A 57671-nucleotide genomic window follows, 5' to 3' on the forward strand; every position below is an offset into this window, starting at 1 on the left:
TATCCCGATTTTTGCACCGTATTGATGTACTTCCTTAACGATGTTGGAGAAAGCTCCAATTTGGTCGTCGGACCATAATCCAAGATCACGATTCGAAATGCGCCCATCAGGCTCCACATCGGTCATTTCCACTATAATTAGCCCCGTGCCGCCAACTGCCCTGCTTACATAATGCTGCTGATGCCAGTTTGTTGGTATACCATCTTCCGCTTCGACGGAGTATTGGCACATCGGCGGCATGACGATCCTATTTTTAAGTTCAAGTTCTTTTATGCGATAAGGTGAAAATAAATCATTCATAATTTTTTATCTCCTTTTTATATAATGCATGCACATGCATTTATATCATCTCACTAATTCCGTGTCAACTAATCAGATTCCCGAAGCTGTCATTGTAAACGCTAACGTCATTGGTACACCATTTCCATCCCACCGATGCGGAAATCCAATAAAAAAAGAGAAAGACGGATACCCCCCGTCCCTCTCCTTCCTACGTGATTAAAAGTCGAAATTATCAGGATCTGGACCAACACGGTGATTCTGGTTCAATCCATCAATTTGGTTCATTTCTTCTTCAGTCAATTCGAAATCGAATATAGATGAATTTTCTACAATACGATGTTCTTTAGTGGATTTTGGAATCGTTACAATCCCATGTTGTAAATCCCAGCGCAAAATGACTTGTGCAACAGATTTGCCATGCTTGGTCGCAATTGCTTGTAAAACTTCATTATCCAGAAGTTCACCTTGCATCAAAGGAGACCATGCTTCAAGTTGTATTCCTTGTTCCTTACAAAATGCCTGAACTTCTTTTTGAGTTAATCGCGGATGGCATTCCACTTGATTGACCATCGGCTTCACTTCGGCATCCTCCATTAAATCTTTAAGATGGTGAATCTGGAAATTGCTCACACCGATCGCCTTTACTTTTCCTTCTTTATAAAGGGTTTCCAACGCTCTCCAGGCTTCTTTATATTTTCCTTCCACTGGCCAATGGATAAGATATAAATCCAGGTACTCCAAGCCAAGTTTCTTTAAGCTTTTTTCGTAAGCCGCAATTGCCGACTCATATCCCAAATCGGCATTCCAGACTTTTGATGTTACGAATAAATCTTCCCTTGGGATTCCAGCTTCTTTTAAGCCCTCACGGATCCCTTGGCCGACCCCTTCTTCATTTTCATAAATGGCAGCGGTATCGATACTGCGATAACCATGTTTAATGGCGACTTTAACTGCATTTACCAGCTCCGGTCCTTCTTCCACCTTAAATACGCCCAATCCGAACCAAGGCATTTTGACGCCGTTATGCAACGTAGTTGTATCTTGTAAATTTTTCACCATTATCACTCTACCTCCAAATTTTTTCTTCATTGTTTTTATAGATTGTAATGCGCTTTTAGTATCAGTATCATTACATCCCTTCAAAGAACCTTGCATCATTCGCTGAAGGGATGCAATGATACTTATGTTATTGATACTCTAAACGCATAGCATGCTTTTTCTAACATGCATCACTTTTTCATTCCTATGCTATTTTGTCAGTTCCCTTGGTACGGTCTTTACTTTCCAAGGCCCTGCTCCATCCTGTTAAAATCACTGCTGCAAACACCATGATTCCACCTATCCACGCTGTATGGATCAGTCCGATCGAATCCGTAATCACCCCACCTAAGTAGGCACCAATGGCGATTCCTGCATTGAAGGCCGCAATATTGATGGCGGACGCCACGTCCACTGCACTCGGCACGAAACGCTCCGCTAACATGACGACATACACTTGAAGCCCCGGAACATTCATGAATGCAAACAATCCCATTAAAATGATCGTAATTAAACCAGCTATCTTAAACGGTGCTGTGAAAGTCAACACGACAAGTACAATGGCCTGAATAAGAAACATATAGAATAGGGCATTAATAGGATTGCGATTGGCAAACTTCCCGCCAAGGGTATTTCCTATTGCTATGGCTACTCCATATATTAGCAAAATCAAGGCCACAGTGCCTTCTTTAAACCCTGTCACTTCCTGAAGTAATGGCGACAGGTACGTGAAGACAACGAATGTACCTCCATATCCTAACGCTGTAATGATGAATACTAGCAGCAAACGGCCATTCGTCACCAATTTGATTTGGTCACGGAAAGTGGTCCGTGCAGCCTTTCTTAAATCGGATGGGACGAGGATGCCGTTTCCGATGAAAGCAATCAAGCCGATTGCCACAATAATGATGAAAGCGAATCTCCAGCCGAATTGCTGACCGATGAAGGTTCCAAAGGGAACTCCGGTCACCGTTGCCACCGTCAGACCTGTAAACATGATGGCGATGGCACTCGCCCTGCGGTTTTCAGGGACCAAATCAGCCGCAATAGTAGCGCCGATTGACATGAAGATACCATGTGCAAGTGCTGAAATGACACGTGCGATCAATAATACACCGACCGTGGTCGCAGAAGCCGCTAATGCATTTCCGGCAATGAACACGACCATGATCCAAAGCAATAAAGTCTTTCGCGACATATTTGATGTCAGGGAAGTCAGGATAGGTGCCCCGAACATGACCCCCAAGGCGTATAAGGATACCGTCAATCCCGCCGTCGTCACTGTAATGTGTAAATCTTTAGAAATGAGTGGTAATAATCCCACGCTGATGAACTCTGTTGTTCCAATCGCAAAGGCACTGATCGCTAAAGCCAGCAATGCCCATGAACTTCTATTCTTATTTGAAATCATATCCTCTTCTCCTTCTTGTCATTTTGTACTATCATTGAAATTGCCTTAGCAACTTTTTTTACAAATGGTACAGTGGAATTCGGTGTGCAAATGTTATTATGAGATATAATAGGAATAAAAAACAGTACGTACTTTAAAGTGATATAGGTACCTTTTAGTACCTATAAAATAAGGAGGGTATCCAAGACATGCAAAAAAAGAAATACAATATATCAGTTGAAGCAACACTGGAAGTTATGGGCGGAAAGTGGAAATGCGTAATCCTCTGCCATCTGACTCACGGAAAAAAGCGGACTAGTGAATTGAAGCGCCTTATGCCGAACATCACCCAAAAAATGTTGACCCAACAATTGAGGGAGTTGGAAAAGGACGAAGTCATCAATCGGATCGTTTACAACCAAGTCCCCCCAAAAGTGGAATATGAATTAAGTGAGTATGGACAAAGCCTGGAAAGTATCCTATCCGCACTATGTACGTGGGGGGAAAATCACATAACCAGAGTGTATGGAGATAAGTTTTCCGTTCTCGAGGAAAGTGTATTGAATGATCAATTGAAGTAATTCCAAACAAAAAAGATTAGCTCGAAGTGGCTAATCTTTTTTTGTTTATAAGGCAGTAATAAATTTCACCATCGTAAGAGGCACGTGTTGTTTTATCCCCCTTTCTTTTTGGTATAATATGTAATAACACACCATTAAAATTTTTTATTTTTTAAACGAAGAAGTATAATGGTGAAACCAAGGAGTGACATATGAGGGTCTTATTAGAATTGATACGCATCATATTAATATTCGGGATAGCCGGAACAATCATTTCGGCCATCGTAAACGGCATATATATAACCATGGGAGTGAATCAGTATGGCTGGCTAGGAGCGATTGCGATACTGCTTTTATTATTCGTCTGGTACAGAAATAAACTTCAGTTCAGTGGCTGGTATTCGGGAAAAGGGAAGGAAAAGCTTCCGAAAATGTCCTCACAAATACTCATTCTGTGTTCACTATTTTTGTTATGTGCCCCACCTGTTTTAAGTGTGGTGCCGATGATTTTTCATTAAACGGGATTCTAGATCCTGGATAGAGCAGGAGTGAACGATTTGCGGAAATTGTTTAATATTGTGGTCCTCATACTCCTACTCTCTGGATTATGGTATGGATATGGTAAAGATATTCAGGAGTCTGGATTCAAAGCGGGGGCTGATGCCTTTGCATCAGATGTTCGTTCCTTTATAAACGGGCCCGAGGTTTCGGTTGCCTTGGAAAAACTGAGTACTGGAGTCAGCAGCCTGATTGGCTCGCTTACGGAAACATTGGATAACGCTTCTGAAAAAGAATCGCAGGAAACGGAAAAAGTGAAAAAGCCAGCACTGGAAGCACCTGCAGATGCCTCCTTTTCAGTCCGTAATATCGAAATTGGCGACACGAAGGATGATGTAGAAAAATTGGCAGGTGAAGCTCAGCGGAATACGCGGAATGAATATGGCGTAGACTGGTTCGCCTATCACGAAAATTATCAAAACTTCTTCATGGTTGCCTACGATAACAACAATAAAGTTGTTGGTTTATATACGAACCAAGATTTGATTTCCTCAAAGGAAGGCATTAAACGCGGCACTCCCAAAGAAACCGTGACCGGGAAAATGGGGGAGCCTGTAACAAAACTGCTTAAAGGAAACGTCTATTACCAGATTCGAAGTGACAGCGGCGAATACGATATGTTTGAAATGGATAATAGCTATGTGACCATTTTTTATGACAAGCATGAGAAAAATACTGTCACGGCAATCCAAATCATCGACGCAAAACTCGAAAAGCAAAAGAGCGGCTATTTTGCAGAAGCCGGTCCCGGATTAAAGAAGGGCTTTGAATATCAATTATTCGATTTGACCAATGCATCACGGGTCAATCATGATCTCTCAGTGCTTTCATGGGATAAACAAGTGAAGGTCACTGCACAGGATCATAGTGCAGATATGGCCGTGAATCAATACTTCAACCATACAAACCGTGAAGGTGAATCCCCTTTCGACCGGATGGAAGAGGACAAAATCAATTTTCGAATGGCGGGGGAAAACCTGGCTGCCGGTCAGAATAGCAGTATCTTTGCCCATGAAGGTCTAATGAATTCCATTGGACACAGGGAAAACAAATTACAGAAGGATTTTGAAGCGCTCGGTGTCGGAGTTGCCTTCGATGAAGAAGATAAACCATATTATACGGAGAACTATTTGTCGAAATGAACCAAAAAGCTGTGCATGGGAAAATCCTGCACAGCTTTTTTCATACAAGAAAGGACATCCATTTATAAGAATGGATGCCCATGTTTTAAATCACCAAACGAATAATCCAACGACCATGGCACTTAGCAAGGAAACAGCCATGCCGCTAACCAGCAGTTTCCAAACATTCCTTCCGATAATGTTCGATTTCTCATCATTGAGGATGGAATTGAATGTTCCATAAATCATGCCTACTGTACTGAAGTTTGCAAATGACGTCAAATAAGTGACAGCCACAGCGACTGTATGCGGAGACAATGTACTGACTTTATCTTTTAAATCGAGCAAGGCAACGAACTCATTTGTGGCAAGCTTGATTCCCATCAATTGAGCGACGTACATGGCATCATGTCCAGATAGTCCAAGCAGGAATGCAAATGGGCTAAAAATGACAGAGAAAATCTTCTGAATGGTCAAGCCATCCACAAAGAAACCGAAAATGCCGTTTACGCTGGCCGTTAACGCCACATAGCCGATAACCATTGCCATGATGACGAAGACCATTTTGGCCCCAACCAGCATACTGTTGGAAATGGTGGAAAAGAAATCTTTACGTTCCTCTTTAGAAGGTACATAAACGACGTCTTCCTCTTTGCTGACGTCGACGGGATTCAGCATGTTAGCTATCAGCAAGGCATTTAAGCAATTCAAAGGTATCGCTACAAAAACATAGGTTGCCGGTACCATGGACAGGTAGGCTCCAATGATTGAACCACTGATGCTGCTCATGCTCATGATTCCAAATGTCAATAGACGCTGATCCTTAATCGCACTGAGCTGCATGCGGAGAACGGCAAGTGCCTCGGTATTCCCAAGGAACATCATCTGAATAGAAAAGAAACTCTCAAGTTTTGGCAAACCGGATACTTTTGAGATGAGCCATCCCACTTTATCAATGATCCAAGTAAGTATACCGAAATACGATAAAACATCAAAAAACGTGATAATGAAGATAATTGGCATCAATGCGCTGAAAAAGAAATCCACTTGTTCATTTGCCATGAGTGAAGGAAAAACAAAAGAAATCCCTTCATTTGCACATTCAATCAACCAGGTGAAGAATGAAGCGATCAGATTGATGACCCACGCCCCTATTTTAGTCGACAACATGAACCATGTGATAAGCAATTCAAGAACCAGCAAGGTAAGAATCGCTTTCCACTTAACGTTCCTTTTATTAGGTGAACAAAGATAAACGATGCCCATTACAACTAAAACACCTAGTATATTCAATAAGAAATACATGCTTTCATCCCCTTTGGCTATATCATTTCCCATTCGTTTTTTTTATATAAAAAGCCCTCACCTTTTTACACTTTCAGCCGCAGGAAGAAAGTGTGAAAAAGTAAGAGCCCTCATTCAAACATGTTATATGGATCACAAGCGAACCATCATAAACGTGTTTCTCTCTTCTATTTTCATACTTCCTTGTAGTCCGGCATTACGGCTGCCAGGTAGAAACTATCAGACCATCGTCACTGATATTATACAAGGATATTTTTAAAATAAATTTCTTAGGAAAGATATCATTTTAAATCAGTTTATTTTTAATTACAATACGTTTTAAAGTTGTTATATTAATATAAATTTTTTGAAAACAGTTAAGAAAGTCTCAGAAGGACCGATGTTGGGTAATACTTAAGAAGGAGTTGGCTTAAACTATAAACGGCCCCATCTAAAGAGGACTTAAATAAGCTTCCCAGTTGCTTCAATTCATCATACTGACCATTACATCTCCTTTACAGGAAATAAGGACGTGAATTTTTTGTGGACTTTTTTAATAGCCAGGAAACTCTTACTGCCATTCAGTGGACTTTAAGAGCCATTATATCCTTCTTCTTTTTACTTTTTTCGGTTAAATTGATGGGGCAGCGGTCCATTTCGCAGTTAAGGTTACTTGATTTTATAATGGCCTTAATTATTGGGAACATTCTTGCCCACCCTTTATCTGATGAACAGTTAGGTTTGAAGGGCTCAATGATTACGACCTTTGTATTAGTGATTTTATATATAATTAGTGTGTTTACAAGTCTTAAGTGGGGCAAACTCCGAAGGTTTTTTGACTCCGACCCCTTTCCACTTATCGAAAATGGACAAATCATTTACAAAAGCTTAGCAAGGGCCCGAATCTCCATCGATGTTTTATTATCGGAATTAAGAAAAGAAAAAGTCGAAGATATTCAAAAAGTATCCCTCGCACTATGGGAACCGGGTGGTACCATTTCATTGTTTTTATATCCTCAATATGAAGCAGTAACCCCAGCAGATATGCACCTAGCAACAAATGCCTTCGCTTTTCCTAAAACGATCATTAAAGAAGGAAAGATTGATTCTAAAGAATTAAATCGGGGCGGTAAAGACGAAGCATGGCTGAAAAACAGAATCAAAATAACATATAATGCCGACGTGAACGAGATTTTATTAGCAACTCTTGATAATAACGATAACTTAAAGGTCTTTTTCTACAAATAGATACTTAAGAACACTTTGGAGCCAAAATAAAATCCCCTCAAGCATTGTGTCAAGCCTACATATGAATGTAGGCTTTTTACACGTTCAGCTTAAAGGGGATTTATGAACTCGCTTATTACTCCGACCAATTCAGTGTATTTAAGAATTTATAAACATCCTCATACACCTGCTCACGTTCCTTGCCCAATGTGATAATATGACCAGATTTTTCATACCAGATCAAGTGTTTATGCTGCGTATCGACTTCATTGAAAATCGCTGTAGCACTTTCCGTATAGTCGGGATCATCCAAACGCCCTTGTAAAACAAGAGTTGGTGATGTGATCAAATCTAAATTTTCACCTGTCTCATTTATAATATTCAACACATCTTTTAGTTGAGGCATAGGCTCTTCTTCAAGCAGCTTCACTTCTGAAGCAATTTGGTCTGCATCTTTGCCCTCAAACTTCTTATAAGCCTGTGCATAATTGAGCAAGCGGTTCTTTTGACGATCGATACTTTTTCCTTGCGTCGGAGCGCACATTGAAACAACCCCTGTTACAGGCAATTCAATTCCCACTTTTAATGAGAAAACTCCTCCTAAAGAAATTCCTACAACGGCAATTTCCTCATAGCCTTCCTCTTTAAGGAATTGATAACCATCAACTACGTCTTTCCACCATTCCTTTGGACCTGTTTTAGCAAGTTCCTCGGCTGATACTCCGTGCCCACTATAAAGAGGTCCGTGGCAAGTATAGTCGAGATCATTCAAGTATTTCCCTAATTTCTTCATATCTCCTGTACTTCCGGTAAACCCGTGAAGTAAAAGAACAGCTCTTTTTCCACCTCTGTATGTGAATGACTCAGGTGCTTTCACTTTCATCTAACTAGGACCTTCTTTCTTTGCTCTTGTTGATAAATAGAATCTAAATGATTTTCAAAAAAAAATCAATTAATACCCCTTGAGTAGGGATTCTTCTATCCTATTCCGTATTTTCATTAAAACAATTAAATCATGTATATAGTATACTTACCACACTCTTCACAACTAATCCGTTCCGAAGCACATTTTACTATGATTAAAATTATTTAGCAATCGTCATTTAACCATTTTTTTTAAGAAAAGTAAAATGCACCTTGTGATACGATGTACAACGTATTACACTTTAAAAATGAAAAGGAGGAGAATTTATTTGGATAAAGAATTAATGAAGGGAAGCATTGACCTCCTTTTGCTTTCACTTCTTTCACAAAAAAAGCTATACGGCTATGAAATCACGAAGATCTTGAAGGAAATGAGCATGGGAAAATATCAAATAAGTGAAGGCACCCTCTACTCCGCCCTTAAACGGTTAGAAAAAAAAGAATTCATAAAAGGCCATTGGAAAGAGTCCGAATCAGCCCGCAGGAAATATTATCATGTCACCGATAATGGACAAACCGAACTTGAACGGAAACGAGAATGCTTTTTTTTCCTCGAAAAATTAGTTCGGAAAAGCACAGAGCAATTCTAAACAAAATAAAAAGCTCCCGCACCCAATAATGGAATGGTGCAGGAAGCTTTTTTTGCTGTTCGTAAGATGGGGCTGCACTCATGACTTCGCGCCGTTTACTCGTGAATTTGGGCCATTCACTCGTTAATTTTACACTTTGCTCGTGAATTCGTGCTGCACTCATGATTTTGCGCTGTTTACTCGTGAATTTCGCACTTTTACTCGTGAGTTTAGGCTATTTACTCGTGAAATTGGGCCATTTACTCGTGAATTTTGCACTTTTACTCGTGAATTCGCACCACACTCATGATTTTGCACGTGAACTTTTGCGTTACTCCAATCCACGCAAAAAAAGGACCTAATTTGGTCCTTTTTTGTCTATTCCTTTATGTTTGCGATAATTGGCGCAGGAGAGTTTCATACATTCCCCTTGAACATGCGGGCCATATTTTTCACGAAAGGACTCGAGGCAATAGCATTTATCTTCTTCTTTTTTGGTTCCATCCATCGAGTGCATCCCTCCTTGCATTTAACTGGAGACTACACGTTTCTCCAGTTCTACGTTGATTCGTCCCAAAAGTACGGCGCCGATTGACTGAATGATGGTTTTAACGATGATTTGGCCGATAACCGCAGCGGGTACTGCTTCCCATGGCAATATATTGGCACCAAGTGGACTTAGGCCAATCACGACAAATATCACCGAATCGAAAAATCCCCCAACGATCCCGCTATAAAACACCCTCCAACTCATCGGGAGCTTTAAACGGGTATAAATTTCCGTGTCCGCTGTTTCTGCGACCATGAACGATAAGGCGGAAGCAAATACAATCAATAACGTATCCCCTAATAAGAATGATACACACGCAGATAAAATAAGTGCAGTGACGATACATATATAGGTCTTTGCGCGGCCGAATTTATTCTGGACCAGATCTCGGAAGATGAAGGTTCCCCCGATGAGCAATGTACCCATCGGAATGATGAACATGCCAAAGTGTAATGGTGCAAAAGCTGCTGTAACCACATTCGCCGTGATGATGGATACTAAATACAATAAAATTCTTAACATTTCTTAATTCTCCTTATACAGAAAAAACAGCACCCTAAGAAAGAGCACTGTTCTCCTTAGTTTTTTTGAGAGGGTAGCTAGAACCTCTTCCGCCGGGCGGATTATCATTTTCCTTATTTATCGTAGCTTGAAAGCGATTAGAAATCAAGAAGTTTCCATATGGCCGATTTTCTGCACGGGAATGATGAATCCGGTATTAGCAATGCACTTTCAAATCTTCTTCTTTGCACCCGATTTCTGTCGCAGAAAACTGCTTGACCGGCAGCATATGAAAAACGGACAATCATTGATAGAGTTATGTTACGATCTTGATATGAGGTATAAACGCGGGGAGGAAAAAAATTATGAAAGAAACAACGTTTGTCTATCCTATTTATATCGCAACCACACCAGAGAAGCTTTGGGAAGCACTGACGAATGGTGAAATCACGAAGAAATATCACTTTGGATGCCAAGTCCAGTCTGACTGGCAAGAAGGTTCAAGCGTCAAATATTTGCTGGAAGATGGGCGTATTACTGATCATGGTAATGTACATAAGTGTGAGCCGTTGCACCTGCTCTCGTATACATGGAACATGGCGGTAGACGAAACATCTCGCGAGTATCCTACTCGGGTCACTTTTGTCCTGCAGCCTATGGACGATTCCACAGTGAAGTTAACGCTTAAGCATGAGGAGCTTTTGGAGACCGATTTCGTATATGATGACAATACCTTTAAAGGCTTGAATAATGGATGGCGGGCAATTTTAAGTAACCTGAAGAGCTTGCTTGAAACTGGACGGACCCTGCCGCCAATATCAGTAGATTGGGATAGCGGAAAACTATAAAAACAAATCGAAAGAGAGTTGATAGTGATGGATACTCAAATAATTACGAAATTTAAGATAGTCAAGCCAGCTAAAGAAGTGTTTGAAGCCATAGTGAACCCTGAAAAAATCGGGAATTTTTGGTTCTCATCGAGTTCTGCAAGATGGGAACAAGGCAGGACGCTTACATTGAGATACAACGAATACGATGCTGACGTGGGTATTAATGTATTGGAAGTCGAGGAAAATAGGAAGATCGTGTTTTCATGGGGAGAGAATAATCAAGAAACGGTTGTTACAATTAGACTAAAAGAATTGGATAAAACGAGTACAATTATTGAAGTAAACGAATCAGGTTTGAGTGAGGACGACCCTGAAATAATAAACAAAATGATCGGACAAAAAGAAGGTTGGGTTTATACATTAACCTGTTTAAAGGGTTATTTAGAAAATGGCGTTAATACTTTGAGAGCATCAATAATTTTTTAATTCTTAAAGGGTGCTGGTTCAGATTTAGAAAGATCACTAATGTTTAAGCATGGTGTGTAAGTCTATAAAAAACAACTAATTTTTACGGGAGAAGACTTTGATGTTTCCGATAAAAAACTCAAGGATAACACCCTTGAGTTTTTGACTTTCCGTATGGTTTGACACGGCATTCAATCGGAAATCACTTTTAGATACATGCCCTTCGAAGCTTTTTTAAAGGCTTCACTTCCCATTTTCTTGACTTTTTCTGATAAACTGGATGCTCTTACTAATTGGGTTCCTTGAATAACGGAAGGATCTATCAGGCGCATTTTATTTTTCCGATGTATATCGTTGTCCACTTGATCTTCTTTCACCTTTACGTTACCATGGATCCGTTTTAACAGATTTTGTACTTCATGGTCTTCAGTGAAGCTTAACAAGGACATGACCTCTTCATCTGTACCGAGTAGGTCATCAAGGCTAATCAGTTTTTTAGCCAAAGCCAGTTTTAAGGTCTTTGCCAAGATATCATAGCCATATATATTAAGTGGGTTCATGAAAAAATCAATAACTTCGCTGTAATACGTTTTCACAAACCATTCCGCCGATTCAATATTATCCAGATACATCCTTCCATTTATTATAATTACATGGTCTAGAAATTCATTAATGGATTCGATTGTGATATGGCCATATTGATACATATCCCGGAGAGTATAATCTACACGATCCGCACATAACTCAGGTGCTGGCTGTTCAAGCAATTCCCATTTTGATTGAAAAATAACATTCAAATCATATCCATATTCCTTCAGTATTAATGGGATTTCGGATTCCATAATGACTTGATCATATATCTTTTCATGATAATCTTCATCCTTACAATCCAGAACAAAATCAATGACATGTGAAAATGCAGTGTGGGATACGTCATGCAGTAAGCCCGCGATTTGTTCCTCTAATGAACCGCCAAGAGCTTTTATTAAAAGCATCACACCTATTGAATGGTCAAATCGTGTAACATTCCACTTCTCATTAACTAAATAACTTGCCCCGCCTTGATGTATCCCCTTCAATCTTTGGACCGGTTTGCTTACTATCAGCTCTGAAAGAATTCCCTCTACAATGTGTTTCCCATAGATACTATCCAAAACTATCAATAACTGCCGCCTCCCCCATTAGTTTACTCATTACAGGTAGGTGATTTTACTGGTTTTCTTCTGTAAAAATTATTTCCCCCTTTTCACTTTGCTCATATTGCTTTTTTGCCAATTTTATTATTTCCTCTTCATCATTCAAATCGATATCACCTGGATTGACCTCACCTTCTAAGGTTATCATTTCATGTATTATTACCTGATCTCGTTGATCCACTTTAATAAAGTCTTCTACAGGTTTTGTTTTATCTTTATACGGTTTAGTGAATAAAAAATAGCCGGTCAAGATTATGATAATTGATCCCAAAATACCCAATTTCTTTTTCAATTTATTCATCCCCTCCAAAGTTTTGCCAATACCCTTATAATACCATATAAGGGTATATATAGTATAAAATGAGTCAAGCGCATATATAGTTGGTTCCTTTTTTCTGTTACAGGACATTCATATTTCCTCTGATTTCACGCTTTTAAAATAGCTGTAAATTCAAATACCTGTTACATTAAATGGTAAACCCTTACTCAAAAAACACTACTATATCAGATGATCTAATAATTGACATATGGAAAATCAGTGAGTTATCATCCTAATTAACCAATGGTCAATAAGTAAGGAGGTGACAAGATGTCGCCAAGGAAATCTGCAGGTAAGGAATTATCCAGGGACGTGGTGTTGAATGAAGCTAGAAACCTTTTTGCAACGGTAGGTTATTCGAATGTCTCAATGAGGCAATTGGCTAAATCATTGGATTGCAGCCACGGAGCCATTTATTATCATTTTAAAAATAAGGCAGAAATATTTTATAGTTTGGTGAAAACGGATTTTTCCGTTTTAAATACTTTAATCGATGATATCATCATGTCGGAAAATGACCCTTCTGTAAAAATGGAAAAGATTTTATTGTGCTTCTTGGAGTTCGGTTTAACCCAACAGAATCATTATTCCATCATGTTTTTATCCAAGGAAAAAGAAATTCAGCAGTTACTTCAATTTGATTCTAATAAAACATACGAAAAGCTAATCCAGTCCCTGACGAACTTAACGGACAACAAATTGAATCCTGCATCCATATGGTCGATTTTTCTTTCTCTTCACGGATTCATAACTTTTTATATTAATTCTGAACTAACTTATCAAGATGTAAAAGGCTTAGCTTATTTTCATGTAAAAAATATCATCAGAAACATCATATAATTTTTTTGAACATTATTGACCATTGATCAAATAAACTTTTGGAGGTTTTAAAATGGTAAAGAAATTCCTTCATATTGAAGGACTCATGGTCCTTTTAGCGGTGATTTACATCTATTCGTTATATGAATTCAGCTGGTGGATTTTCCTTTTATTGATTTTGTCTCCTGATGTTTCCATGCTGGCTTATCTGATCAATGATCGGATTGGAGCAAAGGTTTATAACTTATTTCATACTTATACCCTGTCCATCTTCATGATTTTGCTTGCCATTTTTCTAAAGTCGGATGCATTGATGATGATTGGTTTAATTTGGACCGCGCATATTGGAATGGATCGCTTATTTGGGTATGGCCTTAAATACACATCATCCTTTAAAGCTACACACATTCAAAGGCTGTAATAAGCTTTCCACATGTAAAAGGCAGTGTGATTAGCATCACACTGCCTCCTGCTCTCTTTTCTTTATACGCCCCGCTTGTTTCCCCATATATAGGTATGCAGCTGGGGCAGCACTTTCACATCATTCAATTCATCATCCGCTATCACTTTATCAATTAACTCTTCGTACTTCTTCAAAAGACCGCTGATCAATTGACGATCATCCGCCGTCCTGCTGTCGTCATTGCCGACCTGCAGATAAAAAGGAATTTCCGGGTAACGCCCATGTACATGTTTGGCATATTGATAATCTTCCTCGTTAAAGACGACGATCTTCAAAGAGACATGGTTTTCAGGATTTCGATTGGCAAGGTTCGAGATGATTTGATCGAGCACCGTAAAGTCCGTGTTCATTCCAGAGCTCGGCGGCTTAGGTGAAATAGTCAGTTCATCAATATCGAGAAACCAATCCTGCCATCGGCTCCCTTGTGTTTCGACACCTATTTTCATTTTATTTTCATGTAGGATCGCTATCAAGCCGTTTAGGTTTTTCAGCAGAGCCGGGTTTCCGCCTGATATCGTCACGAAGGAAAAACCGGAACCCCCAATTCGCTTCAGTTCATCCCATATTTCTTCGGCAGTCATCTGGACGGTATCTTCCTTACCGGTGCCATCCCAAGTAAATGCGGAATCACACCAAGCACAGGAATAATCACAGCCGGCCGTCCGTACGAACATGGTTTTTTGACCAATGACCATTCCCTCACCTTGGATGGTCGGTCCGAAGATTTCCATAACCGGGAGTTTACTCACTTTCCATCCACTCCCGTCTGGCTTCGGCATAACTCGTCGGCGTTTCGTAAAGTCGAACAAATTCGACTCTAGCACCCTCATATTCTTTAAATGAAAGGGCTTCGGCCATTTTTTCATAAATCCAGACAACCATATTTTCAGCTGTTGTATTCATGAGCGGCAGGGTTTCATTCAAATAACGATGATCCAGGTGAATTTCAATTTCATTTTTCCATATATCCTTGATGTCCCCAAAATCTATCATCAACCCGCGTGAATCCGTATACCCGCTCAATCCGAAAATGACCTTATACGTGTGGCCATGCAGGTTCTTGCATTTCCCTTCATAGTCATGCAGATGGTGTGCTGCGTCAAAGGTGAATTCCTTACTCACGAGAACCCTCTTGTTTGTATACTTCAATTGGCTGCGCTGAATATCTTCATCTATTTTTTGGAGTTTATCCACTATCTTAAAACCGTACATCATGAAAGCACCTTCCGTCTGCTTACATAGTCATCCAGTCCTTTTTTCCTCAGATTACATGCCGGACATTCTCCACAGCCGTCGGATATGATTCCGTTATAGCAAGTCAGGGTCTTTTCGCGGACAAAGTCGAACGCGCCTAGCTGATCCGCAAGCTCCCATGTTTCCTCTTTATTAAGCCACATTAGCGGCGTATCAATCACGAAGGACTGGTCCATCGACAAGTTCAAGGTCACATTCAATGATTTAATGAATACATCGCGGCAGTCCGGATATCCGCTGAAATCAGTTTCACAGACACCGGTGACAATATGTTTAGCGCCAATCTGACTCGCCAGCACTCCGGCAAACGAAAGGAACAGCAAATTCCTCCCTGGTACGAACGTCGACGGCAATTCCCCGTCTTCTCCATCCGCCACCGCAATATCACTTCTCGTCAGCGCATTTGGTGCCAGTTGGTTCAGCAGCGACATGTCAAGGATGTGATGGTTCACGCCCAATTCCTTGGCAATGTTTTGAGCACATTCGATTTCCAAGCTATGCCGCTGATTATAATCGAACGTCACCGCTTCCACTTCCTCAAATCTCTCCAATGCCCAGAACAGGCACGTCGTACTGTCCTGACCTCCGCTAAACACAACCACTGCCTTTTCTTTCTTCTTCATTTCTATAAAACTCCTTTTTACGGAAAAAAACAGCACCCTAAGAATAGAGCACTGTTTCTCCTTAGTTTTTTTGAGAGGGTAGCTAGAACCTCTTCCGCCTTAACGCGGAATATTATATTTTTCCAAGTCAATAGTAACTTGAAAACGATAAGAAATCAAGATGTTTATATTAAGAGAACATTAGATCTGATGGAAAATTTGGTTAACTTTTCATTGCTTAAAAATCCCTTTATTTATCCGATAAAACAGTGTGAATAAAATATCGATAAAGGGGTCCATTAATTTGAAAAGCATTAAAGCAAAGGTATTGGTGGCATTTTCACTCATCATATCTTTATGTGTCATCTTAGGAGCATTCAACATTTATAGCAGCAACAAGTCGCTGGTATATTCCCAGGATATCATCGAAAAGGAACTTCCGCTTCTTATCCAAGACGAAAAGCTTCTATATAACTTAGCACAAAGAACCGCATTCGCCTGAGCCTATATTCTATATGGTGACGAGAGTTATAAAGAAAGATTCTTACAATATACTGAAGAAAGCCAGGTCATCCAGGAGGATCTTCTGACCTTAAGCGATTCTGATAAAGCGAAGGAATTGACCTTAGAAAAGCGTGGATTGGAGGACGATGATTGTAGACCGGGTGTTTACACAATATGAAAAAGGAAATGAAGAACGCGCTAAAGAGATACTCAAAAATGAAGTTGCGCCAATCAGCAATGAAGTAATGGAGGATTTCAAGGAGCTTGGCTTCGGAACGCGAGGAACTGAGTCACAAGCCAACCGGGCAGCTGAAATGGTTCGCATCATGGATGATTTCACCGGCAGGATCGAGCTGGCCCACCTAGAAGGTGTGGATGTATCTAAAGGTTCAACCGAAATCCTTTCCTTGACCAAGGAGGGCATCACTTTAATGCGCAGCTCGGTCCAACAGATGCAAAGTATTGATGGGATTATCAAAAATGCCGTAGAGCAAGTGAAAGGGCTCGATTCTCAATCACAGCAAATTTCGCAGCTTGTGCAGGTCATCAAGGATATATCCAATCAAACCAATCTATTGGCGCTGAATGCAGCCATAGAAGCCGCTCGTGCCGGTGAACATGGCAAGGGCTTTGCCGCCGTCGCCGATGAAGTGCGGAAACTCGCTGAAGAGGTCACACACTCCGTTGGGGATATCACCAATATTGTCTCCGCCATTCAAACAGGTTCAAAAACAGTCGTCCACCACTCCCTGGAAGATGGTTATACACAAGTGGATGAAGGCACGAAACAGATCACGCTCACAGGCCGAACCTTTGAAACAATCAATCACTCTGTCGGGAATATGGAAATGAAAATACAGCATATTACGGACGAATTGAACTATATCTCCACAAATAGAAAACAATCAATCAGGCTATCGAAGATATCGCAGCCGTTTCTGAAGAGTCCGCGGCAGGAATCGAACAAGTCTCCGCCTCCGCACAGCAATCCAGCTCTTCGATGGATGAAATTACGAATCATGCCAGTGAACTTGTGTATCTTCGGCAGAACTGCTGACTGAACAGGTTAAGAAATTCCAATTATGACACTAGCAATTTCCCGTTAAAAGGGTTGTTTCATTTTCATATATTTGGGGAATAAATAACTATATACAATAATAAACCATTAAAAAGCAAATCTATGAAAAGCGGCTGGAAGTGAATATTTTCCTTTGTTTTCAGAATATTTAGTGTATAATGAATATAAGGAATATTTTAACTGAAATAATCATTGCTTCCAATACCCGCTTTCTGCAAATCCCGACATTCCCTTTCAACACCATGCACAGGTACTTATACTCAGCAAGGATCCATTGCATGCTTTCTCTCGAATCAAACTGTTCACAACTTTATTCACACAAAAACACGATTCCCACTCCAAATTTTTTAAAAAGGTTAAATCTCACTAATGATATGTTACTATTAAACCAAGACCTTTTAACCCCATAAGGAGGAATTCATATGAAACGTTTTTTCAAATTCATAACAGATTTTAACGAAAGAAAAGCACTGGAACGGGAAACCGAAGAATTCTTTCGCAAAGAATACGAAAATTATATGAAGATGAATCCTGACAATCAAGGAAAAAGAAGGAGATTAGCTCCTAGACTTTATGTGATTGATGGCGGTAAAAAGGGGTCCAACCTTGAGATTTCTGACAGAAAGAAATCCAGTTAAACTGATTCCTTCGATAATTAGCTACCCATGCTGCAGCTCAAGACCCACAAACGTTAAATCTTCATGATGAACGGAGATTCGTGACCATTCCATTCATTTACAATATATAAGCCGAAAGCTCAGAAATGCTCTGAGCTTTTTTTATTTTTCATTCTTCTATAAACACTATAACTATAGAAGAAACTAGGTATTTTTTTAAAAAAATGGGTTAACTTTAGTTTATTTCATGTTTCAGGTAAAAGATCAAATAGTCCCGTGGGTATTCTCTGAGAAAAAACCTGAAAATATAAAAAAAAAGAGATGTGTTCTTTTACTCATCTTTGTCCAAATTCAAAAGAGTTCAACTAATTGAGTCAATAGATGCAATATCTTACATTGAATGACAAATGCATAAATATTGTTAAGTTTATGTCGAACAATGGGTATAAACAATTATTAAACTGTAATAAACGTCACTTTTAAAAACCAAATATTATTCAAATACAGCCATTAAGAATCAGGTTCAAATGCTCATGAAACTACTTTGATTCTGACCAAAATGGGTCTTTATTAAACTTTCCATAATTTAGTGTAAATAAACCGGGGATTCCCTCGATTTTCAGCCATATCTTTGTACTCATAAAACAAATTTTCCCATTAGATACTATTACACTCCAATATACATTTATTTGAAAAAGCTAATAATAACTATATTACGATAGAATAATTGGCTCTTGCCTATTAAGTTTAAAATCATGTAGTGTGTATTCAGTAATTCAAATATTTGAAAAAAAGAGAGGTTAAAAAATGGCACCAATATTTATTTGTGCGATCTTTTTGCTTGGCTATGGCATTTTTGAACAAAAACGCCATCAGAAGCGTCTCGACTCCATCCCGGTACGTGTGAATGTGAATGGGATTCGAGGGAAATCGACTGTAACGCGTCTAATTACAGGTGTGATCCAGGAAGCTAAATACAAAACAGTAGGTAAAACAACCGGAACATCAGCAAGAATGATCTATTGGTTTACCGACAAGGAAAAACCGATTGTACGCCGCCCGGAAGGACCCAACATAGGAGAACAACGGCGTGTAATTAAAGAAGTTGCCGATTTAGGCACCGAAGCGCTGGTTTGTGAATGCATGGCCGTACAGCCTGACTATCAACTAATCTTCCAAAACAAAATGATCCAAGCAAACATTGGGGTCATCGTGAATGTATTGGAAGACCATATGGATGTCATGGGACCGACTTTGGATGAGGTTGCTGAAGCCTTCACTGCTACCATACCCTATAATGGTCACTTAATAACCATTGAAAGTGAATATTTGGATTTTTTCAAACAAATTGCCAAAGAACGCAACACAAAAGTGATTGTTGCAGACAATTCAAGAATTTCGGAAGAATTTCTACGCGAATTTGACTATATGGTATTTCCGGATAATGCATCACTGGCATTGGCCGTTGCGGAAGCTTTGGGCATTGATGAAAAAACAGCATTTCGCGGCATGTTGAATGCGCATCCCGATCCAGGTGCCATGCGGATCACCAAATTCGGAGATCCCATCCAGCCGACTTTCTTTGTCAATGGCTTTGCTGCAAATGACGCGTCATCGACGCTTAACATCTGGGAACGTGTCAATACGTTCGGATACAGCACAGAACCTCCTATCGTCATCATGAATTGCCGTCCCGACCGTGTGGACCGTACCGAACAGTTTGCTAGAGATGTATTGCCTTACATAAAATCTGAAATCGTCATTTCCATTGGTGAAACCACATCACCAATCACTCGGGCATTCGAGCAAGGTCAATTGGATACAAAAGAATATTGGGATTTAGAAAACTGGTCAACTGAAGAAATCGTGGCCCGCCTCCGCCCATTGATGAAAAATCGCATCGTCTACGGTGTCGGGAATATTCACGGTGCAGCGGAACCATTAATTGAAGCATTCATGAAATCTAAAACAAAGCAAAAAGCGAGTTAAGTAGGAGGAACCTTAATGTTTGGATCGGATTTATATGTAGCCCTAGTACTGGGAGTAACGCTTAGCCTTATATTTTCAGAAAAGACGGGTGTCGTACCCGCAGGACTTATCGTGCCAGGTTATTTGGCATTGGTATTTGACCAATGGGAAATCATGCTGACCATCCTGATCATTAGTGTCGTAACTTATTTGATCGTCACTCACGGCCTTTCAAGATGGGTGATTTTATATGGAAGAAGAAAATTCGCAGCCATGATGGTGACCGGGATTTGCTTGAAACTCCTATTGGACTTAGTCTACCCTGTCATGCCATTTGAAATATTCGAGTTTCGGGGAATCGGTATAATCGTACCCGGATTGATAGCGAATACCATACAAAGACAAGGAATGCCATTGACACTTGGCAGCACGCTTTTATTATCCGGCTTGACTTTCGGTTTAATGAACGTGTACTACCTATTCTGAGGTGCAAAAAATGAAACGGACTTTAAATGCAAAAGAAAAAACACTTATCTTTATTAAACGCACGAAGAAAAAGAATCTTAAATACACTGGAATCATACTACCTATATTACTAATCGCTTTAGTCATTACCACTTGGATGGGACGGGCTGAGGAAGTGAAAACAACCGCTTCAAAATCCGATCAGCCATTGACGATGACAATGGTCGGTGATGTGATGATGGGACGTTATGTTGAAGAAGTGACGGAAAAGCACGGGTATGAATACCTCTTCCGTTATATGAAGCCCTATTTTGCCGATTCAGACTATGTCAGTGGGAATTATGAACATACCGCTTTAAAAGAAGAGGTATCTAACTACAAGGAAGCAGATACGCCCATCCATTTAAACTCCAATACTAGCAGTGTGGAAGCCGTTAAAGATGCTGGCTTCTCTGTAATGTCTTTGGCCAATAACCATATGATGGACTATGAAGAACAAGGACTTCTAGATACGATTGATGAATTCAAAAGTGCGGATATGCACTATGTCGGTGTTGGATCGAACACTACGGAAGCTAAAAATAGTATCGACTATGCGGATGTTAATGGCGTACGTGTCGCAACACTTGGCTTCACAGATGTTTACGGTAAGGATGCCGTGTCAAAAAGTGATAAAGCCGGACTATTGAACTCCAACCCTGATTTATTATTTGAAATGATCGGCAAAGCAAGGGATGCCAAGCAAGGCAACGCAGACTTGGTTGTGGTGAATATGCACTGGGGACAAGAATATTCAACATCTACAACCGCCCGGCAAACAGACTTGGCTAAAGCTATCATCGATGCTGGGGCTGACATCATCATCGGCCATCACCCCCACGTGCTTCAATCGTTTGATGTGTATAAAGATGGAATCATTTTCTATAGCTTGGGAAATTTCATATTCGATCAAGGCTGGACACGCACAAAGGATTCAGCCATGGTTCAATACCATTTAGCGGAAGACGGAAAAGCTACAATCGATGTCGTCCCACTGCAAATTGAAGAAGCAACACCAAGGCCAGCTACCTCTTCAATCGACAAATCACGTGTTTACCGCCAGTTGACGAAGGAAACGAGTGAAAACGTCCACTGGTCGAAAAAAGAGGATCGCATCGAGATTACCATGAATCACAAGAAAGTAATCGACCATAAGGCACAACGTGAGCAAGAAGAAAAAGCAGCGAAGGCAGCAAAGGCAGCAAAGGAAAAGAAAGCTGCACAAGAGAAAAAGGCAGCACAAGCTATACAACAGGACATGCAGCCCATTCAGTAAGGATCGATTGGATACTACTATGTGAAAAGAGAAACAACTTGGAAGCTCAACGAGAAGGGGGAATAATCGATGATCAACCGTATGACTGGAAAAATATTCATTTCGCTTTGCGTGCTCATATATTTAGCTGGATGTTCGAAGACACCCCCTATTTCTGACACGAATGATCCGATAGAGAGTAAAACGGAACAATCATACGGGGTCAGTTCTTCAAATCCAATCGCAATAGATGTCGGGATGGATATATTGGAAAACGGCGGAACGGCGGCGGATGCCGCCATTGCGGTATCTTATGTATTAGGTGTAGTTGAACCTTATGGATCTGGAGTGGGTGGCGGCGGCGGTATGCTGATTGCACCGGAATCCGGCGATCCAAATTTTATCGATTATCGTGAATCCTCTCCGGAAGACCCAAGTTCAAGGCACGATACAGGGATTCCTGGCTTAGTGGCCGGCATGCAGGTTATAAGTGATAAGTATGGGAGCGTACCAATGGCTGATCTTCTTCAGCCGGCGATAGATTTGGCTGAAGGTGGATTTGAAGTCGACGAATCGTTATCATCACGCTTAGAAGCAGCTCAGCCAAGGATATCTTCCGATGGGACTTCACTTTTTTATCCTGATGGTGATGCCATTGAACCAGGCAAAACCCTCGTCCAGGAAAGACTTGCTGAAACATTGAAGCAGATTCAACAGGAAGGCCCTGATGGCTTTTATAAAGGGGAAATTGCACGGGATATTAAAAGAGAATCAGATATCGACTTGATGGATTTAAAGCGCTATGAGGTGAAAGAACGTAAGCCGGTCCAAGGAACATTTGCCGGTTATGATGTTTTTACCGCCCCTCCACCCTTTTCAGGAATTACAGTTCTTGAAATGTTAAAGCTAGCCGAGGAAATGAACCTAGGTGATTCTTCAAGCAAATCAGCTTATATGAAAGTCCTGGGGGGCATCACAGATACTGCTTATCAAGATCGGACCGACCACATTGGAGATGGAATAAGTCACTCTAAGGCGGAAAAATTGCTCTCCCCCATTCACTTGGATAATCTTAAAAGTAAGATCAAAAGTGAAAAATGGGAAGATAAAGAATCGAATGGCTCCGAAGAACATGAAAGTACGACACACTTTGTGATCATGGACAAGTATGGCACTGTCGTTTCCACAACAAATACGCTCAGTAACTTTTTCGGATCTGGTGATTATACGAATGGATTTTTCCTTAATGATCAATTGAAAAATTTCCGGTCCGGCTTGAACTCTCAAGAGGCATATAAACGGTCAAGAACTTTCACCGCTCCTACCATTCTCAAGAAACCAGGGCAGGAATCGATTGGGATCGGCTCACCAGGCGGTGATAGGATTCCGCAAGTATTGATGCAGGTCCTTTATTCTTATACAGAGAATGAAGGCTCATTTCAGGATATCGTCGACCGTAATCGGTTCGTCTTTGATGGCAAGAAGATTTATACAGAATCCAGGCTTTCGGATGAAATAATATCCGAATTGGAAGATTCAGGATATGAAGTCATTCAGAAGATTTCCCCCATGTATTATGGCGGGGTTCAAGTACTCGTTAAAAACGAGAAAAATGGACGATTATCCGGAGCTGGGGATAAAAGAAGAAATGGAAGCTGGAAAGCTCAGCAATAAACGAGCAATCCAGCCCCTCCTTTTCTAAATATCATATGAATTTTATCGATGTATAAGGGGATTTTGAATATGAATATCGTAAAAAGAATAACAAGCTGGGTTATACCCGTTTTTCTAATAGCAGCCCTGCTTGTGACCATGAATACGTTTAAACGGACAGAAACTTTAACACCCGACGAGCAAAAGAAAATAGAACAATATACGACTGTCGAAAAATAAAAAAAGCTGGGGGAACCCCGCTTTTTTTATTTTGCCGTCAACGGTATGGAAGATTAAAATACACCACAGATACGGAGGATAACTATGATTGAAAATAACTATACTGATTTTTTTGAACTGCAGCAAAATGAACAAGAATACCTTGATTACCGCATCATCGTTCATCACAGGAATCCTGATATTGCAGTTCTAGCCATACATGGCGGGAATATCGAACCGGGTACTAGCGAGATTGCAGCCGCACTTGGAGAGAGACTTTGTGCAAGCACCTATCTATTCGAAGGTCTTAAACCAAAGGGTAATCAGGTCCTCCATATAACATCCCGCTTGTTCAATGAACCGATCGGCGTTTCAATGGCAGCGAACGCACAGACCACCCTTTCCATCCATGGCCACTACGACGTACATAATGCGCTGGTTTACATTGGCGGAAGGAACGAACCCTATAAGAACCTGATTCAGCAATGCCTCAACAAATCTGGATTTCAAACTAATCATGCACCACAGCACCTTTCAGGCATGAAAGGAAACAACATCATCAACACATCCAAAACGGGTGCAGGCGTGCAATTGGAACTTTCCACAAAGCTTAGAAAAAGCTTTTTCAAAGGTGATGACTTTACCAGTAAGAACAGAGTCAATCACTGTGATCTTTTTAAACGGTTCGTTACTGCCATTGAAAAAGCGACTCATGAATATAAACGGATTGAATGATCTTCTTAGTCGATGAGGCTTTCAGCTTGACCGAAGCTTTCGAATTTCTCGGCAAAATAACCTGACGAAAGATTGGAGATATGAACGCCGGTGTTTTCCGTTGTATGGAGAAAACGGCCATCACCTAGATAAATACCTACATGGGTCACACCCAGCCTTGTTCCTGTGTCGCTAAAAAATACTAAATCCCCAGCCTTTGGATTTTCGATTTTGGGTACCAATGAGAAGTAATCCGCTGCGGAATCTCGTTTTACTGAAAGGCCCTGCTCCTTCATGACCCAATAAATGAATCCGCTGCAATCCATTCCGATCATCGGATCTTCTCCCCCGAAAACATAGGTGAATCCGCGTAAAGTATATGCATACTTGATGACATCATATGCTTTATCATATGCAGCCTCCTGGTTTACATAAAACGGATATAACGGGTTGCTGTATAGTTGAAGATACTGCCCTTGCATCAACTCATCCGTACTTAATGCGTTACGACTTTTGATCGTACTCATGGAAATGCTGTAATTCTCTGATATACTATTAAGCGTTTCTCCCGTTTGGACGATATGCTCTCCTTCAGGCGTGTATGTTTTGTACGCCACTTGGTATTTTGCAAAGTAATCTTCTGTAGTGGATCTCACCTGAACCGTTTCTGCACCATATCCAGAATTGACAAATTGGTTTTTGCCGATATAAATACCCGCAGTCACGACTTTTAAGCTGTCTTTTTCCAGAAAGAATATAATATCCCCTGTTTTCGGAGTGGTTGTATCCATCCCTTGCTTATAAAAACCGTCTACTGTCAAACGGTCGACCGGCACATTTTGCTGGGAAAGCACCCAATGGATCAATCCGCTCGAATCAAACCCTTTTTCAGGCGACTCTTCTCCAGCTGTCTTTTTAAACCCTATAAAGGATTTCGCATAGTTTGCAATTTTTTTTCCTCTCTCCGACCATTGATAGATGGAAGGAGTATACGCCGTTTGAATGATCGCCAACCTTTGGCCCGCAAATAACTTATCATCCGGTAAACCATTCGTTTTCATTAATTGATCAGCCGATATATCATATGTCTTTGCAATCGACTCTACCGTTTCGCCAGAGATTACAGTATGTACAGGATCTGCAGCCTCTGCCTTTAAGCCAGGTAAAAAAGTGAAACTGACCATGAAAACCAATATAAGTATCATACCGCTTAATTTTCCCTTAAACATTTTAACCCTTCCTTTATACGCTGAAATATTTTTAAATATACGATGTTCAAGTAATCTTCATCATATGAATCTTTTATCCTATCACCCATCCAAAAAGACGAGCCTTAACTCTCACCTCAACAATATTATCGGAAAAACAAACGAAACATTTAGCCTATTTTTTGCAAAAACCCATAGGTAACTTTCAATAAAACACCTTAAAAACAAATCATTATTCCTATATTATGATTCTTCACCGTCACAGTGTGACTTTACAAGAGATACCCAGGCCATGGAGATAAGTTCTTGATTGGAAATCGAAGAATTCCTGGAGGATTTTATTTTTTGGGGTAAAGTTATGTTAGAGGCACCCCGGTCATCATAGGGTCATGCATATACGGCTTGCCCTATTTATGAAGAGGCTAACGATATAGGGTTGAACATTTTGATAAAAATGACAGAGAAAGCCCAGCAGGCATAGATATGCAACATAGTTTAGAGGGGAAACGTATTTGAGGTTTGGCATAAACAGACCTTGCTGTAACAGGATGTAACTACGTATTAAGCTTGGCAATCTCTAAAAAGTAGCATGAGGAAATACTCGTTTTACATGATATAAAAATATTAATTGACCCATCATCTAGTAAAAGAAAATAAGGGGAAAGCTTAAATGGCCTTCCCCTCGTTTCTATGAATCTATGGCATGTACACCGTTTTAATATGTGCAAGCTTCAAAAACACATGATCCCCATTGGCTGTCGTTAACTCAACCAAGTTGTTTTCCGCCTTTTTAAGCATTCCGATTTTCATCGGGTCCTCTCCCCCATCAAATACCACTAGCTTTCCTGCATTTTTCTTTAATTGGTCTTCCAAAGAACGCAGCATTGGCACATCTGAAGGGTTGACGGGAAAACTCTCTTTACTGAGTGTATAGGGTGTGGCATTTTGATTATACGGAGTGAGCCATTTAAGGTGATGCAGCGATACATACATCATTTTATATACAGGCGAGTAGAACGCAAAGTAATCATTGAAAACATTGGTGATATAACCGTGTAAAGGAATGTGTCCTGCAACATGGATTTCTGAAAAAACCCCTTTTGCGTTCATTAGTGTTTTACGATAGGAAATGGACGCCATGTCTTCCATCATGGGCGACTCCACAGGATTTTTAATCTCGTTATCAATCTCTGTACTCAGATTGAATCTATGGACGTGCAGCATAGGAAAATATAAAAACTGCTGCCCATTGAACAACACTAGAATATCCGTGCTCAGATCAGTTAGAATTCCTTTGAAAGTTTTTTTTCCTGAGATTTGGACATCAATCTGTTTACCCAGTAATGCAAACGCATCACTCATTACTATCTCCTCCTAGGGGGTTATTCAGCTAAAAATCATTTGCACCCAATAAAATAATAAGAGCAGTGTCACCACTGTCGTTATTGGTATGACTATCAGGGATACACTTAAATAATCTTTCCACTTAATTTTCACTTTGTATTGTTTCAGGATATGCATCCAGATAAGTGAGGCAAGAGTTCCGATGGGCAATAACAATGATCCCATGTCACTACCGATTATATTAGCTAGATAGATAGTTTTTAATGTGATTGGATCAAGTCCCATTTCGGTTAAGGTAATGGTGCCTATCATTAATGCTGGATGATTGTTGAAGATGTTTGATAGAATCGAAACCAATCCTCCCATGACAAAGCTCGCATTCATTAACCCTTGGTTTACAATCGGTTCACATATCCGTACGAGCATGGCCGTAAGCCCTACATTATGGAGACCATAAATGATGACATACATGGAGAATGCAAAGATGAGGATATGCCATGGGGTCTTTTTTAAGATATCGACAGGGTTTGTCCGTAAATGATACCACCTCCAAATCAGTAAAGATAAAGAGCCAAGTACAGCAACCCACTCGATTGGAATGGAAAAATAAGAAGCTACAAAGAGTAAACAGCGCACCACAAACACATAGAGCAATACTTTCAACATGAATTTTGTGCGTTGCCTTTTTGTTTCAACCGTCATTTTTCCCTTTAAGGGGTGGAAGTTCTTAGTGAAGAAACTTTCCTCAATGTCGTAAGTTATATTCGGCAGTTTCTTGGGCAATTTTTTCTTGACCACCACGAACATCAACCATGACATGAAGACCAACCCCAAAGTTGCAGGTATAAACATCATGGCAGTATGCATATAAAGCGTCATATGCACAATTTTCAAAGCGATTAAATTAACAATATTACTCACACCAATAGGCGCACTTGAAGCTGTTGCAATCAATGCTCCACTCAAAAGATACGGGATAGCTTCATGCGGTTTTAATCTGAGATTTTTCAAAAGCAAGATCAAGATGGGGGTCGTAATCATGATGCTGCCGTCGTTATTGAATAACAAGGTCATTAAAAAGCACAATAATTGAATGTACCAATACAGACGATACCCCGATCCTCTAGCAAGGATGGCAAGTCTCGCAGCCGCCCAGTGGAAAAAGCCGAAACTTTCCAAGATGACTGCCATGACTATCGTTGCCATGATGGTGATCGATGCGCCCCCGATTTTATTGATGATATCCAAAATATCGCCTTGGGATACTGTGCCAGTCAGTAAAATTATCAATGCACCGATTGAAGCTGGCCATGCTTCATTGATACCTCCTGGCCGCCACAATATAACTATCATTGTCATGACGAACACAAAAATAGTCATTCCTATTTCGAAATGCATGTTGTTCTCCCCTTTTTGGGCCTTGAGCCATTGGACCCTACTTGTCCGATTCCTATATATTATTCTCCTTTGTAAAAAAAGCATGGATACTTGACCAGCTCCTCTAAATTGTACTTTTGTACTTCTAGTGATTTTGTCCACTAAAGAGAGATGCCCGGTTCATAGAAATCAGGGTCAATGGCAATACAACAAAAAAGGGGAAACCACTTAGTGGCCTCCCCTTTTCGCAACGCTTCTGTTTTCCGTTCCTCTAATTCTTTATCTGGAATTCCCCGAGCGTATGCTCCAAATCATTTATTAACTGTGTAAGCTGCTGTGTATATTGAGCTAGTTCATTGGATGAAGCGGCTTGTTCCTCCATCGATGATGCAATTTCTTCTGATGAAGCAGTCGTTTGCTGAGATACGGCGGTGATTTCTTCTATCACTTTAATAACCGTTTCTTTCTGTTGATTGATACTTTCAATGGATCGTGTTTCTTCCTGAATCGAATTGGATATCCTCCAGACGGAATCCTCCAGCTCTTTCATGGCTTCACTTACCGTGATCACGGCATTTTTCTGATCCTTGCTGATTTGATTCGTTTCATTGGTCGTCCTCAGCAATTCCTCTGTATCTGACAGAATGCTTTGGATGATTGCTTGAATGTTTTTTGTAGCTTCTTTTGAATCATCAGCCAATCTCCTTACTTCATTCGCCACGACAGCAAACCCTTTGCCGGACTCACCTGCCCTTGCCGCTTCTATGGATGCATTCAAAGATAATAAATTGGTCTGTTCCGATATTTTCGAAATGGCATTCGTGACATCGGAAATGGTTTTTGATTTTTCCACAAGTTTTAAGCTCATGCTGTTGACTGCAGTAAACGCCGTTTCTAATTTATGATATGACGTTTCCAACCCACTTACCTGCTGTTTCCCTGACTCTATTTTTTCAGAAGCAAGCTCCAATACAGATTGGGTCTCCCTCGATTTTTTCGATAGTTCATCGATTTCCCCGCTAAGAACCTGGATCGTGCCCGCACCATGCTCCACTTGTTCAGATTGATTCGATGCTCCCGCTGCAATCTCTTCTATCGCGCGTGAAACATCTGTAATCGCCGCACTATTTTCAGCAGCTATTTGACTCAAGCCGACATTGGCCTTTGTCACCGATTCCGCATTGCCATTTACCTTGGCAACCAATCTTCTTAATTTCCCCAGCATCGAGTTATAGCTTTTGCTTAAGTCCCCAATCTCATCATTGGATTTAATGGCAAATTCGGACACTAAATCCCCACTAGCTGTCTTTTGTATGATTTTTTGGAAGTCGGCCATGATCTTCGTTAATTTTCCTGCTAGATAAAGAGCACATACCGTCCCGAATAGAAGACCTAAAATACCTGATATCACTACGATTCTATTAATGGCATCCAGCTTTGATTGCAGTATTTTGTCTGGAGTGAGTGCCAACACCTTCCAGTTCACTTCAGGTACCGCACTCAATTCACCTGTATAATCTTCACCATCCAACGTCATGGCTTGATTCGCCTTTACGCCTCCATTATACATGTCGGCCACCCACTTGAACTCTGAATTGAATCGGTCAGCATCCGCCATGAAATCCTCGACTCCTTCTTCCATGCCGCTTTTTTCAGGATTCATATTCTTTCCGTCCATACCCTTCATGAATGAACTCACGATAAAACCTTGTGAATCCAATATAACCAGATTGCTAGAAGAATCTTTTTCGATGGTTGTCCTCATCTTTCCGATTGTCGAAAGGTCGATATCATAACCAAGGGCCCCTGCCATTTTCCCGTCCGATAAAACGGGCGTGACAACGGAAGTCATGATCATCCCTGAAACTCCATCCTTATACACATCCATCCATTTCGTTTCTGGTCTATCGGTCAGCTGCGTATATGTCTTAGTCTCCCTTGCATCTTGCTTGAAATCCATTTGGGGAGAAGCATACAAGGAACCATCCGATCCATCCATATAATAAACAGAAATTAAATCTTCATTGTTCTTTTGAAATGCCTCTATCGTTTTTTGGATATCCTTGATTGAATCACCATTCTTGATTTGATTGGAAACTAGCTGTGATAATTGCTCTAGCGAATTTTCATACGTGGCCATGCTCAAATTGATTTGTGACGCCGCACTTTGGGCCGAGCTTTTGTTGATGGATATACTATCTTCTTTAAAAATGGAGGTCACTTTTACCCCCATTATCGAAACGGATACTACTATAGCGAGAAAAACGGATGTACATATAAATAATAACCATTTTATCCGGAGCGATATCCTTCTCTTCACTTTTTCTTTCTTTTCAATCGATGAACTTCTCATTAATAATTTCCCCTTTTTATTTGACCTGCAAATGCGCCCGCTTACCTGTGTGAAAACAAAGATTCAATCTATGCTCAAAATGGACCCTTCCTTATTTACGATCACTTACTTTATTTTTCCACATAAACATACTATATACCTAATTGAACCTTGTCAATTGCCAATCAAGGATAAATATATAGGTCAAAAGATATAATTTCATATTCAAAAGTACATCCCGTCGTTCCAAATGATGCATAATCAAGCCATTTCTGCTTTGCTTGCATCCCTTCTTTCTGTTCTAAAAACCCGCTAATTATTTCAAGGCCGTTTCGTCATTGGATATGTACAAAAAATCAAAAAACCCTTGGATTGTATAGAATCCAAGGGTTTCACATGGGTAATAATAGGGTTAGCAGTAAAACGAGATTTAGCGTAATGCTGCGGCTAAGCTTTCTCCGAATTCTTTTGCGCCATCCGGACCATCACCTGTGATGATATCATCATGCGCAACGACATGCTGTTTTGCATATTCAACGGAATTGGCTTTCAATTCGTCAATTTGAACATCAACTGGGTAACACGCAGCTTTACGCCCAGAAAGTAAACCCGTTTTCGCTACAGTAACAGAGCCTGCACAAATTCCCGAAACAAGAACTTTTTGCTCATGCGCTTGTTTCAAAAAGCTTTGCAATTCTTGGTTGCCCCATAGATGATCATTCGTACCTGATCCCCCAATTACAGCAACTGCATCATAATCACTGGCTGAAACATCAGAAAAGATCACCTCTGCCAACGCCTTGCCTTGATAATCACCAGTTATTTCACCTGTTATCACACTGGCTATCGTTACTGCCACTCCTGCATTTTCCAAAACTTCTTTCGGCTGAAATAATTCATCTTCATTAAAACGTTCTGGTGGTATAATTAGTAATGCTTTTTTACTCATATATATTGCCTCCTGAATTGAATTGTCTTATGACTACTCAAATTGTAACGCTAGTAATCGGCGCTGTGAAGAATGCACTTTTATGTGCGGAGGTTACCTAAAAGTTACTGGTAAAATTAAAAAGGAGTTAATGTCCATGTCAGAAACATTAAGAGATGAAATCAAAGAAAAGATCTTAAACGGCTATTATAATTGCGAAAAAGAACTTACTTTATCCATATTCAGCGGCAAATGGAAAATCGTCATTCTATGGCATTTAGGGGTAGAAGGCCCACACCGATTCAGTGATCTCCAAAGGCTTTTCCCAAAAATATCCCATAAAATCTTAACGAATCAATTACGTGAACTTATGGAAGACGGCGTCGTCCATCGGGAGGTATATCCCGAGATCCCCCCAAAAGTCGAATATTCCATGACTGACCTTGGAATGACCTTGCTGCCAATCGTAGAAATGATGTATGAGTGGGGAAAAAAAAGAATGAATGAAATTAAACAAGAAATGCATGTCAGTGAAAATGATCCGAACAAATAATGCATTCGTGTTCCGAAAAACAAAGTCAGTTGTACAATTTGAACGTTGATTGGACCAATCAACTGGAATGTTTTTTCAAATAAACTTTAGGCTGGTCTCATCCCGAACTATGTTTAAGTAGTTTATCCTTTATGGATTTTTACTGTTTTATGAAACCTCATTAGATTAAAGAAATTTGCGACACTCCTGCCGAATAACTGGCTAGCCGAGACCCCACAGACGCTTGCTTTGATGAGGCTTGGCAGAAAGTCGGCGGAAAGGGAGCGGATTTCTGAAATCAACTGGAACGTTTTTCAAATAAAAAAACTGTAGACCGACAATAGAATATGTCGGTCTTTTGAATTTGAAGCTGAAAACATCTCAGGAAATTTGATAACTCATTTTACCTTTTATCCGGTTTGGTGAAATGCTGACCAATTGCCCCTATGATTAAAATAATGATCGAAATGAGACTGTAGTCCTTGAAAAAGGTCGTAAATGGAATATCCAGAAATAAAAACGCCATCGTAATCAGTCGTCCTATAAGTAGGATCATTCCGATAACTACCATCCAATTAAATACTTTTCCCAAAAATCCCATCTTTTCTTCTTTTCCTCCTTAGCCAATCCATGATGACTTTCATGGCATTACCATTCTACAATAATAAATACTGAAGGCTGCCAAAAAATCACAACACCGCCCCTTCAGGCTCCAGTCCTTCAGCTTGTCATGTCGTTCTGCACACCATTACTCTGGGGTATCTTTCGAGATTGGTTTTCCGGCTTCGATCAACACTTTGCTGCCCAGTAGGAAAAAACCTTGAATGAACAGCAATAAACCAGTTCCTATAAGCAGCCATTCAATTTTAATGATGTCGGATATCGGTCCGAATACTAGCATTCCCAGCGGCATCATCGAAGTCGAGATCATCCCTAAAACACCAAATACCCTCCCAAGAAGATCACCCTCGACCTTCTCCTGTAACAAGACCATGGACGGCGTATTGAAGATGGGCATCGCCAATCCGACTATCCCCATGATGATCAAGTAAATCCAGAAAACGGGGATGATTCCAAGAGCGAAAGTACAGGCGCCAATTATAAGGCTCGCAAGTGTCATCGTATGGATCTTATTTTTAAAGCCTCCCCAGGAAGCCATGAAAATCCCGCCTAGCATCATACCGATGGCAAAGGTGATTTCTATCGCAGTCAACCGCCAAACATCATTCCCGAAAGAGCGTGTGACCTGAAGCGGTGTAAGAAATGCAACAGGTGCGGCAAGCACGAAGAAAAATGCGAAAAACATAAAGAACTTCTTAAGAAAGTCGTGATTCCTGATATAACTGAAACCTTCTTGCAAATCGGTGAAATAGCTGGTTGTTTGCTTTTGTAATGCCTTTGTATGTGCTTGAATTTTCAAAAATGCCAGCAATGTGAAGATGGCAATTGCAGCTGTAATCACATCAATAAAGAAAATGGTTTCGATTGAAGCCATCGTAAGCAGCGCGCCGCTCACCATGGGGGAAACGAGCATCACTAGCGCTTGAATGCTTCCATTTGTCCCGTTCACCTTCGTAAGCTTATCCTCTGGCACAAGCTGCGGAAGAATGGCCCCGACTGCCGGAGTCTGGATTCCCGTTCCGATCGCCCGGACAGCGGACATGACGAAAAGCAGCCAAAGCTCATCATAGCCGATTAAAAACAAGATGGCCAATATCAGCGTTGAAATGGCAATCAATGAATCCGAAAGAATAATCAGCATCTTCCGATTATAGCGGTCTGCCCATACCCCAGCGATTGGGGAGAGTATAAAGGTAGGCACGAAACCACAAACGATGGATATCGTCATCATGACACCCGACTGTGTATTCAACGTGATATACCACATGATGGCATATTGAACCAAGGACGAACCAAAGAGGGATATGGTCTGACTGCCTAGAAAAAGAGTGATATTCTTTTTCCAATTGTCCTTTACTTGTTCAGTCAATGATTTCATCTCTCAAACACCTCATTCTATTTTCAATATTTTTTCTTAATGCCCTAAAAAAAACACAGGCTATCTGCCTGTGTTTAGAGTAAATGGATCAGAACCTATCTAAAGAAACCTGAGAGGATGATTATTTTCACGATAAAAGTAATCTCCCACTTGCCTTCGGTTTGGTCAATACAATGGAGAATCCACCCTTACACGTATCCAATATGACTTCCCTGGATGCGTATAGTATTTCTCCCCTTAACAATTCTTCTATTTTAAAGTCAACTGGAATAGCGAAAACCTTTAATCACAAAGGTTGCCGCGGCTTCAGCCGGACAGCAAAAAAAAGAGGTTAAAATCGTTCTTTTTTTCACAAAATCGTAAAATGAAGGTTTCCTTAAAAATAGACAGACCATTCCCATTTACCCTGCGGACATGCAGAGCCCTTGAACGTATTCAATTAACGGTTCAAAGATTGGAAACTCAAGTCTGATAAATGTCACAAGGAAAACCTCCATTTCTTAAAAGTTACGGTCATCTTGACATGGCACCAACTGGAATATCAATAAAAAACTTCCTTTATAGCAGAAGCATCACTTCGGTTTTATTTATTCACCTGCATTCCATTCATCAATTCGTTTGACGGCAACCGTATATTCCTTATGCCATTTTTCCCATTCATCCATTGACAAGTCCTGATGATGACCATCAAGTACATCACTCAACATCTCGAGGCAAACATGCCAGCCTGCCAAATCCTTTGAAGTATGATCATTAATTGACGTGATCGATTCTTTCAATACTAATGAGCATCCATCCTTTTCAGGTGATACCTCGAAACGGACCCAGCCGTCCCCCCAATCAAAATCTAAAACGGCAGTTTCCCGGAAGTCCCTGATCTTCATATCAAAAGATTCCCCTGACCCATCATTGAAATTGAATTTTATGGTCCCGCCTTTTCGAAGGTCCTTCATTTCCAGGTTGGACATCCACTTTTCCACCTTATCATTCTCCGTTAAAGCACTCCATACCTTTTCCACCGAATGATTGAGCAGGCGATCGAATCTTGCGATAACCCCATTACCTTCTTTTTCGATTACAGCTTGCACATATATTCCCCCATTGAAATTCGTTACCCAATCTTATTTTTATAATAAAAAATGGTCGGATGGAATTCACCATTTGCAGATTTCGCATAATCAGGAATCCTGCCTGCCTGAATATATCCCAATGAAGTATACAGGGAGTTTGAAGGATCTCCTTCCCTTGTATCCAGGACCAATAATGTCCGTCCCTCCTGCCTGGCCCTCTTCTCTGCCTCTAGCATGAGTGAACGTCCTATTCCATTTCGTCTATAACGATTATGCGTCATTAATTTTGCGATTTCCGCACGATGGCTGCCGTTTCGCTTTGCACATAAATGTAACTGTACGCTCCCGACTATCTCACCCTGTAATTTAGCGACAAACAGAATCACATCAGGATTTAAGGCACTTTCCCAATAATCAATGGCCTCAGACCGTTTCATGGGAGGTAAAAAACCAATGGACGCGCCATCATCCACCACTTGCACCAAAAGTTCGGAAAGTTCACTAAGATGGTCGCGGATTGAAGTTAATCGTTCAATGTTCACTTTTGCATTCACAGAATTCACAACCTTTCAGGATATATTCACCATCCCTGGCGCTTTGATAAAGAAGTAATATGAGCCAGATGATGGCGTCCGTGCCATGCATAAATGCCTATATTTTCACCGACAGTCACCTCTCCTGAATCAGGGTGGATGAATGTTCGGCTCAGGTCTTCTGCATGAAGACCCGTTAAAAGTTTGCCCAAGCGGATATGTACACTTTCGATTAGTGATAGAGATATTTCAATCGGCAAATCATAATCAGGCAGCTCTGCCCATTGCCCCTCCTCGTACGGTTTAATGACCGGACTTTCTTCCGTAAGGGCCAATTTGAAGCGAATAATCGCATTCATATGACTATCCGCAACATGATGCACCACCTGGCGGACCGTCCATCCTCCAGGACGATAAGCCGTATCAAGCTGTTCATCATCCATATTACCTACTGCTTCCCGCAGCATCCGAGGCAAAGCTTCAATCTCCTTAAGCCACCCCTCGGCCACACCACTAGTAATTTCCCCGTCAAACTGAAACTTTCCAATCGGATACCTTAAATCCATCTTCATTCCCCCTGATGTTCGATAAAAATAGCACCTACTATATATTCTTTATCGTTTGGGACAAATCCTTTTTACCGGCTATTCTTGGTTTTGCAATCTTGCTCGAGTATTTGCTCCAATTTGACGAGTATTCGCTTATATATCGTGAGTTTGCTGCTACATTCTATGGGTAATGCTCCTTTCACGAGTAAATCGACTTAATTCACGAGTAAATCGGCTAAACTCACGAGTATTTGCTCCAATCTCACGAGTAAACGCTTATATATCGTGAGTTGCTGCACAACTTGGGTTTAATAACCCTCTTCATGTTGAAAAAAATCAGGATGGTGCCTTTTGGGCTCCATCCTGATTTTTGGCGTTGGAAAATGAGTTCCTGAATTTGTCGGATAGCATAATTAAATGGTAAATTGAGAGTATTCTAACAATTGGGAGGGGCCATTTATGAGCATACAGAAGGCTACATTAGATGAGCTGGAATCACTGACGGAACTTTTTGATTTATACAGAGTGTTTTATGAGCAAGCATCTGATCCTGGTCGCGCAAGGGAGTTTTTAAGAGAAAGGCTGACAAATGGGGAGTCTGAGGTTTTTATGGCCTTTGATGAAGGTAATCCTATTGGTTTTGTACAATTATACCCTTCTTTTTCATCTGTCAGTATGATGCGGTCATGGGTATTGAATGATTTATTCGTGAAAGAGTCCGCCCGCAAAAAGGGATTTGGCGAGGAGTTATTGAACGCGGCCATCACTTTTGCACGGGAAACAGGTGCCAAAGGGGTTTCATTGGAGACAGGAAAGAATAATTTTAAAGCACAGAAGCTTTATGAAAAAATTGGTTTCGTCCGTGAATCGAACCATTTTTATTATTTCACCATTTAATATAAAAAAGTGTAGGGAAAACCTTCCCTACACTTGGATGCTATTTATCTAGCATATTATTTATTTAGCAGTTTCCATGCTGGCTTGAATTTCTTTAATTAGAAGTTCGGCACCTTCAGGGCTAAGTATTAATTTACCGGCAGCAAGTTTCATATTGCTATCGGAAACTTCTCCTGTAACCTGACAAGTCATGTTTGGTTTATATTTTTGAAGGATGATGCGATCTTGTTCTACATAAATCTCCAGAGCGTCTTTCTCATTAATTCCTAATGTTCGGCGTAGTTCAATCGGAATGACTACCCGTCCTAATTCGTCAACTTTACGTACAATACCTGTAGATTTCATTTAATTTACCCCACTAACTTTCTTGCGAATGTTGCATCTATATATTTCGTCACCATTCGACATCATTTGCACTTCTATAAAGATACCACTCCCTACCATATTCGTCAATTCTCGTATCTTCGTATATTATCTGCCTCTATATGATTTTTATATAAAATATTAGTAATTCCTTCATAACACGCGTCATAACAATGTTTCCCGCTTGCTTAATTGGTATATTTTGTTAATTATAAGATTAAAATGAAAACGTCTTCATATACTTCCAACAGTCCTTTTTTTCATTCCATGTCGAATGATGGAGAATGCATTTTACTAGCCTAAAAGAATCCTGTTGATTTTCTTTTGCATTTGAAGGACAATTTAATTTGATCGCTTATAATATTTCGAAAATTCATTCTGCTTTTTTACCTGGTGGTTACTTCTGAAAATCTTTCAGAAAGCAGAAACGATTGCCATACTTCCAGAGTCTTACTGACTCATAAAAAAGATTGAGGTGAGTCAATTGCGTCCGATTATATTAGGTATTTGTTCTGCTTTCTTTTTTGCATTTACGTTTGTTTTAAATCAGGCCATGGAGTTGTCTGGCGGAAGTTGGATATGGAGTGCTTCGCTGCGTTATTTCTTTATGGTGCCTTTTCTGTTGTGTATCGTATTGAGCAGAAAAAACCTGCGTCCCCTTTTACAAGTGATGAGAGAAAAACCAGGTCCTTGGCTGCTTTGGAGTTTTGTCGGTTTTGGGTTATTTTATGCTCCTTTATGCTTTGCATCGGCCTACTCACCTGGCTGGTTAATCGCCGGCACTTGGCAAATCACGATCATTTCGGGTGCATTACTTGCGCCGCTGTTTTTCGAAAAAGTCCAAACGAAAGATGGGCTCGAAAGGCAAAGAGGAAAGGTTTCTGTGAAAGGCCTCCTCATGTCCATGATCATCCTGCTTGGAATCATCCTGATGCAACTGGAACACACCAAGCATATTTCAATGGCCAATCTTTGGCTGGGAGTGATTCCAATCGTCATCGCCTCGTTTGCATACCCTTTGGGAAATCGCAAAATGATGGAAGTATCCGAAGGACGTTTGGATGCTTATCAGCGGGTATTGGGAATGACTTTGGCAAGTCTGCCATTCTGGTTTCTGCTTTCTTTGTACGGTTTCTTTACAGTAGGGGCGCCGACGAAGATGCAGAGTTTCCAATCCCTTTTGGTAGCTCTATTTTCTGGAGTCATCGCCACGGTCCTTTTTTTCAAGGCGACCGATTTGGTAAGCGGAAATATGCAGAAATTAGCTTCCGTTGAAGCTACACAATCGATGGAGGTCCTTTTTGCCCTTGCTGGCGAATTACTATTCCTATCTTTACCGATTCCTTCTCCGTTATCGTGGTTCGGCATCTTTATCGTCATCATAGGAATGATCCTGCATAGCTATGTATCACATAAAAAAGAAGGTCCATCCCGGAAACGGACAGTAAGTGCCTAAATAGCAGTCAAAAAAGCCCCGAAATCTTATCGGGGCTTTTTTGACCGGAAAACAGAAACAAACTACGTTCTATTTTTCCATTCATACAGAAAGGGATGGAGCATTCGCTCCTTCCCTTTCTGTATTATGGCATATAAATCGAAGAATAGTCTTGGTCTACGACTATCAGATGAACTTTTCCACCTCATTTAAGGGCAGTTTTTATAACATGGCGATTATCATACTTATACCTTGGCTAAAAGCTCCAAAGGTTTACTGAGCTTTCTTGAAAAGATTGCCTATTCAAAAAGGAGATAGAGCAACATTTTGGTCTAGATCATATTTAAGCAAAAGTTGCAGTATTAAAATACTTGCTTTATTAGTTAGGGTATAGTATATTAATTGACGCATCAACTATTGAGCTATCAATTATTTTATCTAACGTATGAAAAGAGGGTGTTTCTTGACGAATTCATGGTCTAATGAATCTTTTATTTTATATAAAATGAACTGCCTTAACAAACAGATAAGTTCAAAATTTGAAAGTTGTACGGGCATTAGTCAATCAAGACATGATATCTTATATCAGCTTTATCAAGTTGATGAAATTAGTCAAACAGCACTTCAAAAAGAGGTTAACATTGACGGTGCAGCGATTACCCGGCATTTAAAACAACTTGAAGCGACTGGGATGATTTTAAGACGCAAAGATCCGGAGGATAATCGATTTACTCTTGTCTGTCTTTCAGATCATGGTCGCAAACAAATAATTCTCTACCAAGCTGAAAAGGCTCGTTTTGTCACTTTGATGCTTAAAGATTTTAAAGAAGAAGAACGTCAAGAGTTAGCAGATATGCTGACACGCATTCAAAAAAATATAAGCCAAGTCTAACGCTTGCTTCGTTACAATTTGAAATGAGAATAACTATAAATAAAACTACTAAAGTTAAAAAGAGGAGACTATCAACTATGACTACTACAGTACAATTAACAAATGATTTCAAAGAAATTGTCACAGGACGCCGCTCCATAAAAAATTACGACAAATCCGTAAAAATCAGTAGGGAAGAAATGGAGGAAATACTTACCTTAGCGACACTTGCTCCTTCTTCAGTTAATATGCAACCCTGGCGCTTCCTTGTAATTGATAGTCCTGAGGGAAAAGCAACACTTGCACCTCTTGCTCGCTTTAACCAAAATCAAGTCGAAACATCGTCCGCAGTAATTGCCGTATTTGGTGATATGAACAATTTTGATAACGCCGAAGAAATCTACGGTAAAGCTGTAGATTTAGGGCTTATGCCTTTAGAAGTAAAAGAAAACATATTAGCCTCATTTGCTGGATATTTCAAAAAAATCACTAGTGAAGAGATGAAAGAGGTCGTTCTAGTTGATGGTGGTCTTGTATCCATGCAACTAATGCTTGCGGCTCGTGCTTATGGCTATGATACAAATCCAATCGGTGGCTATGAAAAAGACCAGATTGCAGAAGCTTTTGGATTAGATAAAGATCGATACGTACCAGTTATGCTAATTTCAATCGGTAAAGCAGCAGATAATGGCCATCAATCAGTTCGTCTTCCAATTGATAAAGTCGCACAATGGAAGTAATGTAATAAAGAATCCATTCATTATATTTCAACCGAGTTATGTTATTTTCACTTTAATTATATATTAAGTTTATTATGCTTAACAAAAGAGAGGATGACGTGTAATGATTATCATTCATGCCGTATTCAATATTAATCCAGCAAAACAAGATGCATTTCTAGAGGAGATTCAACCGCTAATCGCAGCTTCAAGAGCGGAAAGTGGAAATGTTTCTTACAATCTTCACAAAGCTACAGAAAAAGACAATGAGTTTACAATGGTTGAAGTATGGCAAGATCATCAAGCGGTTACAAGCCATAATTCAAGTGAGCACTTCACCTCGTTTGTTGGTAAAGCTAAAGAATTCCTCTCTTCACCTTTAGATGTTAACGCATTTGAAGGACAACCATTAAAATAATGAGGTAAAATGTATGGGACTTCCTATATCCCATCTTATAAAACAAAGAGTTGCTGCTTCGGTAAAACAAGCTGCAACTCTTGTTTATTTCTATTCCATTTTCTCGAACATCACCCGCTTATTTGGCGTACATAATCAGTGTGACAATTTCTATCGAAAGAGGAATGCAAATAGTTCCTTTTATTTATCGAATTTCAGTTTTTCCAAAGCATCTGCCAATGCTGTATTAATCGGTTCTTCTTTATTTTGCTTCTTCATGAAATTGGAGATTTTTTGTTTTGTTAATTATTTCGATGTTCATGCGAATTCCAAAAGGAGGGCTGAAAGTGTATAGCTTCATTCACCCAGGATGGGTATCATCCACAATGAAGCGAAATATCTAGGGATGGCCGGCTAATTTTTTAACGAGTTTCTTCTATTAACTTTTCTGTTTCTTTAGCAAGTTTTTCTGAAAATTCATTTTCGATATCGCTATGAACGTAAATCCGTTGAACAGAAATACAAACTTGTCCAGCATTTGCAAAACTCTTACCTGCGCATAATTTGGCTGCTTTATCTAGATCAGCGTCAGAATGAATGATAACGGCTGATTTGGATTCCAATTCAAGTGAGACTTTTCGAAGACCGATCTGATTTTTTATGTGAAGACCTACAGAAGGACTGCCTGTAAACGTATATAGATTAATTCTTGGATCTTTAATTAAGCAATCACCGATAACAGAACCAGGACCAGAAATAAGATTAAGGTAACCTACTTGCAGTCCCACTTTTAATATTATTAACAAGTACATATTGTTTTACTTGAATTTTAGATCAATTAATTTGTCCCAAAGATGACTGTTATTTTAATAGAGTAAAATTCAATTAAAACTCATAATAACCTATTTTTATAACATCACGATCTTATTGTTTTTAATGAATTCCTCTTTTCTATTTGCGCTTCCAAATAATCTAATTTTTTCTTGAACTTTTGCTTGCATAACTGTTTGTCCCTGTCCTAATGAAATAGCAAGACGATATCCTTCAGGATCTTTTTGTAATATTTCTAACATCCCTTGCGTGAATGATTGTCGTAATTCTGTATCTACGTTAATTTTTGCAATACCTAATGAAATTGCTTTTTCAATTTGTTCATTTGGTACGTCAGAGCCACCATGAAGAACGATTGGTCTTTTAACTGTTTGAGTAATTTCTTTTAATCGCTCAAAAGCTAATTTAGGAGGATTTTTATAGATTCCATGAGCTGTACCTTCCGAATCCTGGTGCATGATCAGTTCCAGCTAAATCATCGCTAGTCCTAATCTTTGTTTCATACCTAATGAAAAATTTCTCGTTTTTTTCTTTCCTTTATGTTGCAGCCCTACAAGTGCTAACGTTTTTTCAATGCATTCTTTTACGGGAATGCCTCTTTGCACTCGATGGAACTGAACCCCAAAAATTGACGCAGTGCTTCACACTGCGCCTTGCTGGCTGTCATTCAATGGTGATCTCCCTTCACCATCTTCCTTTCCATATCGTATATATAGCCCAATTTCCTATGATTGATCATCTCCTTGGGGGTTATATCCCACGGAAACATCGGATCATTCAAGTTATGGCTGAATGGTCCCCCTCTTCTTGGGAGATATTTCTCCTCCCGGTGGAGGATTTTCCACATCGCCCATATCCGATCGACATTGGCATGGTGTAAAAAGAAGACTGGATCGTTAGGTGAAACAGGGACAGACCCCATATGTCCCCCGACCCACCCATGCACTAGATTATGAAGGGCCGGTCCATCGACAAATCCTTCAAGCTGATTTCGGAAACTTGGATTGCTTGCGGAATTCCACGGTGGTGCATCGAAAGGAGTGACTTTCAATACGTTTTGAACGTCTTGTTTTGTCGGCAGGTTTGCAACTTGTTCACTTGATCTGAAGTTCCTCGTCAATCCCCCTGAAGGTTTCCCCTCCTCATCAAGGACTTCCCAGCGCCCAGCAGCAAAAGGTCCTGAATCGACAAGGTTGTTTTTCCTTTTATTCCCGTTTCCGCCCATGAAATCGCTATCCCAGATTGGGGATGAAGCTGGATCCTCCAATTCTGAATCCGTTGCCCAATCCCAGTAGGGAATGGTTACACTGGTGTCAACGGATTGAAGATCACGTTCGAACAGCCATAGGAAATAGCGATGCCAAGGCAAGAACGCCGGCCCTCTATGAGCTGCATTTCGCTGATCGCCATGGCTTCCATGGATATTGTCATTATCAGCCCCGGCCCGCTCCCCATGATCATTATGACTGCGGGTCGATGCTGATGGAGCGTTCCCTGCTTTCGGGCGCTTTACGGGAGGGGTTTGAAATCTCCCTGCAGCAGCATGCCACGCTACGTACCGATCATATATCCCTTTTTCTTTTAAAACCAAAACAGCATTGATATATTTCCTTTTTTCCTTTTCAGAAAGATGAAGTGCATTTTTTCTGATGTTATATTCAGCAGCCATGATTTGCCCTCTTTTCCCGATGCTCATTTAAAACTATAACCTTGGGATATTTTAAGTCATCTCTGCTGCAAACGTTACGGGACAAATGCGGATATTAGGCTGAAATGGGCATGGCTTTGACAATACTTTTACCTTGAGTTAGATCAAAAAGTATGTATAATGAAGGGTAATTGCATATGTCAAAGGTTTTCTAGGGTTCCGCAGTGCGTCTTATTGCTGGTCTGGTCCGAGAGAAAACTCACAGCATGCTGTGTCACGGAAGGATAAAAGCCTGGGAGAAACTGTTTAACGGTTATCTCTTGGGCTTTTTTTGTTTTTTTGGTAAAGAAAAAAATTGGAGGTGCGATTTTTTCATGAGCACAAACTGGATTAAAGTATTCATTGCAGCTTTTTTTGAAGTATTTTGGGTGATTGGCCTAAAACATGCAGATGACTTTTGGACTTGGTCTGGAACGGTCATTTCGATTATCATCAGTTTTTACTTGATGATAATGGCTGGCCGGAAGCTTCCTGTCGGAACGGTATATGCCGTGTTTGTCGGTATGGGTACGGCCGGGACCGTTTTTTCCGAAATCATTTTCTTTGGGGAACCCTTCAAGCTGAGCAAAACGCTATTGATCCTCCTCTTATTATCAGGGGTGATCGGCTTGAAGCTAGTGACTGATGATAAGCTTGAGAAAGGGGATGAATCTTAATGGCTTGGGTCTCTTTAATCTTAGCGGGGCTATTCGAAATGTTTGGGGTTGCGATGATAAATAAATTGCACAAAGACCGCAATTGGCAATCCTTGCTGCTGTTATTCACCGGCTTTGGAGCAAGTTTCCTATTTCTTGCATATGCCATGCAAACCTTGCCGATGGGGACGGCTTATGCTATCTGGACAGGGATCGGCGCATCAGGCGGAGCGATAATCGGGATGCTCTTATATGGCGAATCAAAAGATTGGCGAAGGGTCGTTTTTATAGCCATGGTCCTTGGCGCAGCAGTGGGATTAAAACTTGTTTCATAGGAATGAGTGAAGGTGATTTTTCGTAGAAATTCAGGAGAAAAAAGGAATATGACACCACAATTCTTTATAAACTTAGAAAATCAAAGACGACACATATATATGTCCATTATGTGCCGTCTTTTCACCTAACTTGAATTAAGTAGAATTTTTCGAGCGCGGTCGAATTATTCGTGCTTCGGCCGAATTAGCTCGCGTACGGTCGAATTATCTCCACGTATGGTCAAATTATCTCCACATTGGCCGAATTGTTCGCACGTGAAGTCATTTTATAAAAAATGATTAGCATCCAACTTAGTGGAATCTTTCCCCTTGACCTGCTTTAACGTCGCTACTATAAGAAAGCTAACAATCACTAATAATAGCCATGAGCTTACCTTCCCTAGATGAACGAGACTCCATGCATCGGTTTGGTTTGGATATTCCCATGCTCCAAAGAACGTTGCGATATTTTCGGCTATCCAGATAAAAAATCCGATTAGGACATATGAAAGTGCGATTGGCATACGATATCGGGTTCCACCAACCTCGTATGTGACCCAAGATCGCCAAAAGACGATGATGACAAGTCCAGATAACCACCAACGAACATCAATCCAATAATGGTGGGTAAAAAAATTCAAATAAATCGCAGCTGCAAGAGGTACAACGACCAAAAACGGCGGCCACTTGACCAGTTCAACCTTTAACCTCCTCCACGCCTGGCAAAGATAACTCGCTACACTTGCGTACATGAATCCGCTATACAGAGGCACTCCAAAGATTTTGAAATATCCTTCCTCTGGATAAGTCCAGGAGCCCATATGTACCTTGAAAAGTTCAAGAGCAAGTCCAATAAGGTGGAACAATGTGATAACCTTTAGTTCATCCCGTGTTTCAAGCCCAGAACGCACCATCCACCACTGCATCAGAAGGCAGATGATGAGCAGCCAGTCATACCGTGGCAGGTAGGGAAGCGGAATGAATTTTGTAATAGCCAAAGAGGCAAAAATAACGGCTGGAAACAAACATGATAGAGCCTGCTCCCAACCAAACCGAACGAGTTGTTTTAGTGCTCCCATGATTTGTGCCTCCATTTTTTTAATGGTTAAATTCATGAGTGACTCCCCTTTTATGAAATATTTCTTTTTTGCTTCCGCTTTTTAATCTTGGGTGCCTTCATCATTTCTGTATTCTAAAATATCTCCGGGTTGACATTCTAACGCCTTACAAATCGCCTCTAAAGTTGATAATCGAATCGCTTTTGCCTTGCCGTTTTTCAATATGGAAAGGTTGGCCATCGTTATTCCAACCCTCTCAGAAAGTTCAGTAACACTCATTTTCCTTTTAGCCAGCATCACATCAATATTGATAATAATTGCCATTTTATTCACCTCAGACTATTAAGTCATTTTCTGATTTTATATCGATGGCTTCTTGTAAAAGCCTTTGAAGAACAGCAGCAAAGACTGCAATCACGATAGAAGCAAAAATGACGACCAATCCAATTAATATGATGCCTGGGGCGTCGTCCCTCTCCGCCATGAGATAAAAGAGCGGCATCCCTGCCACATACAAACTACTTATTGTGATTGCACAGTATTTTATCTTTTTTAAAGCTCTTACGGATAATTCCGAGAAAGCTTTGTTCTTGTCAATATAGCTTAAAAGTTTAAAGGCTTGATATAGAGCAAAGTAAAAAGGTATCGCCGATGCATACATAACGATTAAAACGAGATATTTCAAATAAGTCATATCCGGATATAATTCTGCTGCAAAATTCGCAATCTCAGGCACCAAAAAGATGCACAAAGCAAGAACCGGCATTCCAATAAGAATAACGGCTATCTTTAAAAAGATCGTTGACACTTGTTTCATAAAAAGCACCTCATTTATTTTTTGTCAATTTGAATTTAACACAGTTTTTATCGTTTTACAATAAAACGTTGTTGTTTTTTATTATATTATTATTGTTAACGAAATATCCTTTTCTTTTAAAAAAACAAAAAAAGCATTCCTCATTTCAAAGGAATGCTCCATAACTGAACTATTCAATTTATAAGCTGAACCCTTATATCATCAGGATTTCTCTGATATCCTCTTCTGTAAGTGCAGACGACGATTTGTCTCCAGGGTCGATGATTTCTTCAATAAGGTGTCTCTTTTTCTCTTGAAGTTCATTCATTTTTTCTTCGATTGTGCCACGGGCAATAAGTTTGATTACTTGAACCTCATTCTTCTGCCCCATTCGATGGGCCCGGTCCGCGGCTTGTTCTTCAACTGCCGGATTCCACCAAAGGTCATATAGAATGACTGTATCGGCACCCGTCAGATTGAGACCCGTACCGCCCGCTTTCAATGAAATGAGGAATATATCCCGCTCTCCTGCATTAAAACGATTGCAGATTTCCACACGTTCCTTTGATGGGGTTTGTCCATCCAGGTAGAAAAAGGGTTGTCCCTTCATGGCCAAATCCCTGCCGATAATTTGAAGCATTTTTGTAAATTGCGAGAAAATCAGTACCCGCCTTCCAGAAAGCTTCGATTCCTCGACAATCTGCATCAGTTGCTCATATTTTGCTGAACTGCCTTTATACCCGTCCACAAACAAGGCGGGGTGACAGCATATTTGCCGAAGCCGGGTCAAGCCAGCAAGGATCCTGATCCGATTTTTCCGGAGAGTGTCCTTATCCAGGTGTTTCAGCGTATCATGCCGCAGCTTCGCCAGATAGGCACCGTACAGTTTCTTCTGATCAGGAAGCAGTTCCATCGATTCCAGCGACTCGATTTTTTCCGGCAGTTCCCCTAGCACGTCCTCTTTCATTCTCCGCAGCAAAAATGGTCGGATCCTGCGGGAAATCTGCTTCCTTGAAAGGTTGCTATATTCCTTTAACCCCATGAATAGTTCAGGGAATACGATATGGAAAATGGACCATAGCTCTTCCAGTGAATTCTCGATGGGCGTACCAGTCAACGCGAAGCGATGTGCCGCTTTTATCTTCTTGGCCGCTCGTGCCGTTTGTGTCACTGGGTTCTTAAAGGCCTGTGCCTCATCGAAAAACACCGTATGGAAGTCCTCTTTTTCAAACGACATGATGTCCTTCCGGAGCAATGGATAAGAGGTGATCACCACATCCACGTCACTTACTTCCTTAAGCAGCTTCGACCTTTCCGTCTTGTCGCCATCCACTACGACAGCTTGAATATCGGGAGCGAATTTAGTGAATTCACTCAGCCAATTGTAGGTCAATGATGATGGGCAGACAATAAGCGCCGGAACCCTTTTCTTACGGATGTCAGGTAGCTCGGATAAAATGAACGTGATGCTTTGCAGTGTTTTTCCCAGTCCCATATCATCGGCAAGAATCCCGCCAAAACCATATTGGGCAAGTATTTTCATCCATTTGTAGCCGTTTTTTTGATACTCACGCAAGATCGGTCCTAGACTATTTGGCACAACGAACTCCAAGGCGGCCGGGTTTTTGATGTTATCCAAAAACTGACGGAATGATTCCTCCATTGTGAATGTCTGGCTGTCATTCACGGAATCAAGGAGTTGCAGCCCTTTTACGATTGGCATGTTCAGCTTGCTTTCCAGGTCTTCATCCTGAACGGGCAGTGCATGAAGAAAACGCTGGATTTCCTCATATTCCCTTGTTTCAAGGGAAAGCAGCGATCCATTCCTTAAACGATAGTATTTCCTTTTTTCTTCAAGCGCCGCTAAGACCTCACGTATTTGTTTATCCGGGATATCATCCATTTCAAATTTGAATTCGAGCCAATTCGTACGTTCTTTTTTGATTTTCACCCTAATGCGCGGTGCAGCATTTCCACGGGAAATCCGGTTTCTTACAGCCGTCGTGGCGTAGATTTGTACCAGCTTTTGGAGTTTCGGTACGATGTGGTACAAAAACTCATACTCCAACTCTTCATTATGCAAGAAATAGCCGCCGTCCGTCTTGGCAAACTGGCTATCCTCCATCAGCTTTAGTATCTCCGCCTCCTTATCTACATCCCTAATAAGCATGGAGACTGCCTTGGATTCCTGTATTTCCAAAGGGTTGATCACGATATTTTCATAGTGAAATTCCAGCCCCGCTAGTAGCCTGTTTTTCACTCGATCCAAGTATAGCTTTGCAACAAGCGGTGTCTTCAAAAACAATTCGGTGATCGATCTTGCTATATGGACTTCACCGAGCCTTTTCAAACCTGGTACCACTTTGTCCAAGAATAATTCCAGCTGGTCATGATGGATTGGAATTTGATTCATCCCCGAATCCTCCATCATTTGCTTCAAATCTGAAAGGCGCTGGCAATCCTCATTTTCGAGCTGAACCAATTTCCCTTCAAATAGAACCAATTTGTATGCATTCATGACGATCATCTCATGCAGTCCTTTAATTTTCAGTTGAAACCCTTTGCCCTCGCTTTCGGTAAAGTCAAACTGTAAAGGAAGCGGTCGGTATGATAAACGAAAACCATTCAATGTATGGCTCCCATGGGAAAGCTTCACCAATGGAGCTCTTTCAAGGATGGGGATGAGCCTTCGAAAAGATGATGGAGGCAAAAGTAATAAGTGATTGTCCAATGTATATTCAGATTTATCCGTCAGGGCGTCAACATAGACTTTTTCATCCGATATCACTGTAATGAGCTCTTGAAGCACGGAATCATTTTCATTCTGAAAACAATGCAGCACCGGGTCATATATAAATGAAAGGGACACTTGGGCAGGCTTTCCTTCTTTAACTCGCTTCAGGAAATCCCGAACATTCCCCACATTGAAAGAACCGATTTTCATTTCCAGTCCTAACATATATTGTTCCGTTCCCATCCATACTGGTTTACATGTAAATTCCGCTTCAAGCATCTTTCTTTTTTCAAAGTGGCGCTGATGACCGCTTTTGCGTACAGGCTGATTATCGAAAAGGGTCAGCAAGCCTTCTGACAACTTCTTATTGGCTGAAGCATCAAAGCTGTCTGCATTTAGGCCCTCCAGGATCGTTCCATCTCGCTGATGGTCGTAAACCGACAGCAGGACGGCTGCAATATGCTGGCAATCCTTTTGAAAGGAAGCTAGCGCAGGACAGCTGCATTTCGTCTGAAATCCGCCGACAGCATCCACTTCAATCGTGACATGGAAGTCTTCCTTTCCTTTAACCGTTGCTTCACAACCATCAGGACGGTAGCTTTCAAATGTCACTTTATTGGCACGATGAAAAGCTTCCCCTCTTTTGAAGGAGACGGCCCCGCAGATGTCTTTTATGATTTTTTGATTCAATTTGATATCCAAATCGCCGTCCTCCTCCCGGGGGTTTTTTGTTGAGTGATTTTACATTCCGCTGAAAAAATAAGCTCATTTTATCATCATACTATGAAATGGGTTTACGGGGTTGTAAAAAAGCAAAAAGACAAACTCCCATATTCGGAGTTCATCTCTATTTCAGCACCGGGAATTGCACCATCATTGTTGTCCTTTGGTGTTGCCTTTCTTTTTTTTTCGATAAAAGAAGCTGAACAAAAGGAATACAAGAAGAATGAGAAAAAGGATCAGTTCAGCAGGATCTTTCACCAAAAAAGGGTTAAAGGCATGCTTCAATGAATTATCCAAATCAAATCCCATTAATATATCCATACCTAAAGATATGATCACTAAAGGGATCAGAATCAAAACCGTAATACCGAAGAATTTCATTTTTGATCAACTCCGCCTTGAAACTTATTTTGGTGCTGGCCTTTCTTTTTTTTTCGATTCTTAAAAAAGGCAATGATCAAAAGAAGCAACGGGATGATCACCTGAAATGGCAGATGGATGTAATTTGGTACGGCACCTAGCCCTTCATTGATATGTTCCGTATAGCTGCTTGCTATAATGATCGAGATCAATAAAATGATCATGCCAACAGGGTAAGCAAGTCTGGAGGGCTGTTTAACATTGAAAACATTCGCCGTACCCGTTACCGCTACATAAGTAAATACACTTATCTTGATGAATCCGCCAATCATCAATAAAAACAAGAAGTACACATCAAGACGTTCGAGAAAGCCAGCGACCTCTATGGACTGAATGAGTGTAAGAAGAGGGTATTGCGAACGTGTTGTAAGGTCCACACCAAGTACAGCAATATTAACAGCCATTATTACCGAGAGAAAAATACCGCCTGCCGCCAAGCCCCCTATCCCAATTTTTTTCAATCGCTGAGGTTCTTTCAAATAAGGAAAAATCATTAAAAACACTATGACCTCGCCAAATGGAAAGAATACGGTTTTAGTGAAACCCATTTTAATCATCTCTGTCCCGCTCATTTCAAAAATGGGTTTTAAGTTATTTAAATGGATCATGCCTGAAAGGACAATCAGAAGCATGAAGGTCATTAAAAGTAAATTCTCCAAGACAAAGAATAGTTCCCCCGTCCTCGCCAATACTTCTATCCCTTTACGGACCGTATACACCACGACTAAAATGAATGCAGCGTTCGCAAAAAATAACGGAATATGAGGATAGGCAAAAGTAAGCAGTGTATCCCCGAAATCCCTCAGCACCCTTGCAGAAAGATAGATGAAATAAAGGATGTATAGAAAAGCTACGATCCTGCCTAGAAAATTCCCCAATATCTGTTTTACAAACTCTGTTAACAGCTGATCAGGGTAGTATTGGAAAAGGCCATAATAAATGAAAAATAGTAAAAATCCGCCTATCATCGCAATAAGGATGACTAGCCAAGCAGCCTGCTTGGCTTCACCTGCAAGCGGAACCAAAAGTGCACTGCCCATTTCAAACAGGAAAATAAGGACGAACAGCTGGTAAGCGCTGATTTTTGCCTTTTCCATGAGGATGCCACTTCCTTTCCATCATTGATCATCCTTTTTTAAATTCGAAAGATACGGCTTATTACGTAATCCAGTACGGCGAATGAAAGTTTCTGCCTGCACATCTACTTCCAGTTTAGGAAAAGAATCATCGTCCCAATTTTTTTCTAGTTCTTTCCACTTTTTCGGATGGGATTCATGCATGATTTCACCAAAGCCAAAAATATCGGATTTATTTTTTTGTGCCCGAACGATCGCATCTTCCATCGTCTTCTTCAAGTCTTTCGCTAACTTCTTTTCAATATCTATCAGAACATGCGTATCGGTTAGATTCAAAGGAACATTCGCTTCGCGGATATCTCCTTCTGCACGGACCTTTATAAATACCTTAGGTTTTCCATTTTCCATTTTTACCGAAATGTTAGTTTTTTGACGAATCACCTGATAGGTGACTGCGTCTTTTTCACCCTCCCAATCAAGGTTTGTATTGGTACTTTCAATCCTATCCAATACCCACATTGATCCTATTGCCTTATCACCATCCAGCCAGTCAATCAATTTCCCATCTTTAAAAACACCAATTCCTGCTGCATTAGGGTTTGCCTCAATATCCGAAGACTGAGTATTCTCCATTTTATCCTCTTTACCTGTGTTTCCTCTCACGGTAAAACCACTTATTATCGGTTCTTTCCCGGTACTAAGCAGATTCTTGATCGTTTCTTGGAGATTGATGCTAATATTTTTCCCCTGGGTTTTTTCAGTGATTTCAATCGTCCTAATGACTTTCTCAGAAGATACCTTATCGATTGCGGTTAACGTTTCGATTATATCCTTGGCTTTCACACCCCGGGCAATCACGATCCTCGTAGTTGCCCTGAATTCCGGTGAACGCTCAAATGCATCAAAAATATCGTTAAGGCCCTCTTCTTTTGCTAGCTCCTCACCTATGACAATCAGGTTGGCATGGGCAAAATACATATCTCGGGAGATTTTAGTTGAAGCGATACTATCCAGTTCAAGCACATTATCTCCGGTGGCCCTATAAATGGATATCGGTGGATTTGTTCCGCCGCCTCCCTGAAGAGCTCCCGCAACATTGCCTGGATTAATGATTTGGAACGTTCCTACTAACTTTCCTTCTTTATTTCTGTCGAGTCCAACCGCCGAGACGATGGCCATTTCGTTTAACTCTGTTTTATCCCAACAGCCTGAGGTAAATGTAGTACAGATCACCATCAAGAACAGAATTAGCTTTTTACGATTCATTGCCTTCACCTTTTTTCCCGTCAGAAGTTTTCATTCCACGCGATTCAGGAGGCAATGGTCTTTGATTTCCGCCTTCCCTTATCAGATTATTTTCGTTGGATAATAATTTTGGCCTTTCCTTAAAGGCCCACATAGGTCTTCTGAAGAATGTGTCGCCCAACCCTTCCGGATTCAGAGGGGCGAGCGGTGTCATATAAGGAACTCCAAACGAACGCAGGCTGCATAAATGGACAATAAGGACGAAAAAGGCTAAAATCATCCCATAAAAACCTAAAGCGCCGGCACAAATGATGAATCCGAACCGCACAATGCGGGCAGAAATCGCGATGGAATAAGAAGGGGTTGCAAAACTGGCAATCGCCGTGATCGAGACGATGATGACCATTGCCGGCGATACGATACCAGCCTGGACTGCCGCCTGCCCAATGACCAAAGCTCCGACAATGGACATGGTCGAACCAACAGCCTTTGGCATCCGAAGACTTGCTTCCCGTAATATTTCAAAGGTCATTTCCATAAGAAGCGCTTCAATGACGGCCGGCAAAGGAACCGTTTCCCTTTGGGCCGCTACAATGACCAGCAACTTCGTTGGAATCATTTCCTGATGAAAAGTCGTGGCTGCCACATAGACAGCCGGCCCGACTATAGAAATAATGAAAACGATGATCCGTAAAAAACGTGTGGCTGAAGCAATGTCGAAGCGATTATAGTAGTCTTCGACAGATTGAAAAAACTGTACGAATAATGCCGGGGCTATCAAGACAAAAGGCGTTCCATTAACGAATATCGCCACTCTTCCTTCCAGAAGGTTTCCCGCAACCATATCCGGTCTTTCTGTATGGTTAAGGGTTGGGAATGGGGTCATGACCTGGTCTTCTATCAATTGTTCAATATATCCTGATTCAAGAATGCTATCGATGTTAATTCGATTTAAGCGCTTTTTGACCTCCTCGACAATTCCTTCTTTGACAATTCCATTTATATACATGATGGAAACATCCGTCTTTGTCACCGTGCCTATTTTCATCGACTCTATCCATAAATCCGGGGTATTGATGATCCGGCGTAACATGGCGATGTTCGTTCCATTCGATTCCGTAAACCCTTCTCTTGATCCCCGGACAGTCAAATGCGTACTTGGTTCCTGAATCGAGCGCTTTTCTCCTCCTCTTGTACTGGCAACAAGGGCGATGTTTATTCCATCAACAAAAATGATGCTGTCCCCTGATAATAATGACAAAAACAATTTTTCCCAGTCCTTGACGGTTTCTACACCACCGAGGGAAACCACGTCTTCAGAGATTATATCCAATGCTTCATGTGGAAGCATTTTTTCTGATAGATGAGGATTTTTCATGATTGATTCAATTAAAAAGTCCGTAACGCTGGGATTATCAATCAGACCCTGCACATACAAGATAGTTGTTTTCATCTCCGGATTTTGACCGATCTTCAACGTTCGGATAATGATGTCCGGACTGTTTCCCGTCTTTTTCTTCAGGATTTCCAAATTGGCAGAAATGGAACTTTCAATATAATCAGGCGTTTTGCTTTTGGATTGATTTTCATCTTCCTTTTTCTTTTCACGTTGTTGCTTCACTTGTCTCTTTTGTTTGAAAAAAGAAGCCATAGCACCGAACCTCATTCCTTTTTCGTTTCACTCATTTTGTCCAAAGCACTCTCCCTTTATTCCGAGGCCAGCCTTCTTCCTTCCATAAGAAAAAGGCTGTCGCAATGACAGCCTTTGGTGTTCATTTTCGGTTATGTAATGAAAGTGCCGATTCTAACGGCCCAATCAACTAAACAGAAATTATACTTTGCCTTTATTCCTTCTAAAAATTAAAACAATGAAAATAATCAATAACAAAGCCAATATCGCATAAACGATGTTTGAATAAATGTCCATATACCCTACAATATCTTCCCACGAAGATCCAACAGCTGCCCCGATATTCACTAAGATGATGTTCCAAATTAATGTTCCGGATGTTGTGTAAAGCAAAAAGAGCCAAAAGCTCATATGGGACATGCCTGCAGGAATTGAGATCAAGCTTCTGATCAGCGGAACCAGTCTACAGAAAAACACGGTCCATGCCCCGTACTTGTCAAACCATGAATTCGCCTTATGGACGTCCGATACCGTTAACCGAAGAATATAGCCCCATCTTTCCACGAACTTTTCAATGACCTTCACATCAAGAAGTAAACCAATTCCATAAAGGACGACTGCCCCTGCCACTGACCCTATAGTCGCAGCAATCACGACGCCGATAATCGTCATATTCGCTGTCGTCGTCATGAAACCGCCAAAAGTAAGAATGACCTCTGACGGGATCGGCGGGAAAATATTTTCCAATGCTATTAATAGAAAGATTCCCAAATACCCAAAATCATTCATGAATTCCGTAATCCAGTTTTCCATTTAATACGCTCCTAACTGTAGTGAATCAAACAGCTGACTTGTTACCCGCCGGCTGCTTATCTTGCAATTAATCTTACTCCCTTTATTACCTATCTTTGTTCTTACGCCGTTCTTGATACCTTTGGAAAAACCAAATGGAAATCGCGATCCAACAACCACCCGCCAAATATCCGGCTATGATATCACTAGGATAATGGACCCCCAAATATATTCGGCTTATGCCTATCGAGAGGATCATCATCATGCTGAACAGAATCAATAGAATCCTTGCCCACTTAACCGTCATATGACGCCATAGCAGAAATGTGAGAATACCGTACAAAGAGAATGCATTCATGGCATGTCCACTAGGGAAACTGTACCCCCCTATTTCGATGAGTCGATGTAGATCGGGCCGGGCCCGTTGAAACAATAGCTTAACCATCAAATTAAGAAGAGGGGAACCAACCATGACTGCACTGAATAAGACTAGTTCCAAACGATGCTTCAAAACCCTATATAAGAAAAACAAAATGACCAAGGAAAGGATGATCAGGGAAACGGTTGAACCTATGTAAGTAAAGAACTTCATGATGTCCGTCAGAAGAGGGGACTCCCATCCCTGCACCAAGGAAATCACATCTTCATCAAATTTCAGGTATTCATTTGCACTTATGGTAAATGCCATGAAACTGAACCCGATTAAAGAAAGTACACTTATTATAAAGGCAATGGTTAATTGCTGCTTTAATTTCATAATAACATCCTTTCACTTATTAAAACTGTTTCATATGGAAATTTCTATTTTATCATATCTTCTTCATTGCATGGTGGGTGTAATTGCTTCATCGCCCGCCAACCTAATTCGGGAACATGCCTGGACACAAAATTTTCTACTTTATCATACTACTCTATTCCTCATTGTTACCTCAACTTCAGGTTACTATAAGATTTCCTGTCGAACCTTTCAAGGAATGGCAGGAACATATTTAACGCCTACCATTCAACATGCAAAAAGAAAAAAACCTTATGCAGGTTAGGGCACAAGGTTTTTCGTTTTTTACATGCGGCTTGCCTTAAGCGGTAGTGATGTCAAAGTTTGCCCGGTCGCTGAATCGGTTAGATTCTCTTCTAACTGGAACGATGGCACCGCTTCAATATGCTTGAATTTCTTCAGGAATGCAGTAAGCGCAATCTTCGCTTCCAGCCTGGCCAGCGGCGCTCCCAGGCAGAAATGCGGGCCATTTCCGAAGGTAAGATGTTTCTTATTATTAGGGCGGTGGATATTAAGGGTGAAGGGGTCTTCAAACATCTCTTCATCCATATTAGCTGCACTCATCCAAACAACCACGCTATCCCCTTCTTTCAATTCCACTCCCAATAGATCGTTATCTTCCTTTACGGTGCGATCCAATTTAATAAGATTGAATCGGAAACGGAGCATTTCTTCGACCGCCTGCGGAACTAAATCCAGGTTTTCATGTAACTCTTGATAAACTTCTTTGTCATCATATAGCAGGGAATAAAAGCTATTGGCCAATAAATGACTTGTGGTCTCGACTCCTGCCCCTAAAATCAGCATGGTCGTCCGGACAACTTCATCATCCGTAAACATTTCCCCATCCACTTCTGACTTCAATAGATCTGAGATGATATCATCCGCCGGGTTCAATCGTTTTTGCACAACAATCGGATACAAATACTGATAGTATTCTTTTGCGGCCACTTGCTTCAATTTATCTACTTCTTCTTGTTTTTCTCTATCAAAAGGAAGAAATAAGGTATCCACCCATTTCTTAAACAATAAACGATCTTTCGAAGGAACGCCCATCAAATCTGCCATGACAATGATCGGAAGCGGACTCGCCAATGATGCCACAATATCGATTTCCGATTCCTCGTCCATTTGTCCAATCAATTCATCTGCAATTTCCTGAATGCGAGGTTCCCAGTTTTGAAGACTTCTAGGTGTGAATGCTGCTGCCAGCAGTGAACGGCGTTTTCTATGATCAGGTGGGTCCGATTCAGTGATTTGGATCTTTTCAGGCACAGAACCTTCTTCACTATCCGTTCCAACCGATATCGTAGTCCGATTCCGAACACTTGAAAAATGTTTATAATCACTGAGAACCCGCTTCACATCTTCATATTTAAAAACATTCCACGTATCCGTTCCTTCGTGATAACTCACAGGGTCATTTTCTAACATCCTTTTACACCAAGCGTACGGACTAAATTCCTCCGTCCGTGTTTTAAACCTAGTAATTTCTTTTACTGCAATAACTTCTTTCATGATACCGACTCCTCCCACTTCTCAAAAGTACCTAACAAAAGGACCGAATGTGAAGCATTCTCCATCTCCGTCGATTTGTTATAGGGTCGAGCATTCCTGATAGACTTTTTCACCAAATCCTTAAATACACATCTATTCCATTATAGGGTAAAAGACCGCAACAAACCATGCATCTTCCATACCAGCAGCCTTACGTGAAATTTGCCCCACAATCCCGACACCCCTATGTAAAACTGCTTATTTTTGACAATTACCTTTCTTTTTCTATTTTTTTATGTCTCTCAATTGATGCTAAAATCCAATCCTCTTTTTTCAAATTTGGAGACAGTGCTTTTCACTAAGTTATTTCAGTATAAATTATTTTTATAATTGCCGGAGTTTGAATCGGAATGACTCCAC

63 protein-coding genes, 2 pseudogenes and 4 riboswitches (1 of these 69 only partly in view) are annotated in these 57671 nt (G+C 40.6%); of the genes and pseudogenes, 26 read left to right on the forward strand and 39 right to left on the reverse strand.

Annotation, left to right across the window (positions count from 1 at the left end; genetic code table 11):
* From J7E52_RS16940 to J7E52_RS16950, 3 genes are all read right to left on the reverse strand, one after another.
* A protein-coding gene (locus J7E52_RS16940) for an NADH:flavin oxidoreductase/NADH oxidase (protein ID WP_214748872.1) crosses the window boundary here: on the reverse strand, positions 1 to 300 show its beginning. 729 nt of this gene lie to the left of the window's left edge; only the first 300 of its 1029 coding nucleotides appear in the window; its start codon is at positions 298 to 300; the stop codon falls past the left edge of the window.
* A gap of 198 nt (positions 301 to 498) precedes the next feature.
* Positions 499 to 1341, reverse strand: a complete 843-nt coding sequence (locus J7E52_RS16945; RefSeq protein WP_214748875.1) for an aldo/keto reductase — start codon at positions 1339 to 1341, stop codon at positions 499 to 501.
* Positions 1342 to 1525: 184 nt separating this feature from the next.
* Positions 1526 to 2731, reverse strand: coding sequence for an MFS transporter (locus J7E52_RS16950; protein ID WP_286197822.1), 1206 nt, complete (start codon positions 2729 to 2731; stop codon positions 1526 to 1528).
* Positions 2732 to 2919: 188 nt separating this feature from the next.
* Between J7E52_RS16950 and J7E52_RS16955 the strand changes: the two genes are divergently transcribed.
* The 3 genes from J7E52_RS16955 (at position 2920) to J7E52_RS16965 (ending at position 4970) form a co-directional block, all read left to right on the forward strand.
* Positions 2920 to 3291, forward strand: coding sequence for a winged helix-turn-helix transcriptional regulator (locus J7E52_RS16955; RefSeq protein WP_034309370.1), 372 nt, complete (start codon positions 2920 to 2922; stop codon positions 3289 to 3291).
* A 191-nt stretch (positions 3292 to 3482) separates the two neighbouring features.
* Positions 3483 to 3788 carry a hypothetical protein gene (locus tag J7E52_RS16960; protein WP_214748878.1) on the forward strand — a complete coding sequence of 102 codons (306 nt, stop codon included), beginning with the start codon at positions 3483 to 3485 and terminating at the stop codon, positions 3786 to 3788.
* Between the two features lie 30 nt (positions 3789 to 3818).
* Positions 3819 to 4970, forward strand: a complete 1152-nt coding sequence (locus tag J7E52_RS16965) for a CAP domain-containing protein (protein WP_309476901.1) — start codon at positions 3819 to 3821, stop codon at positions 4968 to 4970.
* Positions 4971 to 5060: 90 nt separating this feature from the next.
* Here J7E52_RS16965 and J7E52_RS16970 read toward each other — a convergent pair whose 3' ends face one another.
* Complete coding sequence (locus J7E52_RS16970; RefSeq protein WP_214748884.1) at positions 5061 to 6254, reverse strand: nucleoside transporter C-terminal domain-containing protein; 1194 nt, start codon at positions 6252 to 6254, stop codon at positions 5061 to 5063.
* A 166-nt stretch (positions 6255 to 6420) separates the two neighbouring features.
* Positions 6421 to 6521, reverse strand: a riboswitch (purine riboswitch).
* 255 nt (positions 6522 to 6776) lie between these two features.
* Here J7E52_RS16970 and J7E52_RS16975 point away from each other — a divergent pair.
* Positions 6777 to 7481, forward strand: coding sequence for a DUF421 domain-containing protein (locus tag J7E52_RS16975; protein ID WP_214748887.1), 705 nt, complete (start codon positions 6777 to 6779; stop codon positions 7479 to 7481).
* A 115-nt stretch (positions 7482 to 7596) separates the two neighbouring features.
* On the opposite strand, the gene J7E52_RS16980 is transcribed toward J7E52_RS16975, so the two are convergent.
* Entirely contained in the window at positions 7597 to 8343 is a 747-nt protein-coding gene (locus J7E52_RS16980; RefSeq protein WP_214748890.1) for an alpha/beta hydrolase, read from the reverse strand.
* A 310-nt stretch (positions 8344 to 8653) separates the two neighbouring features.
* On the opposite strand from J7E52_RS16980, the gene J7E52_RS16985 reads away from it, so the two are divergent.
* Positions 8654 to 8974 carry a PadR family transcriptional regulator gene (locus tag J7E52_RS16985; RefSeq protein WP_214748892.1) on the forward strand — a complete coding sequence of 107 codons (321 nt, stop codon included), beginning with the start codon at positions 8654 to 8656 and terminating at the stop codon, positions 8972 to 8974.
* Positions 8975 to 9311: 337 nt separating this feature from the next.
* On the opposite strand, the gene J7E52_RS16990 is transcribed toward J7E52_RS16985, so the two are convergent.
* Both J7E52_RS16990 and J7E52_RS16995 read right to left on the reverse strand, forming a co-directional pair.
* Complete coding sequence (locus tag J7E52_RS16990; RefSeq protein WP_214748895.1) at positions 9312 to 9461, reverse strand: hypothetical protein; 150 nt, start codon at positions 9459 to 9461, stop codon at positions 9312 to 9314.
* Between the two features lie 21 nt (positions 9462 to 9482).
* Positions 9483 to 10025: a VUT family protein gene (locus J7E52_RS16995; protein WP_148357495.1), complete on the reverse strand. Its 543-nt coding sequence runs from the start codon at positions 10023 to 10025 to the stop codon at positions 9483 to 9485.
* A gap of 50 nt (positions 10026 to 10075) precedes the next feature.
* Positions 10076 to 10118, reverse strand: a riboswitch (PreQ1 riboswitch).
* A 251-nt stretch (positions 10119 to 10369) separates the two neighbouring features.
* Between J7E52_RS16995 and J7E52_RS17000 the strand changes: the two genes are divergently transcribed.
* Both J7E52_RS17000 and J7E52_RS17005 read left to right on the forward strand, forming a co-directional pair.
* On the forward strand, positions 10370 to 10852 hold the full coding sequence (locus tag J7E52_RS17000) for an SRPBCC family protein (protein WP_214748898.1): 483 nt from the start codon (positions 10370 to 10372) through the stop codon (positions 10850 to 10852).
* 27 nt (positions 10853 to 10879) lie between these two features.
* A complete protein-coding gene (locus J7E52_RS17005; protein WP_214749066.1) occupies positions 10880 to 11320 on the forward strand; it encodes an SRPBCC family protein in 441 nt (146 codons plus the stop codon).
* A gap of 170 nt (positions 11321 to 11490) precedes the next feature.
* On the opposite strand, the gene J7E52_RS17010 is transcribed toward J7E52_RS17005, so the two are convergent.
* Positions 11491 to 12462: an HD domain-containing protein gene (locus J7E52_RS17010; protein ID WP_214748901.1), complete on the reverse strand. Its 972-nt coding sequence runs from the start codon at positions 12460 to 12462 to the stop codon at positions 11491 to 11493.
* 46 nt (positions 12463 to 12508) lie between these two features.
* Positions 12509 to 12796 carry a hypothetical protein gene (locus J7E52_RS17015; protein ID WP_214748905.1) on the reverse strand — a complete coding sequence of 96 codons (288 nt, stop codon included), beginning with the start codon at positions 12794 to 12796 and terminating at the stop codon, positions 12509 to 12511.
* A gap of 288 nt (positions 12797 to 13084) precedes the next feature.
* On the opposite strand from J7E52_RS17015, the gene J7E52_RS17020 reads away from it, so the two are divergent.
* Entirely contained in the window at positions 13085 to 13654 is a 570-nt protein-coding gene (locus J7E52_RS17020; protein WP_214748908.1) for a TetR/AcrR family transcriptional regulator, read from the forward strand.
* A 52-nt stretch (positions 13655 to 13706) separates the two neighbouring features.
* Positions 13707 to 14054, forward strand: a complete 348-nt coding sequence (locus tag J7E52_RS17025; protein WP_214748910.1) for a DUF4260 domain-containing protein — start codon at positions 13707 to 13709, stop codon at positions 14052 to 14054.
* A 62-nt stretch (positions 14055 to 14116) separates the two neighbouring features.
* Here the strand turns inward: J7E52_RS17025 and queE are convergent, their stop codons facing one another.
* The 3 genes from queE to queC are packed head-to-tail and all read right to left on the reverse strand — an operon-like array spanning position 14117 to position 15973.
* Positions 14117 to 14845 (reverse strand): 7-carboxy-7-deazaguanine synthase QueE, encoded by a 729-nt coding sequence (queE, locus tag J7E52_RS17030; RefSeq protein WP_214748913.1) that lies wholly within the window; start codon positions 14843 to 14845, stop codon positions 14117 to 14119.
* Positions 14838 to 15308, reverse strand: coding sequence for a 6-carboxytetrahydropterin synthase QueD (gene queD, locus J7E52_RS17035; protein ID WP_214749072.1), 471 nt, complete (start codon positions 15306 to 15308; stop codon positions 14838 to 14840). Before queD ends, queE begins: the two co-directional genes overlap by 8 nt.
* Positions 15308 to 15973 (reverse strand): 7-cyano-7-deazaguanine synthase QueC, encoded by a 666-nt coding sequence (queC, locus tag J7E52_RS17040; protein ID WP_214749069.1) that lies wholly within the window; start codon positions 15971 to 15973, stop codon positions 15308 to 15310. The genes queD and queC overlap by 1 nt, the downstream gene beginning before the upstream one ends.
* 55 nt (positions 15974 to 16028) lie before the next feature.
* Positions 16029 to 16071: riboswitch (PreQ1 riboswitch) on the reverse strand.
* Between the two features lie 185 nt (positions 16072 to 16256).
* On the opposite strand from queC, the gene J7E52_RS17045 reads away from it, so the two are divergent.
* The 9 genes from J7E52_RS17045 (at position 16257) to J7E52_RS17085 (ending at position 24485) form a co-directional block, all read left to right on the forward strand.
* Positions 16257 to 16454: a hypothetical protein gene (locus J7E52_RS17045; RefSeq protein WP_214748916.1), complete on the forward strand. Its 198-nt coding sequence runs from the start codon at positions 16257 to 16259 to the stop codon at positions 16452 to 16454.
* 454 nt (positions 16455 to 16908) lie between these two features.
* Positions 16909 to 17517 carry a methyl-accepting chemotaxis protein gene (locus J7E52_RS17050; RefSeq protein ID WP_396020292.1) on the forward strand — a complete coding sequence of 203 codons (609 nt, stop codon included), beginning with the start codon at positions 16909 to 16911 and terminating at the stop codon, positions 17515 to 17517.
* 439 nt (positions 17518 to 17956) lie between these two features.
* On the forward strand, positions 17957 to 18172 hold the full coding sequence (locus J7E52_RS17055; protein ID WP_063232584.1) for a hypothetical protein: 216 nt from the start codon (positions 17957 to 17959) through the stop codon (positions 18170 to 18172).
* Positions 18173 to 18958: 786 nt separating this feature from the next.
* On the forward strand, positions 18959 to 20140 hold the full coding sequence (gene pgsB / locus J7E52_RS17060; RefSeq protein WP_214748922.1) for a poly-gamma-glutamate synthase PgsB: 1182 nt from the start codon (positions 18959 to 18961) through the stop codon (positions 20138 to 20140).
* Positions 20141 to 20155: 15 nt separating this feature from the next.
* On the forward strand, positions 20156 to 20605 hold the full coding sequence (gene pgsC, locus J7E52_RS17065; RefSeq protein WP_048687555.1) for a poly-gamma-glutamate biosynthesis protein PgsC: 450 nt from the start codon (positions 20156 to 20158) through the stop codon (positions 20603 to 20605).
* Positions 20606 to 20615: 10 nt separating this feature from the next.
* Entirely contained in the window at positions 20616 to 21899 is a 1284-nt protein-coding gene (locus J7E52_RS17070) for a CapA family protein (RefSeq protein ID WP_214748925.1), read from the forward strand.
* A gap of 69 nt (positions 21900 to 21968) precedes the next feature.
* Entirely contained in the window at positions 21969 to 23552 is a 1584-nt protein-coding gene (locus J7E52_RS17075) for a gamma-glutamyltransferase family protein (protein WP_214748928.1), read from the forward strand.
* A 69-nt stretch (positions 23553 to 23621) separates the two neighbouring features.
* The gene (locus J7E52_RS17080; protein WP_214749078.1) at positions 23622 to 23771 is read left to right on the forward strand and encodes a CapE family protein; all 150 of its coding nucleotides are present in this window, start codon (positions 23622 to 23624) and stop codon (positions 23769 to 23771) included.
* An 84-nt stretch (positions 23772 to 23855) separates the two neighbouring features.
* On the forward strand, positions 23856 to 24485 hold the full coding sequence (locus tag J7E52_RS17085; RefSeq protein ID WP_214748931.1) for a poly-gamma-glutamate hydrolase family protein: 630 nt from the start codon (positions 23856 to 23858) through the stop codon (positions 24483 to 24485).
* A gap of 5 nt (positions 24486 to 24490) precedes the next feature.
* Here J7E52_RS17085 and J7E52_RS17090 read toward each other — a convergent pair whose 3' ends face one another.
* From J7E52_RS17090 to J7E52_RS17110, 6 genes and pseudogenes are all read right to left on the reverse strand, one after another.
* Positions 24491 to 25693 (reverse strand): C40 family peptidase, encoded by a 1203-nt coding sequence (locus J7E52_RS17090; RefSeq protein ID WP_214748934.1) that lies wholly within the window; start codon positions 25691 to 25693, stop codon positions 24491 to 24493.
* Positions 25694 to 26368: 675 nt separating this feature from the next.
* The gene (locus J7E52_RS17095; RefSeq protein WP_214748937.1) at positions 26369 to 27034 is read right to left on the reverse strand and encodes a DUF2642 domain-containing protein; all 666 of its coding nucleotides are present in this window, start codon (positions 27032 to 27034) and stop codon (positions 26369 to 26371) included.
* 24 nt (positions 27035 to 27058) lie between these two features.
* Positions 27059 to 28414, reverse strand: a complete 1356-nt coding sequence (locus J7E52_RS17100) for an arsenic transporter (RefSeq protein WP_214748940.1) — start codon at positions 28412 to 28414, stop codon at positions 27059 to 27061.
* A gap of 250 nt (positions 28415 to 28664) precedes the next feature.
* The gene (locus tag J7E52_RS27470) at positions 28665 to 29618 is read right to left on the reverse strand and encodes a methyl-accepting chemotaxis protein (RefSeq protein ID WP_396020293.1); all 954 of its coding nucleotides are present in this window, start codon (positions 29616 to 29618) and stop codon (positions 28665 to 28667) included.
* Positions 29613 to 30746 (reverse strand): annotated as a pseudogene (locus J7E52_RS27475) (PDC sensor domain-containing protein); the annotation flags it as partial. The gene J7E52_RS27470 and the pseudogene J7E52_RS27475, both read right to left, overlap by 6 nt.
* Before the next feature lie 409 nt (positions 30747 to 31155).
* Positions 31156 to 31674 carry a DJ-1/PfpI family protein gene (locus J7E52_RS17110; protein WP_214748945.1) on the reverse strand — a complete coding sequence of 173 codons (519 nt, stop codon included), beginning with the start codon at positions 31672 to 31674 and terminating at the stop codon, positions 31156 to 31158.
* A gap of 136 nt (positions 31675 to 31810) precedes the next feature.
* Here J7E52_RS17110 and J7E52_RS17115 point away from each other — a divergent pair, with 136 nt between their 5' ends.
* Positions 31811 to 32206 carry a winged helix-turn-helix transcriptional regulator gene (locus J7E52_RS17115; protein WP_214748948.1) on the forward strand — a complete coding sequence of 132 codons (396 nt, stop codon included), beginning with the start codon at positions 31811 to 31813 and terminating at the stop codon, positions 32204 to 32206.
* A 382-nt stretch (positions 32207 to 32588) separates the two neighbouring features.
* Here the strand turns inward: J7E52_RS17115 and J7E52_RS17120 are convergent, their stop codons facing one another.
* The 5 genes from J7E52_RS17120 to J7E52_RS17140 form a co-directional block, all read right to left on the reverse strand.
* Complete coding sequence (locus tag J7E52_RS17120) at positions 32589 to 32786, reverse strand: hypothetical protein (protein WP_214748951.1); 198 nt, start codon at positions 32784 to 32786, stop codon at positions 32589 to 32591.
* A gap of 147 nt (positions 32787 to 32933) precedes the next feature.
* Positions 32934 to 34184: an MFS transporter gene (locus tag J7E52_RS17125; protein ID WP_214748954.1), complete on the reverse strand. Its 1251-nt coding sequence runs from the start codon at positions 34182 to 34184 to the stop codon at positions 32934 to 32936.
* A 587-nt stretch (positions 34185 to 34771) separates the two neighbouring features.
* Positions 34772 to 35272 carry an SRPBCC family protein gene (locus J7E52_RS17130; protein ID WP_214748957.1) on the reverse strand — a complete coding sequence of 167 codons (501 nt, stop codon included), beginning with the start codon at positions 35270 to 35272 and terminating at the stop codon, positions 34772 to 34774.
* Between the two features lie 23 nt (positions 35273 to 35295).
* On the reverse strand, positions 35296 to 35808 hold the full coding sequence (locus tag J7E52_RS17135; protein ID WP_214748960.1) for a GNAT family N-acetyltransferase: 513 nt from the start codon (positions 35806 to 35808) through the stop codon (positions 35296 to 35298).
* A 26-nt stretch (positions 35809 to 35834) separates the two neighbouring features.
* Positions 35835 to 36353, reverse strand: a complete 519-nt coding sequence (locus J7E52_RS17140; protein WP_396020288.1) for a YfiT family bacillithiol transferase — start codon at positions 36351 to 36353, stop codon at positions 35835 to 35837.
* Between the two features lie 441 nt (positions 36354 to 36794).
* On the opposite strand from J7E52_RS17140, the gene J7E52_RS17145 reads away from it, so the two are divergent.
* Entirely contained in the window at positions 36795 to 37232 is a 438-nt protein-coding gene (locus tag J7E52_RS17145; RefSeq protein WP_214748966.1) for a GNAT family N-acetyltransferase, read from the forward strand.
* Between the two features lie 60 nt (positions 37233 to 37292).
* Here the strand turns inward: J7E52_RS17145 and J7E52_RS17150 are convergent, their stop codons facing one another.
* A complete protein-coding gene (locus J7E52_RS17150) occupies positions 37293 to 37577 on the reverse strand; it encodes a transition state genes transcriptional regulator AbrB (protein ID WP_214748969.1) in 285 nt (94 codons plus the stop codon).
* A gap of 502 nt (positions 37578 to 38079) precedes the next feature.
* Here J7E52_RS17150 and J7E52_RS17155 point away from each other — a divergent pair.
* The 4 genes from J7E52_RS17155 (at position 38080) to J7E52_RS17170 (ending at position 41038) form a co-directional block, all read left to right on the forward strand.
* Positions 38080 to 39051: a DMT family transporter gene (locus J7E52_RS17155; protein WP_214748972.1), complete on the forward strand. Its 972-nt coding sequence runs from the start codon at positions 38080 to 38082 to the stop codon at positions 39049 to 39051.
* Positions 39052 to 39493: 442 nt separating this feature from the next.
* On the forward strand, positions 39494 to 39922 hold the full coding sequence (locus J7E52_RS17160) for a MarR family winged helix-turn-helix transcriptional regulator (protein WP_214748975.1): 429 nt from the start codon (positions 39494 to 39496) through the stop codon (positions 39920 to 39922).
* Positions 39923 to 39999: 77 nt separating this feature from the next.
* A complete protein-coding gene (locus tag J7E52_RS17165; RefSeq protein WP_214748978.1) occupies positions 40000 to 40641 on the forward strand; it encodes a nitroreductase family protein in 642 nt (213 codons plus the stop codon).
* 103 nt (positions 40642 to 40744) lie between these two features.
* On the forward strand, positions 40745 to 41038 hold the full coding sequence (locus J7E52_RS17170) for a putative quinol monooxygenase (RefSeq protein ID WP_214748981.1): 294 nt from the start codon (positions 40745 to 40747) through the stop codon (positions 41036 to 41038).
* Positions 41039 to 41439: 401 nt separating this feature from the next.
* Here J7E52_RS17170 and J7E52_RS17175 read toward each other — a convergent pair whose 3' ends face one another.
* From J7E52_RS17175 to J7E52_RS17185, 4 genes and pseudogenes are all read right to left on the reverse strand, one after another.
* Positions 41440 to 41829 (reverse strand): aldehyde dehydrogenase family protein, encoded by a 390-nt coding sequence (locus J7E52_RS17175; protein ID WP_214748984.1) that lies wholly within the window; start codon positions 41827 to 41829, stop codon positions 41440 to 41442.
* A gap of 96 nt (positions 41830 to 41925) precedes the next feature.
* Positions 41926 to 42306 (reverse strand): class II fructose-bisphosphate aldolase, encoded by a 381-nt coding sequence (locus J7E52_RS17180; protein WP_214748986.1) that lies wholly within the window; start codon positions 42304 to 42306, stop codon positions 41926 to 41928.
* 18 nt (positions 42307 to 42324) lie between these two features.
* Positions 42325 to 42459 (reverse strand): annotated as a pseudogene (locus J7E52_RS27045) (ABC transporter ATP-binding protein); the annotation flags it as partial.
* A 56-nt stretch (positions 42460 to 42515) separates the two neighbouring features.
* Entirely contained in the window at positions 42516 to 43517 is a 1002-nt protein-coding gene (locus tag J7E52_RS17185; RefSeq protein ID WP_214748989.1) for a tyrosinase family protein, read from the reverse strand.
* A 179-nt stretch (positions 43518 to 43696) separates the two neighbouring features.
* Positions 43697 to 43797, forward strand: a riboswitch (guanidine-I (ykkC/yxkD leader).
* A 73-nt stretch (positions 43798 to 43870) separates the two neighbouring features.
* Here J7E52_RS17185 and J7E52_RS17190 point away from each other — a divergent pair.
* Positions 43871 to 44212: a DMT family transporter gene (locus tag J7E52_RS17190; protein ID WP_214748992.1), complete on the forward strand. Its 342-nt coding sequence runs from the start codon at positions 43871 to 43873 to the stop codon at positions 44210 to 44212.
* Positions 44212 to 44526: a DMT family transporter gene (locus J7E52_RS17195; RefSeq protein ID WP_214748995.1), complete on the forward strand. Its 315-nt coding sequence runs from the start codon at positions 44212 to 44214 to the stop codon at positions 44524 to 44526. The genes J7E52_RS17190 and J7E52_RS17195 overlap by 1 nt, the downstream gene beginning before the upstream one ends.
* Before the next feature lie 266 nt (positions 44527 to 44792).
* On the opposite strand, the gene J7E52_RS17200 is transcribed toward J7E52_RS17195, so the two are convergent.
* The 11 genes from J7E52_RS17200 to J7E52_RS17250 form a co-directional block, all read right to left on the reverse strand.
* A complete protein-coding gene (locus tag J7E52_RS17200; RefSeq protein ID WP_214749075.1) occupies positions 44793 to 45584 on the reverse strand; it encodes a DUF817 domain-containing protein in 792 nt (263 codons plus the stop codon).
* Positions 45585 to 45665: 81 nt separating this feature from the next.
* Complete coding sequence (locus J7E52_RS17205; protein WP_214748997.1) at positions 45666 to 45887, reverse strand: helix-turn-helix domain-containing protein; 222 nt, start codon at positions 45885 to 45887, stop codon at positions 45666 to 45668.
* A 10-nt stretch (positions 45888 to 45897) separates the two neighbouring features.
* Positions 45898 to 46380 (reverse strand): DUF2975 domain-containing protein, encoded by a 483-nt coding sequence (locus J7E52_RS17210; RefSeq protein WP_214749000.1) that lies wholly within the window; start codon positions 46378 to 46380, stop codon positions 45898 to 45900.
* Between the two features lie 193 nt (positions 46381 to 46573).
* Complete coding sequence (locus J7E52_RS17215; protein WP_214749003.1) at positions 46574 to 49795, reverse strand: DEAD/DEAH box helicase; 3222 nt, start codon at positions 49793 to 49795, stop codon at positions 46574 to 46576.
* Between the two features lie 171 nt (positions 49796 to 49966).
* A complete protein-coding gene (locus J7E52_RS17220; protein ID WP_214749006.1) occupies positions 49967 to 50197 on the reverse strand; it encodes a YczF family membrane protein in 231 nt (76 codons plus the stop codon).
* Positions 50194 to 51333, reverse strand: a complete 1140-nt coding sequence (locus tag J7E52_RS17225; protein ID WP_214749009.1) for a GerAB/ArcD/ProY family transporter — start codon at positions 51331 to 51333, stop codon at positions 50194 to 50196. Before J7E52_RS17225 ends, J7E52_RS17220 begins: the two co-directional genes overlap by 4 nt.
* Before the next feature lie 21 nt (positions 51334 to 51354).
* Positions 51355 to 52578 carry a Ger(x)C family spore germination protein gene (locus J7E52_RS17230; RefSeq protein ID WP_214749012.1) on the reverse strand — a complete coding sequence of 408 codons (1224 nt, stop codon included), beginning with the start codon at positions 52576 to 52578 and terminating at the stop codon, positions 51355 to 51357.
* Positions 52568 to 54208: a spore germination protein gene (locus J7E52_RS17235; protein WP_214749015.1), complete on the reverse strand. Its 1641-nt coding sequence runs from the start codon at positions 54206 to 54208 to the stop codon at positions 52568 to 52570. The genes J7E52_RS17230 and J7E52_RS17235 overlap by 11 nt, the downstream gene beginning before the upstream one ends.
* 180 nt (positions 54209 to 54388) lie before the next feature.
* Positions 54389 to 55000, reverse strand: a complete 612-nt coding sequence (locus tag J7E52_RS17240) for a DedA family protein (protein ID WP_214749018.1) — start codon at positions 54998 to 55000, stop codon at positions 54389 to 54391.
* Between the two features lie 85 nt (positions 55001 to 55085).
* On the reverse strand, positions 55086 to 55736 hold the full coding sequence (locus tag J7E52_RS17245; RefSeq protein WP_214749021.1) for a phosphatase PAP2 family protein: 651 nt from the start codon (positions 55734 to 55736) through the stop codon (positions 55086 to 55088).
* Positions 55737 to 56039: 303 nt separating this feature from the next.
* A complete protein-coding gene (locus J7E52_RS17250; RefSeq protein WP_053537341.1) occupies positions 56040 to 57275 on the reverse strand; it encodes a cytochrome P450 in 1236 nt (411 codons plus the stop codon).
* Positions 57276 to 57671 lie beyond the last annotated feature (396 nt).

The organism is Bacillus sp. ISL-34 (assembly GCF_018613325.1).
Taxonomy (GTDB): domain Bacteria; phylum Bacillota; class Bacilli; order Bacillales; family DSM-1321; genus Peribacillus.

Coding starts and splice junctions, on each gene's coding strand:
- J7E52_RS17070 (WP_214748925.1), top strand. CDS start 20,616: ATGAAACGGACTTTAAATGCAAAAGAAAAAACACTTATCTTTATTAAA.
- J7E52_RS17120 (WP_214748951.1), bottom strand. CDS start 32,786: ATGGGATTTTTGGGAAAAGTATTTAATTGGATGGTAGTTATCGGAATG.
- pgsB (WP_214748922.1), top strand. CDS start 18,959: ATGGCACCAATATTTATTTGTGCGATCTTTTTGCTTGGCTATGGCATT.
- J7E52_RS17190 (WP_214748992.1), top strand. CDS start 43,871: ATGAGCACAAACTGGATTAAAGTATTCATTGCAGCTTTTTTTGAAGTA.
- J7E52_RS17230 (WP_214749012.1), bottom strand. CDS start 52,578: ATGAATCGTAAAAAGCTAATTCTGTTCTTGATGGTGATCTGTACTACA.
- J7E52_RS17005 (WP_214749066.1), top strand. CDS start 10,880: ATGGATACTCAAATAATTACGAAATTTAAGATAGTCAAGCCAGCTAAA.
- J7E52_RS17165 (WP_214748978.1), top strand. CDS start 40,000: ATGACTACTACAGTACAATTAACAAATGATTTCAAAGAAATTGTCACA.
- J7E52_RS17240 (WP_214749018.1), bottom strand. CDS start 55,000: ATGGAAAACTGGATTACGGAATTCATGAATGATTTTGGGTATTTGGGA.
- J7E52_RS17110 (WP_214748945.1), bottom strand. CDS start 31,674: ATGAGTAAAAAAGCATTACTAATTATACCACCAGAACGTTTTAATGAA.
- J7E52_RS16970 (WP_214748884.1), bottom strand. CDS start 6,254: ATGTATTTCTTATTGAATATACTAGGTGTTTTAGTTGTAATGGGCATC.
- J7E52_RS17115 (WP_214748948.1), top strand. CDS start 31,811: ATGTCAGAAACATTAAGAGATGAAATCAAAGAAAAGATCTTAAACGGC.
- J7E52_RS17225 (WP_214749009.1), bottom strand. CDS start 51,333: ATGGAAAAGGCAAAAATCAGCGCTTACCAGCTGTTCGTCCTTATTTTC.
- J7E52_RS17020 (WP_214748908.1), top strand. CDS start 13,085: ATGTCGCCAAGGAAATCTGCAGGTAAGGAATTATCCAGGGACGTGGTG.
- J7E52_RS17080 (WP_214749078.1), top strand. CDS start 23,622: ATGAATATCGTAAAAAGAATAACAAGCTGGGTTATACCCGTTTTTCTA.
- J7E52_RS17175 (WP_214748984.1), bottom strand. CDS start 41,829: ATGTACTTGTTAATAATATTAAAAGTGGGACTGCAAGTAGGTTACCTT.
- J7E52_RS17210 (WP_214749000.1), bottom strand. CDS start 46,380: ATGAAACAAGTGTCAACGATCTTTTTAAAGATAGCCGTTATTCTTATT.
- J7E52_RS16990 (WP_214748895.1), bottom strand. CDS start 9,461: ATGGATGGAACCAAAAAAGAAGAAGATAAATGCTATTGCCTCGAGTCC.
- J7E52_RS17145 (WP_214748966.1), top strand. CDS start 36,795: ATGAGCATACAGAAGGCTACATTAGATGAGCTGGAATCACTGACGGAA.
- J7E52_RS16980 (WP_214748890.1), bottom strand. CDS start 8,343: ATGAAAGTGAAAGCACCTGAGTCATTCACATACAGAGGTGGAAAAAGA.
- queD (WP_214749072.1), bottom strand. CDS start 15,308: ATGTACGGTTTTAAGATAGTGGATAAACTCCAAAAAATAGATGAAGAT.
- J7E52_RS16955 (WP_034309370.1), top strand. CDS start 2,920: ATGCAAAAAAAGAAATACAATATATCAGTTGAAGCAACACTGGAAGTT.
- J7E52_RS17235 (WP_214749015.1), bottom strand. CDS start 54,208: ATGGCTTCTTTTTTCAAACAAAAGAGACAAGTGAAGCAACAACGTGAA.
- J7E52_RS17185 (WP_214748989.1), bottom strand. CDS start 43,517: ATGGCTGCTGAATATAACATCAGAAAAAATGCACTTCATCTTTCTGAA.
- J7E52_RS16960 (WP_214748878.1), top strand. CDS start 3,483: ATGAGGGTCTTATTAGAATTGATACGCATCATATTAATATTCGGGATA.
- J7E52_RS17150 (WP_214748969.1), bottom strand. CDS start 37,577: ATGAAATCTACAGGTATTGTACGTAAAGTTGACGAATTAGGACGGGTA.
- J7E52_RS17085 (WP_214748931.1), top strand. CDS start 23,856: ATGATTGAAAATAACTATACTGATTTTTTTGAACTGCAGCAAAATGAA.
- queC (WP_214749069.1), bottom strand. CDS start 15,973: ATGAAGAAGAAAGAAAAGGCAGTGGTTGTGTTTAGCGGAGGTCAGGAC.
- J7E52_RS17000 (WP_214748898.1), top strand. CDS start 10,370: ATGAAAGAAACAACGTTTGTCTATCCTATTTATATCGCAACCACACCA.
- J7E52_RS17170 (WP_214748981.1), top strand. CDS start 40,745: ATGATTATCATTCATGCCGTATTCAATATTAATCCAGCAAAACAAGAT.
- J7E52_RS17100 (WP_214748940.1), bottom strand. CDS start 28,414: ATGCATTTCGAAATAGGAATGACTATTTTTGTGTTCGTCATGACAATG.
- J7E52_RS17195 (WP_214748995.1), top strand. CDS start 44,212: ATGGCTTGGGTCTCTTTAATCTTAGCGGGGCTATTCGAAATGTTTGGG.
- J7E52_RS17220 (WP_214749006.1), bottom strand. CDS start 50,197: ATGAAATTCTTCGGTATTACGGTTTTGATTCTGATCCCTTTAGTGATC.
- J7E52_RS17095 (WP_214748937.1), bottom strand. CDS start 27,034: ATGAGTGATGCGTTTGCATTACTGGGTAAACAGATTGATGTCCAAATC.
- J7E52_RS16950 (WP_286197822.1), bottom strand. CDS start 2,731: ATGATTTCAAATAAGAATAGAAGTTCATGGGCATTGCTGGCTTTAGCG.
- J7E52_RS17015 (WP_214748905.1), bottom strand. CDS start 12,796: ATGAATAAATTGAAAAAGAAATTGGGTATTTTGGGATCAATTATCATA.
- J7E52_RS17245 (WP_214749021.1), bottom strand. CDS start 55,736: ATGAAATTAAAGCAGCAATTAACCATTGCCTTTATAATAAGTGTACTT.
- J7E52_RS16945 (WP_214748875.1), bottom strand. CDS start 1,341: ATGGTGAAAAATTTACAAGATACAACTACGTTGCATAACGGCGTCAAA.
- J7E52_RS27470 (WP_396020293.1), bottom strand. CDS start 29,618: ATGCTGGGGAAATTAAGAAGATTGGTTGCCAAGGTAAATGGCAATGCG.
- J7E52_RS17025 (WP_214748910.1), top strand. CDS start 13,707: ATGGTAAAGAAATTCCTTCATATTGAAGGACTCATGGTCCTTTTAGCG.
- J7E52_RS17075 (WP_214748928.1), top strand. CDS start 21,969: ATGATCAACCGTATGACTGGAAAAATATTCATTTCGCTTTGCGTGCTC.
- J7E52_RS17180 (WP_214748986.1), bottom strand. CDS start 42,306: ATGCACCAGGATTCGGAAGGTACAGCTCATGGAATCTATAAAAATCCT.
- J7E52_RS17125 (WP_214748954.1), bottom strand. CDS start 34,184: ATGAAATCATTGACTGAACAAGTAAAGGACAATTGGAAAAAGAATATC.
- J7E52_RS17140 (WP_396020288.1), bottom strand. CDS start 36,353: ATGGATTTAAGGTATCCGATTGGAAAGTTTCAGTTTGACGGGGAAATT.
- J7E52_RS17200 (WP_214749075.1), bottom strand. CDS start 45,584: ATGGGAGCACTAAAACAACTCGTTCGGTTTGGTTGGGAGCAGGCTCTA.
- J7E52_RS17050 (WP_396020292.1), top strand. CDS start 16,909: ATGCAAAGTATTGATGGGATTATCAAAAATGCCGTAGAGCAAGTGAAA.
- J7E52_RS17090 (WP_214748934.1), bottom strand. CDS start 25,693: ATGTTTAAGGGAAAATTAAGCGGTATGATACTTATATTGGTTTTCATG.
- J7E52_RS17055 (WP_063232584.1), top strand. CDS start 17,957: ATGAAACGTTTTTTCAAATTCATAACAGATTTTAACGAAAGAAAAGCA.
- J7E52_RS17205 (WP_214748997.1), bottom strand. CDS start 45,887: ATGGCAATTATTATCAATATTGATGTGATGCTGGCTAAAAGGAAAATG.
- J7E52_RS16995 (WP_148357495.1), bottom strand. CDS start 10,025: ATGTTAAGAATTTTATTGTATTTAGTATCCATCATCACGGCGAATGTG.
- pgsC (WP_048687555.1), top strand. CDS start 20,156: ATGTTTGGATCGGATTTATATGTAGCCCTAGTACTGGGAGTAACGCTT.